The sequence below is a fragment of the Verrucomicrobiia bacterium genome (genome assembly GCA_035629175.1).
Lineage (GTDB): Bacteria > Verrucomicrobiota > Verrucomicrobiia > Limisphaerales > DASXHY01 > DASXHY01.
Genome location: DASPIL010000018.1, coordinates 1 through 57671, shown reverse-complemented (window position 1 = coordinate 57671; position 57671 = coordinate 1). Strand labels below are relative to the sequence as shown.

The 57671-nt window shown below is 60.2% G+C and carries 47 protein-coding genes (1 of these 47 running past the window's edge); 38 read left to right on the top strand and 9 right to left on the bottom strand.

The annotated features are described in order from the left end of the window. The 4 genes from VEH04_02570 to VEH04_02555 all read left to right on the top strand — a co-directional run. Positions 1-1094 carry the 3' portion of an HD domain-containing phosphohydrolase gene (locus tag VEH04_02570; GenBank protein HYG21639.1) on the top strand. Its footprint begins 193 nt before the window's first position, so only the last 1094 of its 1287 coding nucleotides appear in the window; the start codon falls outside the window, past its left edge; its stop codon occupies positions 1092-1094. A gap of 2 nt (positions 1095-1096) precedes the next feature. Beyond that, a complete protein-coding gene (locus VEH04_02565) occupies positions 1097-3385 on the top strand; it encodes a PAS domain S-box protein (GenBank protein HYG21638.1) in 2289 nt (762 codons plus the stop codon). Positions 3386-3450: 65 nt separating this feature from the next. After that, positions 3451-4260, top strand: coding sequence for an SDR family oxidoreductase (locus VEH04_02560; protein HYG21637.1), 810 nt, complete (start codon positions 3451-3453; stop codon positions 4258-4260). A 66-nt stretch (positions 4261-4326) separates the two neighbouring features. After that, positions 4327-5460 (top strand): type III PLP-dependent enzyme, encoded by a 1134-nt coding sequence (locus VEH04_02555; GenBank protein HYG21636.1) that lies wholly within the window; start codon positions 4327-4329, stop codon positions 5458-5460. Here VEH04_02555 and VEH04_02550 read toward each other — a convergent pair whose 3' ends face one another. From VEH04_02550 to VEH04_02540, 3 genes are read right to left on the bottom strand one after another with little or no spacing between them, the layout of a single operon-like run. Beyond that, positions 5461-5805, bottom strand: coding sequence for a hypothetical protein (locus VEH04_02550; protein ID HYG21635.1), 345 nt, complete (start codon positions 5803-5805; stop codon positions 5461-5463). After that, positions 5802-6839, bottom strand: a complete 1038-nt coding sequence (locus tag VEH04_02545) for a response regulator (protein ID HYG21634.1) — start codon at positions 6837-6839, stop codon at positions 5802-5804. The genes VEH04_02550 and VEH04_02545 overlap by 4 nt, the downstream gene beginning before the upstream one ends. Continuing rightward, complete coding sequence (locus VEH04_02540; GenBank protein ID HYG21633.1) at positions 6836-8203, bottom strand: HEAT repeat domain-containing protein; 1368 nt, start codon at positions 8201-8203, stop codon at positions 6836-6838. Before VEH04_02540 ends, VEH04_02545 begins: the two co-directional genes overlap by 4 nt. 393 nt (positions 8204-8596) lie before the next feature. Between VEH04_02540 and VEH04_02535 the strand changes: the two genes are divergently transcribed. The 13 genes from VEH04_02535 (at position 8597) to VEH04_02475 (ending at position 30448) form a co-directional block, all read left to right on the top strand. Continuing rightward, positions 8597-9667 carry a M42 family metallopeptidase gene (locus VEH04_02535; protein HYG21632.1) on the top strand — a complete coding sequence of 357 codons (1071 nt, stop codon included), beginning with the start codon at positions 8597-8599 and terminating at the stop codon, positions 9665-9667. 151 nt (positions 9668-9818) lie between these two features. Beyond that, the gene (locus tag VEH04_02530) at positions 9819-12377 is read left to right on the top strand and encodes a hypothetical protein (protein ID HYG21631.1); all 2559 of its coding nucleotides are present in this window, start codon (positions 9819-9821) and stop codon (positions 12375-12377) included. 3 nt (positions 12378-12380) lie between these two features. After that, positions 12381-13307: a DUF4159 domain-containing protein gene (locus VEH04_02525; protein ID HYG21630.1), complete on the top strand. Its 927-nt coding sequence runs from the start codon at positions 12381-12383 to the stop codon at positions 13305-13307. A gap of 4 nt (positions 13308-13311) precedes the next feature. Further along, the gene (locus VEH04_02520) at positions 13312-14322 is read left to right on the top strand and encodes a MoxR family ATPase (protein ID HYG21629.1); all 1011 of its coding nucleotides are present in this window, start codon (positions 13312-13314) and stop codon (positions 14320-14322) included. Between the two features lie 96 nt (positions 14323-14418). After that, positions 14419-15381 carry a DUF58 domain-containing protein gene (locus VEH04_02515; protein HYG21628.1) on the top strand — a complete coding sequence of 321 codons (963 nt, stop codon included), beginning with the start codon at positions 14419-14421 and terminating at the stop codon, positions 15379-15381. Next, a complete protein-coding gene (locus tag VEH04_02510; GenBank protein HYG21627.1) occupies positions 15378-17516 on the top strand; it encodes a BatA domain-containing protein in 2139 nt (712 codons plus the stop codon). The genes VEH04_02515 and VEH04_02510 overlap by 4 nt, the downstream gene beginning before the upstream one ends. After that, entirely contained in the window at positions 17513-19141 is a 1629-nt protein-coding gene (locus VEH04_02505; protein ID HYG21626.1) for a hypothetical protein, read from the top strand. Before VEH04_02510 ends, VEH04_02505 begins: the two co-directional genes overlap by 4 nt. Beyond that, positions 19138-21570 carry a hypothetical protein gene (locus tag VEH04_02500; GenBank protein HYG21625.1) on the top strand — a complete coding sequence of 811 codons (2433 nt, stop codon included), beginning with the start codon at positions 19138-19140 and terminating at the stop codon, positions 21568-21570. The genes VEH04_02505 and VEH04_02500 overlap by 4 nt, the downstream gene beginning before the upstream one ends. Next, positions 21567-24002 (top strand): glutamine amidotransferase, encoded by a 2436-nt coding sequence (locus tag VEH04_02495; protein HYG21624.1) that lies wholly within the window; start codon positions 21567-21569, stop codon positions 24000-24002. Before VEH04_02500 ends, VEH04_02495 begins: the two co-directional genes overlap by 4 nt. Further along, positions 23999-24976, top strand: a complete 978-nt coding sequence (locus VEH04_02490) for a hypothetical protein (protein ID HYG21623.1) — start codon at positions 23999-24001, stop codon at positions 24974-24976. The genes VEH04_02495 and VEH04_02490 overlap by 4 nt, the downstream gene beginning before the upstream one ends. A gap of 166 nt (positions 24977-25142) precedes the next feature. Further along, entirely contained in the window at positions 25143-25700 is a 558-nt protein-coding gene (locus VEH04_02485; GenBank protein ID HYG21622.1) for a sigma-70 family RNA polymerase sigma factor, read from the top strand. A gap of 48 nt (positions 25701-25748) precedes the next feature. Beyond that, positions 25749-27998, top strand: coding sequence for a protein kinase (locus tag VEH04_02480; protein ID HYG21621.1), 2250 nt, complete (start codon positions 25749-25751; stop codon positions 27996-27998). Further along, positions 27995-30448, top strand: a complete 2454-nt coding sequence (locus tag VEH04_02475) for a tetratricopeptide repeat protein (protein HYG21620.1) — start codon at positions 27995-27997, stop codon at positions 30446-30448. Before VEH04_02480 ends, VEH04_02475 begins: the two co-directional genes overlap by 4 nt. Here VEH04_02475 and VEH04_02470 read toward each other — a convergent pair. Continuing rightward, entirely contained in the window at positions 30437-31147 is a 711-nt protein-coding gene (locus VEH04_02470) for a dihydrofolate reductase family protein (protein HYG21619.1), read from the bottom strand. The genes VEH04_02475 and VEH04_02470 overlap by 12 nt on opposite strands. Before the next feature lie 40 nt (positions 31148-31187). Next, positions 31188-32261 (bottom strand): tRNA preQ1(34) S-adenosylmethionine ribosyltransferase-isomerase QueA, encoded by a 1074-nt coding sequence (gene queA, locus VEH04_02465; GenBank protein HYG21618.1) that lies wholly within the window; start codon positions 32259-32261, stop codon positions 31188-31190. 268 nt (positions 32262-32529) lie between these two features. On the opposite strand from queA, the gene VEH04_02460 reads away from it, so the two are divergent. The 16 genes from VEH04_02460 to VEH04_02385 all read left to right on the top strand — a co-directional run bounded on the left by VEH04_02460 (position 32530) and on the right by VEH04_02385 (position 49719). After that, positions 32530-32994, top strand: a complete 465-nt coding sequence (locus tag VEH04_02460) for a hypothetical protein (GenBank protein HYG21617.1) — start codon at positions 32530-32532, stop codon at positions 32992-32994. A 3-nt stretch (positions 32995-32997) separates the two neighbouring features. Next, positions 32998-33567: a hypothetical protein gene (locus VEH04_02455; GenBank protein ID HYG21616.1), complete on the top strand. Its 570-nt coding sequence runs from the start codon at positions 32998-33000 to the stop codon at positions 33565-33567. A gap of 18 nt (positions 33568-33585) precedes the next feature. Next, positions 33586-34524 carry a 16S rRNA (cytosine(1402)-N(4))-methyltransferase RsmH gene (gene rsmH / locus VEH04_02450; protein ID HYG21615.1) on the top strand — a complete coding sequence of 313 codons (939 nt, stop codon included), beginning with the start codon at positions 33586-33588 and terminating at the stop codon, positions 34522-34524. A gap of 81 nt (positions 34525-34605) precedes the next feature. After that, on the top strand, positions 34606-34971 hold the full coding sequence (locus VEH04_02445) for a hypothetical protein (protein HYG21614.1): 366 nt from the start codon (positions 34606-34608) through the stop codon (positions 34969-34971). 191 nt (positions 34972-35162) lie between these two features. Continuing rightward, positions 35163-37052: a penicillin-binding protein 2 gene (locus VEH04_02440; GenBank protein ID HYG21613.1), complete on the top strand. Its 1890-nt coding sequence runs from the start codon at positions 35163-35165 to the stop codon at positions 37050-37052. Positions 37053-37080: 28 nt separating this feature from the next. After that, the gene (gene murF, locus VEH04_02435; GenBank protein ID HYG21612.1) at positions 37081-38472 is read left to right on the top strand and encodes a UDP-N-acetylmuramoyl-tripeptide--D-alanyl-D-alanine ligase; all 1392 of its coding nucleotides are present in this window, start codon (positions 37081-37083) and stop codon (positions 38470-38472) included. Further along, positions 38472-39656 carry a phospho-N-acetylmuramoyl-pentapeptide-transferase gene (mraY, locus tag VEH04_02430; protein ID HYG21611.1) on the top strand — a complete coding sequence of 395 codons (1185 nt, stop codon included), beginning with the start codon at positions 38472-38474 and terminating at the stop codon, positions 39654-39656. The genes murF and mraY overlap by 1 nt, the downstream gene beginning before the upstream one ends. Positions 39657-39681: 25 nt before the next feature. Further along, positions 39682-41061: a UDP-N-acetylmuramoyl-L-alanine--D-glutamate ligase gene (gene murD / locus VEH04_02425; GenBank protein ID HYG21610.1), complete on the top strand. Its 1380-nt coding sequence runs from the start codon at positions 39682-39684 to the stop codon at positions 41059-41061. A 163-nt stretch (positions 41062-41224) separates the two neighbouring features. Beyond that, entirely contained in the window at positions 41225-42019 is a 795-nt protein-coding gene (locus VEH04_02420) for a LysM peptidoglycan-binding domain-containing protein (protein HYG21609.1), read from the top strand. A gap of 15 nt (positions 42020-42034) precedes the next feature. Continuing rightward, on the top strand, positions 42035-43183 hold the full coding sequence (gene ftsW, locus VEH04_02415) for a putative lipid II flippase FtsW (GenBank protein ID HYG21608.1): 1149 nt from the start codon (positions 42035-42037) through the stop codon (positions 43181-43183). Beyond that, complete coding sequence (gene murG / locus VEH04_02410; GenBank protein HYG21607.1) at positions 43180-44367, top strand: undecaprenyldiphospho-muramoylpentapeptide beta-N-acetylglucosaminyltransferase; 1188 nt, start codon at positions 43180-43182, stop codon at positions 44365-44367. The genes ftsW and murG overlap by 4 nt, the downstream gene beginning before the upstream one ends. Before the next feature lie 17 nt (positions 44368-44384). After that, positions 44385-45314: a UDP-N-acetylmuramate dehydrogenase gene (murB, locus tag VEH04_02405; GenBank protein ID HYG21606.1), complete on the top strand. Its 930-nt coding sequence runs from the start codon at positions 44385-44387 to the stop codon at positions 45312-45314. Beyond that, positions 45311-46231 (top strand): D-alanine--D-alanine ligase, encoded by a 921-nt coding sequence (locus tag VEH04_02400; GenBank protein ID HYG21605.1) that lies wholly within the window; start codon positions 45311-45313, stop codon positions 46229-46231. Before murB ends, VEH04_02400 begins: the two co-directional genes overlap by 4 nt. 6 nt (positions 46232-46237) lie before the next feature. Next, the gene (locus VEH04_02395) at positions 46238-47197 is read left to right on the top strand and encodes an FtsQ-type POTRA domain-containing protein (GenBank protein HYG21604.1); all 960 of its coding nucleotides are present in this window, start codon (positions 46238-46240) and stop codon (positions 47195-47197) included. Then, positions 47190-48413: a cell division protein FtsA gene (ftsA, locus tag VEH04_02390; GenBank protein ID HYG21603.1), complete on the top strand. Its 1224-nt coding sequence runs from the start codon at positions 47190-47192 to the stop codon at positions 48411-48413. Before VEH04_02395 ends, ftsA begins: the two co-directional genes overlap by 8 nt. Before the next feature lie 4 nt (positions 48414-48417). Then, positions 48418-49719 carry a cell division protein FtsZ gene (locus VEH04_02385; protein ID HYG21602.1) on the top strand — a complete coding sequence of 434 codons (1302 nt, stop codon included), beginning with the start codon at positions 48418-48420 and terminating at the stop codon, positions 49717-49719. A gap of 130 nt (positions 49720-49849) precedes the next feature. On the opposite strand, the gene VEH04_02380 is transcribed toward VEH04_02385, so the two are convergent. The 3 genes from VEH04_02380 to VEH04_02370 form a co-directional block, all read right to left on the bottom strand. Continuing rightward, complete coding sequence (locus VEH04_02380) at positions 49850-50374, bottom strand: ferritin-like domain-containing protein (GenBank protein HYG21601.1); 525 nt, start codon at positions 50372-50374, stop codon at positions 49850-49852. A gap of 122 nt (positions 50375-50496) precedes the next feature. Continuing rightward, a complete protein-coding gene (locus VEH04_02375; protein ID HYG21600.1) occupies positions 50497-50682 on the bottom strand; it encodes a DUF3008 family protein in 186 nt (61 codons plus the stop codon). A 74-nt stretch (positions 50683-50756) separates the two neighbouring features. Next, positions 50757-51602, bottom strand: a complete 846-nt coding sequence (locus tag VEH04_02370; GenBank protein HYG21599.1) for a methylated-DNA--[protein]-cysteine S-methyltransferase — start codon at positions 51600-51602, stop codon at positions 50757-50759. A 281-nt stretch (positions 51603-51883) separates the two neighbouring features. On the opposite strand from VEH04_02370, the gene VEH04_02365 reads away from it, so the two are divergent. The 5 genes from VEH04_02365 to pabC all read left to right on the top strand — a co-directional run bounded on the left by VEH04_02365 (position 51884) and on the right by pabC (position 57149). After that, positions 51884-52225 carry an RNA-binding protein gene (locus VEH04_02365; protein HYG21598.1) on the top strand — a complete coding sequence of 114 codons (342 nt, stop codon included), beginning with the start codon at positions 51884-51886 and terminating at the stop codon, positions 52223-52225. A 572-nt stretch (positions 52226-52797) separates the two neighbouring features. Next, entirely contained in the window at positions 52798-53481 is a 684-nt protein-coding gene (locus VEH04_02360) for a TIGR00730 family Rossman fold protein (GenBank protein ID HYG21597.1), read from the top strand. 9 nt (positions 53482-53490) lie between these two features. Next, the gene (locus VEH04_02355) at positions 53491-54753 is read left to right on the top strand and encodes a pitrilysin family protein (GenBank protein HYG21596.1); all 1263 of its coding nucleotides are present in this window, start codon (positions 53491-53493) and stop codon (positions 54751-54753) included. 10 nt (positions 54754-54763) lie between these two features. After that, positions 54764-56230, top strand: a complete 1467-nt coding sequence (gene pabB, locus VEH04_02350) for an aminodeoxychorismate synthase component I (protein ID HYG21595.1) — start codon at positions 54764-54766, stop codon at positions 56228-56230. A gap of 64 nt (positions 56231-56294) precedes the next feature. Further along, complete coding sequence (gene pabC / locus VEH04_02345) at positions 56295-57149, top strand: aminodeoxychorismate lyase (GenBank protein HYG21594.1); 855 nt, start codon at positions 56295-56297, stop codon at positions 57147-57149. Between the two features lie 12 nt (positions 57150-57161). Here the strand turns inward: pabC and VEH04_02340 are convergent. Continuing rightward, a partial coding sequence (locus tag VEH04_02340; GenBank protein ID HYG21593.1) for a cellulase family glycosylhydrolase occupies positions 57162-57671 on the bottom strand: 510 nt, incomplete at its 5' end.

Genomic DNA, 57671 nt, shown 5'->3' with positions numbered 1-57671 from the left:
ACCAGCGGATGCCTCGAATGATGGGATTGGATTTGCTGGCGCAGGCGCGGGAGATCCAGCCTGTCGCGTCGCGGATCCTGATCACGGCGGTGCTTAGCCTGGACACAGTCATCGAGGCGATTAACAAAGGGGAAATTTATCGGTTCATCGTCAAGCCGTGGCTTCGCGAGGAACTGCTGGTGACCATCAAGAACGCGGTTCAGCGATACGACCTGACACGGCAGAACGCACGCCTGAATGCCGCGACCCAGGCGATGAACGAACAATTGATTGAATTGAATCGTTCGCTCGAGCAGCAGGTAAAGCTCGTGGCGCAGCAGAACCAGCAGCTCACGAGCATGAACCAGGCGCTGGAGGCCACGCTGCTGCGCTCGATGGAACTGAGCCTGCACACGATGCAGACGTTTTATCCCACGCTGGGAAATCAGGCGCGCCGAGTGGCGCAGTTGTGCCGCTCGATGGCGACGGCTGCAAATCTGTCGAGTGACGAGCGGCGGGTGCTGGATGCTGCCGCGCTTCTTCACGATATTGGAATGGTCGGGTTATCGCGCCAGTTGATCCGGCGGTGGCAGGATAATCCGAGCTCGCTGGATCCTGGCGAACGCGCGCTCATCCAGCAGCATCCGATCCTGGGACAGGAACTCACTGCGCTGGGCCACGGCACGGAGGAGATTGGCAAAGTGATTCGCGCCCATCACGAGCGTTTTGACGGCACCGGGTTTCCCGACGAGTTGGCGGGCGAAAATATTCCGTGGCTTGCGCGGCTGTTGAATGTGGCCGTTGCTTTTGAATCGAGCGACCTGAACCGCGGCGATGCCCTGGAGGAAATCAAGGTGCAATCGGGCTCCGCGTTTGATCCCGAAGCAGTACGGGCGTTGCTCAAAGCCATTCCACTTGCGCCGCTGCCCCGAAAGGAACGCGAAATCCTGCTCTCGGAACTGCGGCCTGGCATGGTCCTGGCACGGGGAATCTACACGGCAAACGGGCTTCTCCTCGTTCCCGAAGGACAGCAACTGAACGCGACTTACATCGAGAAACTGCTGAATCACAACCGGGTGCAGCCAATCACCCAATCGCTCGTGGTCTATTGCTGAACATGGATTCGCCGGCTTCAATCCCGGGTTCTGCGGAAGGAAAATCCGCGCCCCATTCCTCAGCACACCTGTGGAAGAATCTGTTCGATGCCTCGCAGGACGCCCAGATGGTCTGCCGTCACGACGGACAGGTCGAGTTTCTGAATCCCCGCGCGGTTCGCCTGCTGAAGGCGGCCGACGCCGCCGCGTTGAACCTCTTCAACATTGTTTCGGCGGCGGCGGAAAAACACATTCGACAGCTCACCGCGCGTTCGTTTCCGCAACCCGAGATGCTTTACTCGGTGTTGATTGCGACGGGCGGCGCGAGTTGCAGCCCGATCGACCTGGAACTTACACCCCTTGAGGATGGGCGGCTTCTCGTAGTGTTCCGCGATGCGAGCCGCCGCATGCGGCTGGAATCTCACGTACGGCGCCTTGTTACCGCAATCGATTCAACGCCCGAGGTTTTTTTCATCACGGACGCAGACTGCCGGATCGCATTCGTCAACCCGGCTTTCCAGATTCACACCGGCTATTCCATTGAAGATGTGCTGGGCCGGAGCGACGCCTTTCTGCGAGCTCCCGAAGAGCAATCGAAAATTGCAAGTTACCAGGAGACGGTTCGAGAAGGACACGAGTGGATGGGCGTTCTCTCGAACGTGCGTCACGATGGTACGCGCTACCCGGTTGAAGCGACGATTTCGCCCATATCTGACATGGCGGGAGGGTTCATGGGATATGTGGCGTGTGAGCGTGACATCACCGACCGCCTGCGGCTCGAGCAGGAACTGCGGCTGGAATCCGATTTCATCCACAGCATTTTGACGTCGCTCGATTCGACGATCTACACCGTGGACCGCGAGTTCCGCCTGACCCACGCCAATGATGGGTGGCGGCGGATGCCGGAGGAGCATGGCGGGATCCGGGTGGAGGGTGCTCCGGAGATGGGGCGCCTGCTGCTCGACTACGTGCCTGCGCCAGAACGGCGGGCCGAGCTGGAGGGCCTGTTCAGGCAGGTGCTTGCGACGGGAGAGGCGCAGGAGGATCAGTATGCCTCGCCCGATGAAAGGCACTGGATCCTCAAGATTTCGCCGCTCGTCCACAACCGGGAAGTCCGCGGGCTTATCTGCAGCATTTCCGACCAGACGCATTATCACCAGCTGCAGAGCCAGCTGTTTCAATCGCAGAAGATGGAGATCATCGGCACCCTTGCGGCAGGTGTGGCGCACGATTTCAACAACCTGCTGCAGGCGATTCGCGGCAACGTTGGGCTGCTGCTGCTGCAGCTCCATGAAACGCCGGCACTTCACCACTGTGCGGAGCAAATCAGTATTGCCGCCTCCCGCGCTTCCGAAATCACGCAGCAGTTGCTGACGTTCAGCCGCAACACCGAGGAGAAGAATTCGGTGATCGACCTGAACCAGGTGATTCACGAAGCGAGCCAGCTTGCGCGCCGGACCCTGCGGGGAAATGTCACGCTTGAACTGGTGCCCTCGCCCGAGGCGGTTCCAATCAAGATTGATCCCACCCGCGCGAACCAGGCCTTGCTGAACCTCTGCGTGAACGCGCAGGATGCAATGCCGGACGGCGGGCGGCTGTCGATCACAAACACGGTGGTGCAACTCTCCGCGGCCCAGCGCCAGCAGCACAAACTGCCGGAGGATGCTGAGTTTGCGTGCTGCAATGTCAGCGATACGGGTTCAGGAATTCCGCGCGAACTTCTCGATCGCGTCTTTGAGCCGTTCTTCACGACCAAAGAAAAAGGGCGGGGGACGGGCCTCGGTTTATCCATCGTTCAGCGTGTCCTCACGGAAGCGGGAGGGTTTGTCGAAGTGGACAGCGTTCCCGGTCATGGCACGACATTTCACCTCTATTTTCCCGTGGTGCGTGAGGCAGTTGCAGACACGCCGGCTCCAAATCACCAGCAACTGGCGCAGGGTACCGGGCGCGTGCTGGTGGTCGATGACCTGGACCTGCTGCGCGATTTCACACGCAGCTTCCTGCAGGCTGCAGGGTTCGAAGTCCTTGTCGCCAGCAGCGGCGCTGAAGCCCTGAGTGTGCTTGAATCGACCCCCGAGCCCGTCGACCTGTTGTTCACGGATTATAGCATGCCGGGAATGAACGGCATTGAGCTGATCGAGCAGGTTGTCCAGCGCTGGCCGCACATGAAGATCGTGCTGGCTTCAGGCTACCTGGATGACGTGGCGCGCACGCGTCTGGACGAATTGAAGGCGAGCGTGCTGTCGAAGCCGTACGACATGAGGGATGGAGCCGAGTTGATCATCCGGCTGTTGCAGGAATCGCGTTCCTGAAACCTGCCGCCGAAGGCGACAAATTAGCTTCAACCGCGGCGGCCTTTCTCCCACAATCGCCGCCCATGACGAACTTATTTGATCTTTCCGGCGAAGTTGCGGTTGTCATCGGAGCCACGGGTGCCCTTGGGGGCGCAATTGCTGAAGGCCTTGCCCAGGCCGGGGCCGCGGTGGCGGTGATGGGTCGCAACGCTGAACGAGGCGAATCACGCGTCAAAGCCATCGAAGCCAAGAAGGGCAAGGCGGCGTTCTTCTGCGCCGATGCCATCCAGCGCGACAGTCTGAAAGCCGCACACGATGCGATCGTGAAGACTTTTGGCGCGCCGACAATCCTTGTCAATGCGGCTGGCGGCAATGATCCCAAGGTAACCGTCACTGCGGATAATCCATTCGAAAACATTCCGTTGGAAGCCTGGCACTCGAACTTTGACCTCAATCTCGTGGGCGGCGTGTTTCTCCCATGCCAGGAGTTTGGCCCGGCCATGGTCGCGCGCGGGAAGGGAAGCATCATCAATATTGCGAGCGTGTCAGCCCATCTGCCACTCTCGCGGGTGGTGACCTATTCTGCAGCGAAGGCCGCGGTCCTGAATCTGTCGCTGTTCCTCGCCCGTGAATGGGCGCAGAAGGGAGTCCGCGTGAACACCATCACGCCGGGGTTTTTTCCCGCAGAACAAAACCGCAAGCTGCTGTTCAACGACGACGGTTCCCCCACCGCGCGCACGAAGTGCATTCTTGGCCACACGCCCATGAATCGTTTCGGCGATCCTTCCGAACTGATTGGGGCTGCAGTTTTCCTGGCCAGCTCAAAGGCGAGCGGGTTCGTCACGGGAACAGATCTTCGGGTGGACGGCGGCTACCTGAGCCAGACGATTTGACGTGCGGCTTCGCGCGCAAGTTGACTTGTGCTCCCACCTGAAACAGCGTAAGCGGTCGCGACCATCATGACACAAAAAGAGCTTCAATCATTGGCCACCCAGCATGGGACGCCCATCGTGATCATTGATCATGATGTGATCCGCAAGAACTACGCGGAGTTCCGCAGGCACCTGCCGAAGGTGCAGGTTTATTACGCGGTCAAGGCGAACCCGGCGCCCGAGATCGTGCGCACGCTTTACAAGGCCGGCGCCAGCTTTGACGTCGCGTCGCTGCCCGAGTTCCTCACGGTTTACGACAACGTCAGGAAACTGCCTGCCAAACAGCAGCAGGATTTTATCTGGGACAAGATCATCTACGCGAATCCAACCAAGCCGAAGGAGACGTTGCTGGCGCTGGATAAATACAAGCCGCTGGTGACCTACGACAACGCCGGCGAGCTGGAAAAAATCCAGCGGTATGCGCCAAAGGCCGGAGTGGTGTTGCGACTGCGTGTCGACAATACGGGATCGCAATGCGAGCTGTCGTCGAAGTTTGGCTGCGCACCTGGCGAAGCCGCGGATCTCGTCGCCGCCGCCTTCGATCGGGGGCTCGTTGTCGAAGGCTTGAGCTTTCACGTGGGCAGCCAATGCACCAACTTCCAAAACTTCGTCCAGGCGCTTAATACCGCCGCGGCCGTCATGAAGGAATCAGCAGGGCGGGGTCACGTGTTGAAGATCCTGGATATCGGCGGCGGCTTTCCCGCCCATTACAACAAGCATGTCCGTCCGTTCCGCGAACTGGCACGTGTCATCAACACCGAAATCGAGCGCCTCTTCGCCCCCGACATCCAGATCGTTGCCGAGCCAGGACGTTTCCTCGTTGCGTCAGCAGCGACGAGTGTGGCGCGCGTAATTGGCAAGGCGATCCGCGATGGCAAGATGTGTTATTACATCAATGACAGCGTTTATCACACATACAGCGGCATCATCTTCGACCATTGCCATTATCCGATTCGGTCTTTCCGCCGCGGCAAAGCGGAAATCAGCGCGGTGTTTGGGCAGACGTGTGATGGGCTGGACACGATTTCGCAGTCGGAACCGCTGCCGCCGCTCGAAATCGATGACCTCGTTTATTCAGAAAAGATCGGTGCGTACAGCAATGCCTCGGCAACATATTTCAACGGATTTCCGCCGGCGAAGGTGCTGCACGTGAACCAATGATCAGAGGGTTGTCTCGGCGAAAGTCTGCATCAGCGCCTTGATTTTGTCTGCAGCGGCCAGGTCGCGATTCACGAGCAACACCGCCATGGCGCCTCCCGGCCGAAGCGCGCAAACGATGTCGCCGCTCTCAAACACCCATCGCAGCAGTTCAGCTGTGCCCTGCGCGGTCTGCATCGTTCCCACCGTCGCGGCAATTCGTTTCATCGCTTCCTCGACGCGAGCCTTCGAAATATCTTCGCGGCACACGCGCACCCGAAGCGACTGATCGGACAGCCGCACGCCGCACGCCAGAATTCCCCGGGTGCGGGCTGCCTGCTGCAGCCATTGATCGACAGGATTCGTCACTTCGATCCTCCCGAGACTGAGCGAACAAGCAGTTTGCGATCGGATTGAAACAGCAGGACCATGCGTTCCTGCGCGAATTGAATTTCCAGCCGATCCCCGCGAATCCAGTCGAGCGCCTCGCCGATTCTATGCGCCGCGTTTTGCATTTCGTCCATGAACTGAATGCGCTTTTCGATCCGCTGGGCCTGCCATTCGTAGAGCAGTTCGCCGCTGGTTGAGCAAAGGATGATTTCCTGGATGGTTCGTTCCGCAGCGGCAACGGGTTCCGGCTCGGGAGGTGCAATGACGTTTCCGTGCGCGTCGAGCGGTCCAGCGGAAGCTTCGTCATTGACTCGCGCCGCCTCCATCATCAGCGATTCCCAATGGCCGTCGATCGTCTGGCGCGGCGGTTTGGTGTAAGGCTTCAGTTGGAATTCGCCGCCTTTGTATCCCAGCAACTGGAACAAAGCCGCTTCGCCCGCCTTCTCCTCAACCTCGGCATGGAGAATGGAGCCGTCGTGAATGTAAATCCGGCCCACGGCGCCCGCGGCGGAGATCTCAAGGATCGACGATTTGCGGCCGAGGCACTCGAGTTGCAGCACCTCTGTCAGACCCACCTGGCGGAGCATTCCCCGAAAACCTTCGGCTGGCGCGGATGCCACGGCTTCCAGAGCGGCGTAGATGCGGTCGAATCCGGTTGCCACCTCGGATTTGTCGAAGAACAGTGCGGCGCCATTCTGCAGGCAGAACGCGCGATTCTCCGGGAGCGCCGCGGACGTCAGCACAATCACTTGCAGTTCGGGGTGCGTGCGTTTCAACAACGGCAGCAGTTGAAGCCCGTCCATGATCGGCATCTTCAGGTCGAGGATGACGAGGTCGATGGAATGGGTTTTAATCGCCGTAAGTGCGGGGGCGTAATGATCGGCAGTATGAACAATCCACGCGCCCGGGCGATACGACACCAGAAAATCCTTGAACATCTGCGCGAAGTCCTGGTCGTCATCGACAATGAGAATCTGCCGGGCGCGCGGTTTGAGGGTGGCGGTCTCGCTCACGTTCCCATCGCCTCCAGAGACTTGCTGGCGGCCTGTTTCACCGCGTCGTCCGGATCCGAAAGCGCCGTCATCAATGCCGATGCCGCGCGCTTGTCGCCCAGCCGTCCGAGCGCTTCCGTCGCTGCGAGGCGCACGTCGCCGTCGGAATCGCGCATCAACTCAATGAACACGGAGAACACGCGCCGCTGTTTATACCCCGCCGTGGTCAATACATTCGCGCTTTCAATGCCGCCGGTTTGCGTTGCGGATTCGCCCAATTGCTTCAGCACCGTTGTCGCAGCGTATCGAACGGACGACGAATCAGAATTGACGGCCACACGCAGCTCCGGGATGACGCGGCGCGCTTCGTCTGATTGCGCCCAACGGGGATCGATCATGGGGAGCGTGTAGGTCGCGGCGCGGCGGACTCCCGATTCAGGATCGACCAATGCCAGGATGAGGGGACCCAGCGCCCGCGGATCGCGGAGACGCCCGATCGAAGCGACTGCGGACTCCCGCACATCCGGATCGGAATCGCGGAGCGCAACGATCAGCCCGTCCACTGCTTTGGCGTCCTGAAGTTTCCCAAGCGCATTCGCGGCAGCGCGCCGCACATCCCACATGGAATCCTTCAGAAGCTCCGTCAGTGCTTCCGCGGCACCGCGCGTTTCCAGGCGGGCGACGGCTTCGGCACCCGCGACGCGCACCCGATGGTCGGGGTTTTGCAGGGTGCCCAGCACGGCTTCGGATGCCTTGGGTCCGCCTGTGTTCGTCAGGGCTTCAATTGTCGCAACGCATACGGCGTGATCAGGAGTTCGCAGGACTGGAATCAGCAGGTTCAGGACGCGTTCATCCGCAATGCTGCCGAGAGCGTGAATGGCGGCGATTTGCAGGCTGTATTGCGCGGTTTGCAACACGATCTGCAGCGGTTCAATGGCTTCGGGTCCATACGCCGCGGCTTCGTGCATCTGCCCTCTGGCAACGAACAGCCAGACTTGTTCGGCCGTGTTCGCCGGTTTCCAACCGCGGCGATCCAGGTAACGCGCGGCCCGGCCCCGCACGGCCGCGTCGATATCGCGCAGCGCACCGACATAAGCGAGCGTCACCCGTTCGTCCGTGTTTTCCTTCAGGCCGTCTGCAGCGACCTGGCGCATTTCCGGACCCGCCGTTTGCAATGCGTTCAGCAGGAAGTTTGTGGCCTTCTCGTCGCGAAACTTCCCAAGGGCAAGCGCTGCCGCCGACGCAACCTCCGGGTTTTCGTCGCGAAACGCCTGGATCAGTGCGTCCACGGCCCGCGCGCCGCCGGATTCCGCGAGGCGGTGCACGGCCTGCAGGCGAGTCTCGGGGTTACTGGACTTGAGATGGAGCAGTTCAAGCCACCACATGCGAGGGGAACGCTAACGAAATTCGATGGATGCGCAAAGACAGAAAGCACCCGCCAGCGGATGCGGGGAATTCCGGCACTGTTCTTGTCGTTCTCCCCTCGCCTGCGACGCAGGAGCGGGAGCGGGGCCGGGGGAGAGGGTGCTCTGCGGGCGCTGTCATTTCCAAGCTCAAGCGCTCCTCCTCTCCCCGGCCCTCTCCTCCACTCCGAGTGGAAGAGAGGGAGACCAATCCGATGCTTCTTCTGAATAACACAGCACAATCTTTCCCTTTCATCTGCGATGCACGAGCCGCGCGAGAGCCCGGGTAGGGGAGTAGCAACAGCGGCAAGGCCAGCAGGCGGCGGGCGGCGAAATGCGCTTTGCCGCGTCCAGGGTTTCCCACTAGCTTCCCGCATGCGCGAAGCATCCCTGAATTTTTTACGCACACTCGTCAACACTCCGAGTCCCGTCGGGCACGAAGTCCGCGGCCAGCGAGTATGGCTCGATTACGTCCGCGCCTTCACAGATGAAACGTTCTCCGACGCCTACGGCAATTGCGTCGGGGTCGCGAACAAGGGCGGTTCCCCGCGGATCATGATCGCGGCGCATGCCGATGAGATCGCGATGGCGGTAAACTTCATCAATGAGGACGGATTCATCTACGTTCGCAAAATGGGCGGCATCGATCCCGCCATCTCGAAGGCGCAACGGGTTTTCATTCACACCCGCAATGGTTCCGTGAAAGGCGTCGTCGGAAACGTCGCGCCGCACCTGTGCAAGCAGGACGGCGAACCGAAACTGCCCAAGATCCACGAGATCTTCATCGACATCGGCGCGAGTTCGCGCAAGGAGGCCGAGTCGCTCGTGCGCGTTGGTGATCCCATCACGCTCACTGACGAGTTCGACCTGTTGCGGAATGACCTGGCCGTTGCCCGCGCCTTTGATAATCGCATTGGCACGTTTGCCGTCGCCGAGACCGCGCGACTGTTGAAGGAATCGGGCGTGGGTTTTGCCGCGGAGGTATGTGTCGTTTCCAACGTGCAGGAGGAAGTCGGACTGCTCGGTGCCCGCCAGATCGCCTATTCCCTCAAGCCCGACATTGCCCTTGTCGTGGACGTCACCCACGCAACGGATTATCCAACGGTCAACAAGTGCCAGCACGGGGATATCCGGATCGGAAAAGGCCCAGCCCTCACCCATGGCGGCTGCAATCATCCTGATGTGGTGGCGCGAATCGAGGAGGTGGCTGCAGCGAAGAACATCGCATTGCAGCATGAGGCAATGTCCGCCACGAGCGGCACTGACACGGACGTGATCTTCTGGACGCGCGGCGGCATCGCCAGCGCATTGATCAGCCTTCCCAACCGTTACATGCATTCACCCGTGGAACTCGTGAGCCTCAAGGATCTGGAGCAGATTCCGGAACTCATGGCGGCATTTGTCCACTCCGTCAAGGCGGGCGAAAAATTCGCGGTTCGGATCTGACGCAGCCGAAATTCGTCCGCATTTTTATCGACCGCGATGCAGTCATTTGATCGCGTATTGGCGCTGGTCTGCGCAGCTTTTGCGCACCGTTGCGCGTCTTTGTCAAACTCCAATTGCGTCGTCGCATGAATGGGCGTATGAATTCTCTGGCATGCCCAGTTCGAAGACCTTTCAGGCGGTGATGTGTCTTCTGCCGAAGTCGCTTCGGTTGATTGCGGGTGTCTGTTTTCTCGCGGTTTTTTCCCTGGCCGCGCAAACGCTCAATGAAGCGCAGCAATTGTTTTTAAGAGGCGACTACGCAGCGGTCATCAAGGCCGCGCAGGGGCGTTCGAATAGTCTCTCCACCGACTGGCACGTGTTGTTCGTGAAGTCGTTGATGATGACGGGACAGTACGCTGAGGCGCGGCAGCGGGCGAAGGTTGCCTTTGAATATTCACCCATGGACTTGCGCGTGCTGTTGCTGGCGCGCGAATCGGCCCTCTTTGCCAACGATGCGATCGAAGCCAGCCGGCGCGTGACGGAGATGCGGATGATTATAGAGCGCCGCGGTCTCGCTGCGCAGGATGGGGACGGGCTCGTCGCGGCCGGGGAGGCGCTGCTGCTCCTGGGAGTTGAACCTCGGCTCGTCCTTGAAAATTGTTTTCGCCGCGCTGAACGCATGAGTGCTCCGCCGCGCGAGGCGTTCCTCGCCACGGGGAGGCTCAGCATGGAGAAGCGTGACTTCGCACTTGCGGCCGAGACTTTCCGCGCGGGATTGAAAAAATTTCCCGGCGACCCCGACCTGCTCGGCGGACTGGCGCACGCGTTTCAAACCGGGGATCGCAAGGAAATGATTTCCGCGATCGAAGGCGCACTCAAAATCAATCCGAACCACATCCCCAGCCTGCTGCTGCTGACGGATCACCTCGTCGACAGCGAACAATATGACGAGGCTGAGAAGCAGGCGGCGCTCGTGTTGAAGGTGAACCCGCACCAGCATCAGGCGCTGGCATTTCGCGCAGTCATGGCTCATCTGCGCAACGACGCATCGGCCGAGGCGCAGTTTCGCGCCGCCGCGTTGAAGCACTGGCCGGCCAATCCCGAGGTGGATCACCTGATCGGCCGCAAGCTTTCACAAAAATATCGGTTCGCTGAAGGTGCGGCCGCACAGCGTCGCGCATTGAGCCTGCAGGAAGATTACATTCCGGCGCAGCGCCAGCTCGCTGAGGATCTGCTGCGGCTTGGATTGACGGAGGAAGGCTGGCGCCTTGCAGAAGCGGTTCATCAGCGTGACGAGTACGACGTCACGGCCTACAACCTGACGGTCCTGCGGGACAAAATGGTAAAGTTCCGCACGCTCACCAACGAACACTTCATCGTGCGCATGTCGGAACGCGAGGCCGCGGTTTATGGCGATCGTGTGCTCTCGTTGCTGGAACGCGCGAAGACCTCATTATGCGACAAGTACGGCGTGAGTCTGGAGCAGCCGACCATCGTGGAAATCTTTCCGGAACAAAAGGATTTCCAGGTTCGAACCTTCGGCATGCCGGGCAATCCCGGTTATCTCGGCGTTTGTTTCGGTTCCGTGATCACTGCGAACAGTCCCGCGTCGCAGGCGCCAAATCCTGCGAACTGGGAGAGCGTGCTGTGGCATGAGTTCTGTCATGTGGTGACGCTGAATGCGACGAAGAATCGGATGCCACGCTGGCTGAGCGAGGGCATTTCGGTTTACGAGGAGCGGCTGGCGAACCCGGCCTGGGGCGAGAACATGAATCTCGCCTATCGCGAGATGATCCTCGGTGAGGACTTCGTTCCCCTCAGCAAGCTGAGCGGCGCGTTCCTGACCCCGAAGAGCGGGCAGCATCTCATGTTCGCGTATTATGAATCATCTCTGGCCGTGGAATACCTTGTTCAAAAATTTGGGCTCGAAGCGATCAAGCTGATCCTCGCCGATCTGCGCCAGGGTAAAGAGATCAATCCCGCGATTGAAGCGCGGACCACTGTGATGAGCGGCTTGGAAAAAGACTTCGCCGCTTACTGTCGTGCGAAGGCTGACGCGGTGGCTTCTGGCATCGATCTCGCCAAGCCGCCCGAAGGCTCCGCGATGGAATCGAGCATGATGATCTGGGAAGCGAGCCATCCGAATAATTATTACAGGCAAATGCGGAAAGCGCGGGGCTTGATGGAGTCGAAGCAATGGGCTGACGCAAAGCCGATCCTGGAGGCGGTTTCGCAGGCGTATGCGGGGGAAAGCCGACATGAGAATCCCCTGTGGCTTCTTGCCGTGACTGAGCGCCACCTGGGCAATACCAATGCCGAGTTGGCCGTGCTGGAGCGCCTTGCCGAACGCGATGCAGATTTCGTTGATCTGTATCAACGCCTCATTGAGCTTGCGGAGCAGCGGGGGGATTGGGCTGCAATGGCGAAATATTCCGACAGGCTTCTCGCTGTGAACCCGCTGATATCGCTGCCGCATCGTTCTCTTGCAAGGGCATCGATGGAGCTGGGCGAAAAGGACCACGCGATTCGAGCTTATCGGGCCTTGTTGCTGCTTGGGCCCGCCGATCCGGCTGAGACACACTTCCAACTGGCCCAGCTGCTCCACGCGCGGGAAAATTCAAAGGCCGAAGCGCGGCGCCACGTGTTGCAGGCGCTAGAGGAAGCGCCCCGTTATCGCGCAGCACAGGAGCTGCTCCTGCGGCTGCAGACCCCTGTTTCACAAAACCCCTGATTCATGAAGCGCCCTTTGTTTGTCGTGATCATTCTGCTCCTCGTGGCGGGGGCAGTCTGGGGCCAGCGGCGCGGCGGATGGCGCATGCGCGGCGGTGGGGACGAGCGGAGCGTCGCCTGGACTGAAGGCGGGATCACCGTGGATACAACCCGCGTCCGAACTGCGCGCGAGGTCGCATCGCACAGCACCGATACACCCAACTGGACAAACCCGCCCGCCTTCACGCCCGACGCCTTCACGTTCGTTCGGATCATCTACAAGCGAAGTTTCGAAGGGGATCTTTCGGGATCGGCTGGAAGCTGGACAACGGATTTTCCTGACAGCGACTTGAACCTTTCCTTTCGGCTCCAACAGATGACATCGATCAAGGTGGATCCGAACGGCCGCATTCTTCGGCTGACCGATCCCGAGCTTTTCAACTATCCGTGGATCTACATGGTGGAACCGGGCCGCCTCGAGTTGGAGGAAGACGAAGTGCTGATGCTGCGGAAGTATCTTTTGAACGGCGGGTTCATGGTCGCGGATGATTTCTGGGGTGAATTGCAATGGTGGAATTTCGAGCAGCAGGTGAAGCAGGTCTTTCCCGATCGCGGGTTCGTGGATGTCCCGATGGATCATCCCATCTTCAACTGCGTGTTTCCGATCAAGGGGCCGAAGAACGCACTGCAGATCCCGAATGCGCGGACGGCAATCCGCACTCAGTACGGCGGTCCAACCTATGAAGGGCACGATGGCGAAGCCTGCGCCGAGGTTCACATCCGCGCAATCTACGACGACAAGGGAAGGATCATGATGCTTGCCCTTCACAACACCGACAACGGCGACGGCTGGGAGCGCGAAGGCGAGAATGATTTTTTCTTTCACCGCTTTTCCGAGAACATCGCCTTCCCCCTTGGCATCAACATCATCTTTTACGCGATGACGCACTAATCGAATGGAAACCACCACCACCTACCAGGCGGACTCACAGGCGCTCGAGAAGCTGATCAGCGGCCGTGCCCACATTGAAACCGAACTCTCGAAGGTCATCATCGGCCAGAAGGCGGTGGTTGAACACATTCTGCTGGCGTTGTTTTCGGGCGGCCATTGCCTGATCACGGGAGCGCCGGGATTGGCGAAGACGCTGCTCGTGAAATCGATTGCACGCGTGTTTCACCTGAACTTCCAGCGCATCCAGTTCACGCCCGACCTCATGCCCGCCGACATCACGGGCACGGAGATTCTTTCTGAAACGGACGCGGGGCGGCGGCTCACGTTTGTGAAGGGGCCGATTTTCGCGAACATGATCCTTGCCGACGAAATCAATCGCACGCCGCCCAAGACGCAGTCGGCATTGCTCGAGGCGATGCAGGAGCACCAGGTCACGGCCGCGGGCGTGCGGCATCCGCTGCCTGAGCCGTTCTTTGTGCTGGCGACGCAGAACCCGATCGAGATGGAGGGAACCTATCCGTTGCCCGAGGCGCAGCTGGACCGGTTCATGTTCAACGTGGTGATTCAATACCTTCCCGAGGACGACGAAGTGGAGGTGGTTCAGCAGACAACAGCGCGCAAGCCTTTGAATATCGAGCCGCTGTTCACGGGCGAGGATGTGCTGCGATTTCATGAACTTGTGCGGCAGGTTCCAATCGCACAAAGCCTGGTGCGTTACGCGGTGCGCATTGCGGCGGCATCGCGGCCGAACCAGCCTGAGACGCCCGCGTTCGTAAACGAATGGGTCAGCTGGGGCGCGGGCACGAGGGCTTCGCAGTTTCTTGTTGTGGGCGCGAAGGCGCGCGCGTTGTTGCAGGGACGCACGCATGTTTCAGCCGAGGACATTCGCACTCTCGCCGCGCCAGTGCTGCGACATCGCATCCTGGTGAATTATCGCGCCGAGGCCGAAGGCGCAACCGTCGAGGCGATCATCGCGCGTTTGCTGCAAAACGTGAAGGAGCCGATGGGCACGTGAACACGATGCGCCACCCTACCGCAGCTCGCCCGTCGGATGTGTCACGCCAGCGTGATTCGCGCACGGGAAAGCTGCGCAACCTTGCGAAGTAGTTGCATGCCCGACGGTTCCACCATTCCTGCCGCCCGCAGCCTGAGTCACGGTTTCGCCGACCCGAAAACCTTGATGGCGATTCGCAACCTGGAGCTGCGCGCCCGCGCGGTCGTTGAAGGTTTCTGGAACGGATTGCATCGCAGCCCGTACCACGGGTTCTCCGTGGAGTTCACCGAATACCGGCAATACACACCCGGCGATGACACCCGCTACCTTGACTGGAGGTTGTTCGCGCGGTCGGATCGCTATTACCTGAAGAAATTCGAAGACGAAACCAACCTGCGATGTCATCTGCTGGTGGACCAGAGCCGCTCGATGGATTATGGCTCGACAGGATTCTCGAAGGCGGATTATGCGCGAACGCTTGGGGCGACGCTTGCGTGGTTTTTGCATGGGCAGGGCGACGCGGTGGGATTGTTCACCTTTGCCGAGCAGGTGCGGGAATACCTTCCTGCCCGCAATCGGCACGGACACCTGCGCCAGTTGATGCTGGCGCTGGATCGGGGCAACCCAGGCAGGGACACGAACCTTCCAGAGCTGCTGCGCCGCGTTGCGGAAATTGTGCGGAAGCGGGGAATGATCGTCCTGATCTCCGATCTCCTGACACCGCTTGACGCCATGGAACAAGGCCTTGCGCGCCTCACTGCTGCAGGACATGAGCTCATCCTTTTTCAGATCCTTGATCCCAACGAACTGGCTTTTGAGTTCAACTCGGGAACGGTTCTTGAAGACATGGAAAGCGGGCGCGAATTGGAACTGAATCCCGAGGCCATGCGCGCGGACTATCGGCATCAACTCGACGCGCATTGCGAAGCGGCGGAGAAGATTTGCCGCAAACTCGGCGTCGCTCATCATCGTTTGCTGACCAGCCAGTCCCTCGACGTGGCATTGACTGAGCTGTTGCGCAGCCGCAGCCAGCGGGGGAAGTGGCAGCGCCGCAACTCGCAACCAGGGCGCGTTGTATGAGTTTCCTCGCACCATGGTTCCTGCTCGGTGGTCTTGCAATCGCCGGTCCGATTCTCTTCCACCTGATTCGCCGCGTCACACGCGATCGCGTGCTCTTCAGCTCGACGCGGTTTCTGCGCCCTGTGGCGCCCAAGGTCACGCGCCGTCGCAGGATTCAGCACTGGATTCTGCTGTTGCTGCGCTGCGCGTGCATTCTCTTGATTGCGCTGGCGTTCGCGCGCCCGTTCCTTCGCGGCAATGCCGTTCTGCCGCCAATCGGCAACGAGGCGCGGCAAATTCTCCTGCTCGTGGACACCAGCGCGAGCATGCAGCGCGATGGCGTTTGGGATCGAGTCCGCGCAGTTGCGACGGCACAGCTTTCACGCGTTTCCGCGTCGGATGAGCTGGCGATCGTCACGTTTGATCGGGAGCCGCGAACGGTGTTGAGCTTCGAGGAATGGAAAACATTGCCGGTGGAACAGCGGGAAGGCATTGCGCGCGAGCGCCTCTCTTCGCTGGAACCCGGATGGAAAGGAACGCGTCTCGGCCCTGCGCTGACGTTCTCTGCGGAACAATTCCGCGCGCTTGCCCTCGCCGGCAATGCGGCTTCGCAACGTGAAATCGTGCTGATCTCTGATTTGCAGGAAGGCGGGCGGCTCGATGGATTGCAAGGTTACGACTGGCCGGCTGGAATGAACGTGGTGGTTGAAACGGCAGCCCCGCGGCGGGTGGGCAATGCAGGAATCGCTCCGATGCTGGACAATCGACAGAGCCCCGATGCGATGACAACCGCGGCCCGCCTCGTCAATAGCCGGGATTCTTCAGGAGAACGGTTTCGCGTTCATTGGAAGGCATCGGGCGGCAACACTTCCGAATGGATCGAAGCCTATGTTCCCCCCGGCCAGATCAGGACTCTCACCCGGCCGTCCTCAAACGCCGTCCGCCAATTGGAAGTCGAACTGGCGGGCGACCCGGAAATTTTTGACAATCGAGCGTGGTTCGTCCTTCCCGAAGCGCAGCACGTGCGGATTGCCTGGCTTGGAGTGGAGGGCGCCACGGATCCAGACAAGCTGCGATTCTACTTTGAACGCGCCTTTCCGGCCACTGCACGAGAGCGCGTGGAAGTTGCGGCCGTTGGCAACAACGAACCCGTGACACGCGAGCAACTCGATGAGTCGCCGCTCGTGGTCGTTCCGCGCAGCCTTAATGCGGCGGAAACAGGAGTGGTCAGGGAATGGCTGGCGAATGGCGGTTCTGGATTGCTCGTTCTGACGGATGATCAAATGGGCGAAACGGTATCAGCATTGAGTGGAGTGGCGGCGCGTGTCAGTGAGGCGTCGGGCAACTACTCCTTGCTGAGCGGCATCAACTTCAGCCATCCGCTCTTCGTGCCGTTTGCCGACCCTCGGTTTAGTGATTTTACGCGAATCCACTTTTGGAAGCATCGCCGACTCGACCTGCCCGCCGGCTCAACCGCGCGCGTGCTGGCGAAGTTCGATGACGAGTCGCCCGCGCTGATCGAGTTCACAGTCGGCAAAGGCGCACTGCTCGTTTGGACATCAGGCTGGAATCCCGCCGACAGCCAGCTGGCCGTGGCAAGCAAGTTTGCGCCGCTCATGCAAACCACACTCGCCTGGGCCCGCGCGGTGGCGCCTTCGCGCCATCAATTCATCACGGGTGATGCAATCCCTTCGCCTGCGCCCGCGGGAAACCCGGTTCAATGGCGGCTGCCAAATGGCAAAACGGAAACGGGCACGCCAGAGAGCTCGCTAATTGCGGAAGTGCCAGGCTTTTACAGTGCAACGGCAGGAGGAAAGGATCGTGTGTTCGCTGTGAATCTTCCCGCCGATGAAAGTCGCACGGCGCCCATGCCTCTCGACGTTCTGGCGCGTTTGGGTGTGCCGATGGGAAGCGGCGTTGAGATGACGCTGGCGCAGCGGCGCGCGCGGGTTCTTTCGACGCAGCGCGCAGAGCTGGAGAATGAACAAAAACTGTGGCGCTGGTGCCTCGTCGGAGCGCTCGGCATGATCCTGACAGAATCGCTGCTGAGTGGGTGGCTCGCGCGGCGGGAGTCCCGAGCTCACAACCCGGCGAATCTGACTCCCACCGGCAAGCCCGCAGAGTCCACACCCGCGCGGCAGGAGGAGTTCGCATGATCGAACCGCGCCTGCATCGCCTGTTGTCCGGCCTCGAACGAGTGCATCGCAGGACACGCCTGCGATGGCTCCTCATGGCCTGGTGGGGCTGCATCGCCGTCGTGATTCCGGTTCTTCGTCTGACATTGCCAGCTGTCGAACCCATGCGGGTGACAGCGTTCGTTTTGATCGCAGGGCTGCTGGGGACCTGGGTGATTCGCCTGTGGGAACGGCGCCGCAAAGATGATTTCGAGCTTCTCGTGCTGCGGCTGGAACGGGAGCATCCCGAATTGCGGCCGCTGTTGTCCACGGCTTTGGAGCAGAAGCCCGATCCGCAGTCGGGCGAGTGGAACTTCCTGCAAACCCGCGTTGTTCGCGAAGTCCTGCGTCATCCGAAACAACGGCAGGTTCAGCGTCGCCTGGAGAGCCAGTCCCGCTGGGCAAACTTTGGAAACCTTGCAGCGCTCGGTGTCGTCATTGCGATTGCCTGGTTCACACCCGCCGCCGCCGAGAAGACTGCAACCCACAGGCTGCGCTTCATCGAATCAGTTGCCGTCGAGCCAGGAGATGTCGAGGTGGAGAAAGGCAGCAGCATTGTTGTGACCATTGAATTCGAACGGAACCCGCCAGCTGGCGCGACGCTTGTGATCAAGGGCGAGGCGGCCGAAAAGAAAATTCCCCTCGAGCGCCACCTGGCGGATCCAGTTTTTGGAACGAGCCTGCGCGAAATCAATGAAAGCGCCACCTACCAGATCGAGTATGGCGAGAAATCTACGCGCGAGTATTCGATCAAGGTGTTTGAGTTCCCGGCGCTGGTGCGCGCTGACGCGGAGCTGTCGTTCCCGCAATACACAGGCCAGACCAACAAGAGCATTCCCGACACGCTCCGCATTTCGGCCGTCGAAGGTTCACGGCTCGATTACGCGCTGCAGTTGAACAAGCCTGTTTCGGAGGCGCGCCTGGTTTCAAAGGATTCGACCATCCCCTTGAATATCGGAAGCAACGGGATCGTGACGCTCGACGCATTTGTCCTGACAAACAGCGCGAAGTTTTCGCTGCACCTTCGGGATGCCGAGGGCCGCACGAACCGCCGTTCCGCTGAATTCGTGTTCCAGGCATTGCCGAATCGCTCGCCTGAACTGAAGCTGACCTTCCCGCGCGGCGACCAGCGCATTTCGCGTCTGCAGGAGCTGCGGCTGGAAGGTGAGGTCGCTGATGACTTTGGGCTGTTGAAATATGGGATCGGCTATGGCGTCGCGGGCGACGAGCCACGCCTCTTTGAGTTGGGGGCTGGCGCCGCCGCGAACGAGAAGCGGCCGCTGCAGCAGCTCATTGACGTTGAGAAACTGGGTGTCGAGGTGGACCAGGTGCTCTCGTATTTCGTCTGGGCTGACGATTACGGTCCAGGCGGAGAGCCGAGGCGCACCTACAGTGATATGTTCTTTGCTGAAGTTCGCCCCTTCGAGGAGATCTTTCGTCCGGACCAATCCGGCGGCGGCGAGGAGCAGGGGCAACAGGGTCAGGAGGGCGGCGGAGGCGGAGGCCAGGCGACGCGCCTGACTGAACTGCAGAAGCAGATAGTGATAGCAACGTGGAAAATGCAACGCGAGAAAGGAGGCGCCAGTGGCGCCTTGGCGCAGCCATGAAAACTTTTCCCCCAACCTGTCTGTTATCGCGCGGAATGATTTTCGCGCGGTTGCTCCCGCGGGATTCGCGATTCGACGCGCGCCCCTGGCGCCGCATCCATTCCTGGCTGCTGGCCGGATGCTGCGCGGCCTGGTGTTGCGCGGCTGAAGCCCAGCGTGCGCCCAATCTTGCAATTCGGACCGCCCCTTCGACCGCCAGTTTCAGTTCCAACCTGGTCGTCATTCGTGAAGCTCAGGGACAGGCGCTGGAGCAGGCGCGCGAGCTGTTGCAGCAGGTCGAAAGCGATCGCGAGCGCGCGACGCTGCAAACCGCCATCAAGGAAATGGAACGATCCGCATCGGCGCTGGATGAAGCTGAAAAATCGCCGGAGAAACTTCCCGCGGCGCTTGCCGCGCAGCAGAACGCGTATCAGGCGCTGCTCAAGGGGATGCCGCGGGAATTTCGGATGACCCGCGGACAGCGCAGTCAGGGCCAGGGCGGACAATCCGGACAACCGCAGCGGCAGCAGATGGAGCAGCTGGAGATGAACCGCGAGGAGAATCGTTACGAAACGGAACGCCAGGCGCAGGCCGAGCCCAACGCCCAACAGCGCGAACAGACCCAGACCGCCGATCGCCTTCGCGAACTGGCACAGCGGCAGCAGGACGTCAACGAGCGCCTGCGTGAACTGCAGACTGCGTTGCAAGCGGCGCGGACCGAGGCCGAGCGCGAGGAGTTGCGGCGCGAATTGAAACGGCTGCGCGATGAGCAGCGGCAGATGCTTGCCGATGTGGATGAACTGCGGCAGCAGATGGAACAGAGCTCGAACGCGACGGCTGATGCGCGCGAGCAACTCGAGCAGACGCGCAACGACATGCAGCGCGCGGCAGAAGGCATGGAGAGCCAATCACCGTCCGAGGCGCTGGCTGCAGGTACGCGGGCCCAGCAGAACATGCAGGACCTTCGCGACGATTTGCGGCGCGAGGCTTCAAGCGAGTTTTCGGAGCAGATGCGCGAATTGCGCAGCCAGGCCCGCGAGCTTGCTCAACGCGAGGAGGAGATTGCGCGAAGCCTGGATCAGTTGGAGAACGGCGCACAGCGTTCGCTCGACACTTCGCGCGAGCGCCGCCAGATCGTTGACCAGATGCAGCGCCAGCAGAATGCCTTGACCAACCTGCTTGGCAGCATGCGCGCCATTACCGAGCAATCAGAGAGCACCGAGCCCCTTTTGTCGCGCCAGCTTTACGAAACGTTGCGCCGCGCCGACCAGGCCCGCACCGAGGAACTCATGGAGATGTCGTCGCAGCTGGCCGACCGCGGCTTCCTGCCCCAGGCGAGCGAAGCGGAACGTTCGGTTCGGCGGAACATCGACGACCTGCGACGGAGCGTGGATCGCGCGGCTGAAAGCGTGCTCGGCAATGAAGCCGAATCGCTTCGTTACGCGCAGCGGGAGCTCGAGGAACTCAGCGAGCAGGTGGAACGCGAGTTGGCCGCGGGAGGCGCCGGGACGAATAATGCATCGGGCCGAAACGGGGGAAGATCCCTCCAAGGAACGAACACTCTTGCCTCAGCATCGGGATCGGGTGGCGAAAGACGCTCAGGCACCCAGGGCGAACGCGGCGAACAGCAGCAGCAATCGCAGCAGTCGGCTTCGGCGGAACAAGCCGGCCAACCTGGCCAAGGCGGCGGACGGGGTCGCGACGGGCAGCAGGCGCAGGGCGGCCAGGGCCAGCGTCAGGCGGGCGGGCAGCAACAGCAGGAAGGCCAAGGCGCCCAACCCGGACAGGGAAATCAACGCGGACAGGGTCAGGGCCAGGGCCAGGCAGATGTGGCACGGGCATGGAGCGAGCCGCAAGATGGAAGCGCCAATCAACCGGGTGAAGGCCAGCAGCCAGGTGAAGGCCAGCAAGCCGGAAACCGCGGCCAGGGAGGCCAGCGGGGCGGCGAGCAGCCCAGCGCGAGCGAGCGCGGCCAGAGTGGGAATGTCGCGCAGGGCGGGGGGGGAAGGGCAAACAACAACGGAGGTTCCAGCGGCGGCGATGATGGCGGATTTCGATTGCGCGAAATGGTTGAGCAACTGGGACGTGGCGGTGATGGCGCATGGAATGGCGGCCCGATCACGGGAGGAGAATACGTGAACTGGGCTGATCGCTTGCGGGATGTGGAACGGGTTCTCGACCAGGACGACCTTCGAAACGAACTGGCAAACGTTCGCGAACGCGTCGGGGCATTGCGCGGGGAGTATCGCGAATCGGGCCGCAAGCCATCCGACGAAGTTTTGAAACAGCAGGTCGTGGCGCCGCTCACCCAGGTGCGCGTGTGGTTGCGGCAGGAACTCGCGCGTCGCGAAAACCCGCAGGGTCTCGCGCCCCTCGATCGCGATCCCGTTCCTGAAAATTTTGCCGAGGTGGTGCGCAAGTACTACGAACAGTTGGGAACCACGCGGTGACGCACCTTGCCTCCATTGTTTTTGCCGGCCGCGACTGGATCGCGCCGGCGGTCGTGCTGTTCGCGGTGATTGTGTTCGCAGTATTATGGTCGTTTGGCGGGAACATTCCGCGGCGGCGAATCCGCAGCGCAGGTTCGGCCCTGAAGATACTAGCCGTCGCGCTGCTCCTGCTCGCCTTGCTGGAGCCGTTGTGGGTGAGCCGCAAGGCACGCCCGGGCGCGAATGTTTTCGGCGTCATTGCCGACAACAGCCAGAGCATGAAGATCAAGGACGCGACCGCGGCAGCTTCGCGCGGCGAGCAGATGCGCGCCCACTTGACTGGGGAGCGGCAGGCATGGCAAACGGCGTTGGAGGAACATTTCCAGGTGCGACGCTACACGTTCGATGCGCGGCTGGAACACACGCGGGATTTCCAATCGCTCACGTTTGAAGGACGCGCTTCAGCCTTAACGCATGCGCTCGCAACCGCGGCCGACCAGTGGCGTGGACAGCCTGTGGCGGGCGTGCTGTTGTTTACCGATGGAAACGCGACGGATTGGTCGGGCGAACTTTCCGCGCTGGAGGATGGGCCGCCCATTTATCCCGTCGTGTCCAGCGTCGATGCACGCGTCAAGGACGTGGCGCTCGAGAAGGCGGCGGTCAGCCAGACGGCGTTCGAGGATGCCCCGGTCACGTTCCAGGCGCACGTGAAGGCGCATGGCTACAATGGCGACGAGATCGTTGCGCGCCTGACCGAGGTCGCCGTCCAGACCCTCGGCACTTCCAATCGCAGCACGCCCGGCGTCCCCTTCACGAGCGTATCGAACGTTGTTGCAGAAGCCACGCAGCGCGCCCGAAGCGATGCGGCTGATGCGGCATTCCGATTTCAAGTGCAGCCCGACAAACCCGGAATGCACCTTTATGAGATGGAGGTGCGAAGCCGTGATGATTGGCGACAGGCGGGGGGCAGCGAGGAGGCCACGCTGGTGAACAATCGGCGGCTCCTCCTCGTTGATCGTGGACAGGAGCCGTTCCGCGTCCTGTACGTGGCGGGCCGCCCCAATTGGGAATACAAGTTTCTCAACCGCGCGATCCAGGAGGATCACCAGGTTCACATGGTGTCGCTGATCCGCGTGGCCCGACGCGAACCCAAGTTCGAGTTTAAGGGGCGCGCAGGTGAATCGAGCAATCCGCTGTTTCGGGGGTTCGACGAAAAATCTGAGGAAACCGCGCGTTACGACCAGCCTGTGCTGGTTCGGCTGAACACGAGGGATGAACTGGAATTGCGCGGGGGATTTCCGAAAACCGCGGAGGAGTTGTTTCAGTATCACGCGGTCGTGCTGGACGATGTCGAAGCGGAGTTTTTCACCCGTGACCAGATGAGCCTCCTGCAGCGGTTCGTTTCTGAACGCGGCGGGGGATTCCTCATGCTGGGCGGCGCGGAGTCGTTTCGCGAAGGCAATTACGCTGGAACTGCAATCGCGACGCTGCTGCCGGTTTATGTCGATCGCTCGGTCGAAATGGAACTGCCATCGCAGCTGAGGCTCACGTTGACCCGTGAAGGCTGGCTGCAACCGTGGGCGCGGCTGCGTCCGACGGAATCCGAGGAGCGGACGAGGCTGGAGGCGTTGCCCGCGTTTGAAGTCTTCAATCCTGTGCGCGACATCAAGCCCGGCGCCAGCGTGCTGGCGACCGTTTCTGATCCCGACGAGCGAAAGTATCCCGCGCTTGTGGTCCAGCGCTTTGGGTTGGGCCGGTCGGCGGCTCTGACGATTGGCGACTTCTGGCGGTGGGGATTGCGCGACGAGGAAATGCAGAAGGATCTCGGCAAATCGTGGCGCCAATTGGTGCGCTGGCTTGTTGCGGATGTGCCGTCCGCAATCAGTGTTTCTGCGGAACCCGCGAACTCCGGGAGCGCTTCCGAAATCCTTTTGCGCGTGCGCGCTCGTGACGCCGAATTCAAGCCGCTTGACGCTGTGAGCGTGACCGTTGCGGTCCGGCAGGTGAAACGGAGTGGCTCGACGGGGGCGGCGAATGGGATTGGCGATTACGTGCAACTGCCGGCGGAGTTGGCGCCGGGAGATCCGGGAACGTATGAAGCGACATTCATCGCGCGCGAGGCGGGAGCGTATCTGGTGGAAGCGTCAGTCAAGGGTAGCGATGGAACGGCCATTGTCAGCGCGGCGACTGGCTGGGTTTCTGAACCCGACGCCGAGGAGTTTCGTTCCCTGGAGTTGAATCGCGCGGTTTTGGAGACGCTGGCCAAACGGACGGGCGGCGAAGTCATTGAACTCGCCGGCCTGGAGAAATTCACGCGTCAGCTTCCGTCGCGCAGGGCTCCAGTCATGGAATCAACGAGTTCACCGATGTGGCATCGGCCGGAAATATTGTTGTTCGCGCTCGCGTGCCTCATGGGTGAATGGGGATTGCGACGCTGGAAAGGATGGCCTTGAAGACGTTCGGTTTCCATGCCGTGCGCTGGTGCGTTGTCCTTGGCTGCTTGATGCTGTCGGCCTCATGCGGATTTGCGCAAACGAATGAGAACCGAACATTGATCCTTGTGGTGGGTGCGCCCGGGGAGGAGGAATGGGGCAGGCAATTCGGGGAATCGGCGGAACTGTGGAAGGCTGCCGCGGCGAAAGGAGGGTTCAAGATTTCGATCATCGGCGAGCAGACGAACAATGCCGTGGTGGATCGGTCCCTGTTTCTGACTGCGTTGACGAATGAGTCTATCGGCGATGGGGAACTCTGGGTGGTGTTGATTGGTCATGGTACGTTCGATGGCAAGGTGGCGAAGTTCAATTTGCGCGGCCCCGATCTTTCTGCGGACGAGCTCGCCAGCCATTTGAAGGCCACACAGCGTCCGCTTGCGGTTATCAATTGCGCGTCGGCGAGCGGACCTTTTCTGAATGCGTTGTCGGGCCCGGGAAGGGTGATCATCACGGCGACGCGCAGCGGCTACGAATTAAATGTGACGCGTTTCGGTGATTACTTCGCGAAGGCGGTTGCAGATCCTGAGGCCGATCTCGACAAGGATGGGCAGACATCTCTTCTCGAGGCGTATTTGATGGCGTCGCGCCAGGTCGACCAGTTTTATCGGGAGGCGGGGCGTCTGGCGACGGAGCATGCGTTGTTGGATGACAACGGTGACAGGCTGGGGACGCCAGCGGAATGGTTTGTCGGCGTGCGCGCGGTGAAGAAGCCCGAAACGGGAAAGGCGATCGATGGCCTCCGCGCGCATCAGCTGAACCTGGTGCGTGGCACGGAAGAAAGGCAATTGACATCCGGGCAGCGCGCACGGCGGGACTTTCTGGAAAGTGAATTGAATGCATTGCGTGAGCGGAAGAGCGCGATGGCCGAGGACGAATACTATCAGTTGCTCGAGAAGCTGCTGCTTGAGGTGGCGCGCCTGTACGAAGGGACCTGACACGGCAGGTGTTCGTGGCAAAGAGGTCCGACTCTTTAGACCTGTCTTTCCAATCGCCGCCCAGAGCGGCTGGTTGTGCGGAGATTAGAAGCCATCGGCGCGGGCTTTCTCGCTTTGCACTTTTTCCCCGGTTCCTGTTACGATCTCGCCGACAAGTTCCATTTGCATGAGCGACATCACCCAGGTTCTGCAGGCGATCGGCCGGGGAGAAGGGAAGGCGGCGAATGACTTGCTTCCGTTGGTCTACGAGGAGTTGCGCCGCCTTGCGGTCGCCCGCATGGCGCATGAAGCTGCGGGACAGACGCTCCAACCCACCGCGCTTGTTCACGAAGCCTGGCTGCGACTGGTCGCCGATGGCGGACATTCATGGCAAAACCGCGCACACTTTTTTTCCGCGGCCGCCGAAGCCATGCGCCGGATATTGATCGAGAACGCGCGGAGAAAGTCACGGCTGAAGCGCGGCGGCGGGCTGGCCCGGCTCGACATTGATTCCATCGACCTCGCTGAATCGACTCCGGACGACAAGGTTCTCCTTATTGACGAAGCCCTTGAAAAATTGCGGGCGGAAGATCCCGATCGCGCGAAGGTGGTCGTGATGAAATTTTTCGCAGGCCTCACCAACCAGGAAGTGGCGGAAAGCCTGGGAGTGACCGAACGCACTGTTGAACGCCAATGGGCGTATGCAAAGGCGTGGATTTACCATTCGATCCGGGCGCAGGAGTAAGGGCGGACTGGAGTGAACTTGGAAGAATCCGATGACAACCATTGACGCATGACGCGAACGCGAGAGCGGGAAGAAGCCTTGTTCGACGCAGCACGCAGGCTCGACAGCATCGGGTCGCAACGTGCCTTTCTCGACCAGGCGTGCCTCGGCGACGATGCGTTGCGGAAGCGGATCGATTCATTGCTGGAGGCCGCTGCGGCGGCGAATGCATTTTTCGACGATGCCGCGCCAGTTGCGGAAAGCGCAGCGGCCGTATCGAAAACGTCTGCCGACGGGCTGGGCGAGTCGCGGGTTAGTGAAGGCCCGGGCTCGCGCATAGGGCGTTACAAGCTGTTGCAGCGGATTGGCGAGGGCGGGTGCGGCGTGGTTTACATGGCGGAACAGGAGGTGCCGGTGCGCCGCCGCGTGGCGCTCAAGATCATCAAGCTCGGAATGGATACCAAGAGCGTGATCGCCCGGTTCGAAGCCGAACGCCAGGCGCTCGCCCTCATGGATCATCCGAACATCGCCCGGGTGCTTGACGCCGGGGCGACGGAGACAGGCCGTCCTTATTTCGTGATGGAATTGGTCCGCGGGCTCAAGATCACGGATTATTGCAATCAGGCGCATCAGGACACGAGCCAGCGTCTGCATCTCTTCATCCAGATTTGCCAGGCCATCCAGCATGCCCATCAAAAAGGGATCATTCATCGCGACATCAAGCCGTCCAACGTTCTTGTGACATTGCATGACGGCGTGCCTGTGCCGAAGGTGATCGACTTCGGTATTGCGAAGGCGACGGAGATGCGGCTGACAGACAAGACGCTGTTCACGGCGTACGAGCAGTTCATCGGCACGCCCGCTTACATGAGCCCGGAGCAGGCGGAGATGAGCGGGCTGGACATTGACACCCGCAGCGACATCTACAGCCTCGGTGTGTTGCTCTATGAATTGCTCACGGGCAAGACGCCTTTCGATCCCGCGAAGCTGATGCAGTCGGGGTTCGATGAAATGCGCCGAACGTTGCGCGAGCGGGAGCCGCAACGGCCGTCGACGATGGTGACGACCATGCAGGGGCAGGAGTTATTGACGACCGCGCGTGAACGCCAGGCGGAGCCGCCCAAGCTCATCTCCTTGCTCAAGGGCGATCTGGACTGGATCGTGATGAAGGCGCTCGAGAAAGATCGTTCGCGGCGGTACGAAACGGCGAATGGGCTGGCAATGGACATTCAACGTTACCTCCAGCACGAGCCCGTTGCGGCGCGTCCCCCAAGCCGCCTGTATCGGTTTCAGAAACTTGTGCGACGGAACAAGGTGGTGTGCGGCGCGGCAGCCGCCGTGGCTGCGGCTTTGATCGCCGGGTTCAGCACATCATTGATTCTCTTCCTGAAGGAACGCGAAGCGCGGCGGATTGCGGTGGAGGCGGAGCAGCGTGCCGAGCGGGCGCGGGTAACGGAAACACTAGCGCGGCGGCAGGCCGAAGCGCGGGAGAAAATCACGCAGGCGGCGGCGCTGATGGGCAAGGATCGCTTTGCAGAGGCCGACAGGGTCATCGCGGAGATTCCGCTGACTCCTGTGACGATGGAAGGCGCCTCGGTTTTTCGCGCGCTGGCAGAGTGGCATGCGATGAAGGGTGACTGGCGCAACGCGGCCCAGCGTTACACGGTTCTGCTGCAGGTGAACCAGCTCGATGGCTGGGATGTTTCCACCCTGGATTACCTGGGGTGCGGATCTGCGCTGGTCGAGTTGAAGGATACGGCGGCCTACAACCGGTTTCGCATGGGTGCGATTGAACGTTTTGGCGGGACGGCGAGCGCGGTGGCGGCGGAGCGGATTTTGAAGATCAGCCTGCTCTTCCCTCCCGACGACGTGGTGATGTCCGCTTTGGAACCGCTTGCCGATTTTGCGGATCGGACTTTCTCCAACTCGGAAATGCGGACGTATGAAGATTCGTTCCGCACGGCGTGGGCTTCGGTCTCGCTTGGGCTTTTTGAATATCGCCGCGGCAATTTCGCCCGTGCCGAGAAATGGTGCCTCAAGGCGCTGGCATGTTCCGACCACAACGAAGTGCGCAGCGCCACTGCGCGCGCGCTGCTGGTGCTGCTGCGGCATCGGGCCGGGCAGCACGAATCCGCGCAGGCCGAATTCTCCAATGCGGAACGGATCATTTCGACGCGGTTCGAGTCATCACTGGACGCTGGCAGCCGCGACGAAGGATTCTGGTTCGACTGGTTGTTTGCGCGCGATCTCCTGCGCGAGGCGCACTCCATGTTGCAGAAGCCATCCGCCGCGCTCGAGCCACGCGTGTCTGCTGAATGAAAAAACGCCAATCGAAATTCTCGGCCGCCGCAAACCCGATCGAAGCGCAAGCGCCGCGCTCGCGCCGCCGGCTTTGGCTGGCGCGAATTATCGTGATGTTCGCCGTGCCCTTGCTGCTCCTCCTGGTCGTGGAAATGGTTCTTCGGGCAATTGGTTTTGGCTATCCAACAAGCTTTCTGGTTCGAAAAAAAACCGGCGAAGGCGTGAAGCTCGTGCAGAACAGCCGGTTTGGCTGGCGATTTTTTGGCGAACGAATGGCCCGCACGCCGCAGCCTCTCTGGATCTCGGAACAAAAGGATTCCAAGACGATCCGCATCTTCGTGTTTGGGGAATCGGCGGCGTTCGGCGATCCACAGCCGCGATTCAGCGTGAGCCGTTGCATTGAAGCCCTGTTGAGCGGCCGTTATCCGCACACGCGATTCGAGGTCATCAACACCGCGATGACTGGCATCAACTCACACGTGATAGTCCCCATCGCGAGTGATTGCGCGGATGTGGACGCGGACATCTGGGTGGTTTACATGGGCAACAACGAAGTGGTGGGGCCGTTTGGAGCGGGAACTGTGTTCGGCCCGCAAGTGCCACCATTGCCGCTGATTCGAAGCAGCATCGCATTGAAGGCAACCCGCGTTGGCCAGGCGCTCGATACGTTGAGGCAGCGGCTTCAGGAATCGCCACCTGGAAAGGGAGAGTGGGGCGGGATGACCATGTTTCTCGATCAACAGGTTGGGGCTGATGACCAGCGCATGGAACGTGTGTATCGCAACTTCGAAAAGAACCTTTCCACAATCATCCGCTCGGGCGAGCGGGCCGGCGTGAAGACTGTAGTCAGCACCGTTGCAGTCAACCTGCGCGATTCGGCTCCGTTCGCATCGAAGCAGGGAAGTGCAGGCGAAGGTTCTTCGAAGGAATTGCGCGATCTCCTGGAGCAGGGCTCGGCGGCACACGCCGCGGGGCAACACCAGGCGGCGTTCGATCATTTCAAGACGGCGATCGAGAAGGATCCAACAATCGCTGAACTGCAATTCCGGGCCGGAACCTGCGCGCTGGAACTGAATCGACCCGACGCCGCAGCTTACTTTTCTGCTGCGCGCGATTTGGACACCTTGCGCTTTCGTTGTGATTCCAGGTTGAACGAGATCACGCGCAGGGTCGCGGCGGACAATCGTGTTGCGCTTGCGGACGCTGAACGCGCGTTTGCTTCAGCGAGTGGCGGTGGTGTTCCCGGACACGAGCTGTTTTACGAGCACGTGCATCTTACGTTTGAGGGCAATTACCTGCTCGCCGAAACCATCGTGAAGGAGATCGAGGCCTTGCTCCCCGCAAGCGTGCGCGAGGGTGCGGTTCCTGGAAAATGGCCGGGCCTGTCGGACTGTGCGAATCGTTTGGGATACAATGAATTCACTCGCCATTCCGCGTTGTCAGACATGCTGAACCGCCTCAGTGACGCGCCCTTCAACCAGCAGTCGACGTACGCGGTCGAATCGCAGCGGCTCGCCGCGCGGATGGAGCAGGCGAGCCTTTCAGCTGAACGGCTGGCCGCGGCATTGAAGCAGACCGAAACTGCGCTTGAAGGGGCGCCGAAAGACGCGTGGCTCTGGCTGCAGGCGGCGGCTCTGCGTTTGCAAAACAACGATGCCGCGCTCGCTGCAGATGCCTCCGAACGGGCGGCCCAATTGTGGCCCAGCAACCCGGAAGCGTGGTCGCAGCTGGGGTTCGCGCGCGCGCAGCAGCAGAAGTTCGAAGCGGCAGTTGACGCGTTTCGCCAGGCGTTCGCATGGGAACCGCAGGATGTCTGGGCCCTGCAAAACCTGGCGCAAGCGCTTGCCAAACTCGATCGCAGGGAGGAAGCGATTGAAGAGTATCAGCGGGCTGTGCGAATTAAGCCCGCATTCGGAACCGCGTGGCTGGGTTTGGGCCAGCTGTATGAGTCAGCGGGCCAAACCAATCGTGCGGAGGAATGTTTTCAAAAGGCGCTGCGGCATCGGATCCGCCGCGGTTCCGAGCTCGCCACCCTCGCTCGATTTTGCCAGGGGCGCGGATGGCTCGCTGCCGCGGCGACCAACTATGCGGACGCCGTGATGCTGAGTCCTGGCGATGCAGCCCTGCGGATTGAAGCGGGCCAGAACCTGGAGAAGCTGGGGAAGCGGACGGAAGCCGCGCAGTATTATGCAGATGCGGTTCGGCTGAAACCAGATCTTGTAACAGCGCGCTTTTTGCACGGGCTTGCCCTGGGGCGGGAAGGCAAAGCAGAGGCGGCGGTTGAGGAATTCCGGGCGGCCGTGCGCCTCATGCCCGAGTTGGTCGAGGCGCGAATCAATTTGGGAACTGCGCTGATGAACCAGGGGAAGCGTGAGGAAGCTGCAGCCGAGTTTGAGGAGGTTTTGCGACGCGCGCCGAACAACGCCGTGGCGCGGCAGCATCTGCGTGCCCTGCAATCACGCAACTGAGTTCGGGGGCCGCAATGCGACGCGGGCGCGATAAACGAGAAACATTTCCGCCCCGACGCGGCGACGGCTCTTCAACTCGAACTGCGCAGCACTGGCAAGGTTCGAAACTCCCGCACCATCAGCGATCGTCGGTGCCTCGCGGCCAGCAAAGATGAACGGGCAGACAGTCAGATGTATTTCATCCACCAGGCCCGCGCGAACAACCGCGTCGTTCAATTCACCCCCTCCTTCGCAGAGCAGACGCTTGACGCCCCATTGCTTGTGCAGCCACGCCAGTGCAGCAGGAAAGTCGATTTCCCGATCGCCGAACGATTCAACCTTATCCGCCAGGTCACGCAGCTTCTTCACCCTGGATTTCGGTGCGGCATCCGTGGTGAGAATCAGGATGGGCGAAAAGGGATGCTTGAAGATTGCAGCGCCGGGATTGATCGACCCTGAGCGGCTCACGATGATGCGAAGGTTGTATTCTGCGAGCCCGCGTTTGATTCGCATCGCGCGAAATCTCGCAGGTCCGGGGCCCATGTTCACGTCAGCTGAGTCGACAGTCCGCGCGCCAGCCATGACGGCATCGGCCGTTGCGCGCAATTCGAGAAGGTGATCCTGATCGTCCTTGCTGCCGAACGAGGAGATCGCGCGATTGGCGGTCGCGATCTTCCCATCCGCAGTCATCGCCATGTTGATGAACACGAACGGTTTCATCGATTGGTCTTCAAGATCGGGATGCGAGTTTTCTTGCACGTCATTGAATGAACATGGCATCGCCAAAACTGAAAAAACGATAGCGTTCCTTGATCGCTTCAGTGTACGCGCGCAAAACCAGATCGCGGCCGCGCGTTTCACCTGGCGCCGCGAATGCGCTGACCAACATCAACAACGTTGAGCGTGGCAGATGGAAATTCGTGAGCAACGCATTCGCGATTTGAAAGCGGTATGGCGGATGAATGAAGATGCGTGTGCGGCCCGATCCGCCTGCAAGTTTTCCGTCGTTTGCAGCAGCGACACTTTCGAGCACGCGCAGGGAGGTGGTGCCAACCGCAACGATTCGGCTGCCGCGTTCTCTGGCGGCGCTGACGGCGGCGGCGGTGGCGTCGCTGACAACGTAACGCTCCTCGTGCATTTGATGTTCTGAAACGAGATCAGATTTCACGGGCGCGAAAGTTCCGAGACCGACGTGCAGGGTCACAAAGGCAATTTCCACGCCGCGCCGCCGAATGTTCGAGAGCAATTCCTGGGTAAAATGAAGTCCTGCGGTCGGCGCGGCAACGGAGCCCCGGGCGTTCGCGAAGACCGTTTGGTAGCGTTCCCGATCATCCGCCTCGCTGCCATTCTTGCGATGAATGTAGGGCGGCAGGGGGGCTTCGCCGATTTTCTCCGCGATGTCAGCAATGTTTTCGGCGGCTGAGAAGACCATGCGCCGATGGCCCTCTGCGTTTATTTCCACAACTCGGGCGGAAAGGGAAGTGGGGCGGGGTGTGGTGTCGTGGAGGATGATTTCGGTCCCGAGGCTGCCCCGGCGCCCCGGGCGGAGCATCACCCACCAGTCGTTCCGGGCGTTCTCCTCGATCAAGAGGATTTCGAAAGCCCCGCCACTTTCCTTGTTGCGCCCACGCAGGCGGGCGGGGAAAACCTTTGAATTGTTGAGAACGATAACGTCACCGGGCTGCAGAAATCGCGGGAAATCGCGGATTGCGCCGTGATTGATCGCCTCCGGATTTCGCTGCAACTGCAGGAGACGGGCTTGATCGCGCTCGGGCGGGGGTTCCTGGGCGATCAATTCGGGCGGCAGATGGTAATCGAAATCCGCAGTGCGCATCCGTCGGGACGGTAAAGGCTGCTGGCGGAGAATGGCAAATGGCAAATGGCAAAGGGCAAAGGGCAAAGGGCAAAGGGCAGAGCGGCGGAGGGCAGAACGGTCTCTGGGTTTTGGGGTCTTACCCGCAGCTTTTTACCACCCGCTCCTCGGAACTGTTAATAACTTTGGGATAAGCGTTCCGGAATGTCGTTGACACGAAGTGGCTTGAAGTGGTTTAAAGTGGGGCGTGGTGGGGCGAAATTGCACTTCGCCAAACTGCTGTGAATAAGTGGCCGACGACGCAATCAATGCACCGACTTACTACAATTCGCTCTATCGACATGGAGTGGATGAGAAGCGGCGTGTTCAGGTCCCGGCGAAATGGCGGCCAGCCGACGCGAGTGTTGAGTTCACACTGATGCTCTGGCCGAAGGCGAAGGAAGGACCCTGTTTGCGAGTCCTGCCTCCCAAGGAAATGGCGGAACTCATGCGCGACATCGATGCGATGCCCAATGGCGATCCGAACAAGGTCGTTCTCAAACGGTTCATCGGCAGCGAGTCGGAACAAGTCACGCTGGACAAGGGCGGCCGCATTTGCCTGCCCGAAGGAATGGCGAAGGCGGCAGGGATTCAAGACGAGGCCGTCCTCGTTGGGTTGCTCGACCGCTTTGAGATTTGGAATCCAGAGCGATACGACCGTGTTCGTGCTTCTGACGCCATCATGGCGCAGGAAGCATTCAAGATGATGGAGTAAGCCATGAGCCTTGGACGATTGTTGACATCGGGAAAGAGCCTGATCGGGCTGCACGACGGTGAGAGCCGTTACGCAATGCGCGAGAAGAATCGGCTGCCAAAATTTGGTTCGGAAAAGAATCCGTTCACGTCCGCGCGTTCGCAAGCGGTCCAGGCGGAGTTCAATCGCCGCCTGCCGCACGAAACCGGGGCGTCGAGGCCCGTCAACGAAGTTTTGCCAAAAGCGATGGAGACCGCGATGCCGCCGAAGCCGGAGATTTGCGGGCCAGCGGCGGTGACGAAACCCGTGGCTGTTGTGACAGCAGCGAAACCACAAGGTGGCGCCCGCTGGAAAAGTTTTTTCAAACGCCTGAATCCGCTCAGCTGGCGTCAGCCGCGCAACCACACCGGGATTGCCCGCTTTGATAAAGGTCCCGTGCAGGGCGAGCTCTCGCTGGAACGCATACGCGTGGTTCGAAACGACCTGAGCGAGGCGGATGTTGAGGTGGTTCCAGTCAAGATTGCCGTGCAGGAAAAAACGGAAACTCCTGCGGCGGGACCATCGCCCGAAACGCCTGAGCTGATCAGGTCCTGAGCGAGGAGCCGATGCGAAGTGCCCGATTTCGTCCACAAGCCGGTGATGATGGCGGAAGTGCTGAACGCGCTGTCCCCGAAGCCGGGTGGGGTCTACGCCGACGGGACCCTCGGTGGGGCTGGACACGCGGAAGCCATATTGGACAGGAGTTCACCGACTGGATGGTTGTATGGATGCGATCGCGATGGCGCCGCGATTGAGAATGGCAGGCAGCGGTTGAGCCGGTTTGCGGGGCGGTTCGAGCTGCGCCGCTGCAATTTTTCGGAACTGACAGAGTGGTTGCCTGCAAATCGATGCGATGGCGTTTTGCTGGATCTCGGGGTGAGTTCGCCGCAGCTGGATGTCGCGGAGCGGGGATTCAGTTTTCAGCAGGACGGGCCGCTGGACATGCGCATGGACACGCGGCAGGCGTTGACGGCGGCGGAACTGGTCAACACGGCGAGGGGCCAGGAGCTCGCGCGGATTTTTTGGGAATACGGTGACGAGCGGCAATCGAGACGATTCGCGCATGCAATCGTCCATGACCGGGAGTCCCGCAGGTTCGAGACGACGCGGCAGCTCGCGGACCTGATCGAAAGGCTGGCACCGCGGCACGGGAAGAAGGCGCATCCGGCGACGCGCGTTTTTCAGGCCCTGCGAATTGCAGTGAATGATGAAATCGGCTCTTTGAATCGCGGTTTGGAAGCGTCGTTGCAGATCTTGAAGGCAGGCGGACGGCTGGCGGTGATCACGTTTCATTCGCTGGAAGATCGCGTGGTGAAGGAATTCGGGCGGACGCACGCGCGCGACTACACGTTTCCAGGCGAAGTGGATGTTCCCGAACTGCGGCAGCCGAAGGTGCCTGAGCTGAAATGGGTTTCGCGAAAAGCGATTTTGCCGGGTGACGAGGAACTGGCAGAGAACCCGCGCAGCCGCAGTGCGCAGCTGCGCGTGATGGAGAAGGCCGGGTTGGTTTGATGCAGTGATGGAACATCGGAGAAACGGAATGACGGATGGCTGGGTGTGGCGGGGCCACAAATACCAGCCTCCGCTGGCAACATGGCTCGAAACAGAAGAACGCAGACGGCAGCGATCCGGTTTGGACCGGCAATCAAGGCGTTCCTGCTTTGCCTGCTCATTGGCGGCTCGGGCGTGGGATACGTATGGCAGAAGGGGCAGATCGAAGAACTGGCGCTGCAAATTCGCCGGAGCGAGCAGGAGCTCGATGCTTTGAAGGCGCAAAACGTGAAGCTGCGAAACCAGCTTGCGATGATGCATCTGCCCCGGTTTTTGGAAGCAAAGATCAAAGAATTGAATTTGGGGCTGGTTCCAGCGGTTCCGTCGCAGAAATGGGTTTTGAAGGAACCCGCAGGGGAAGCGCAGCACGTGAAATCAGACACCGGCAAACAATATGCGGAACATTGAAAACCGACGCATGACGAAAACTTGAGAATGGATTTTGCCGCCGCTCGTGCGCTGTCGTGAGGAACCGATAGCCACGAGCGGTTGGCAGCTCAGATGATCCAACCCTCTCCAGGCTGATGAAACACTTTAAACCGCCGCTCGTGACGCCGTCGTTTGAGGAACCGACCGCCGCGGGCGGCTGGTCTTTTTAGATGGCGAAGCAATTACAATTCAAGCGGTTGCTCGGGCTCGGGCTCCTCCTGACGCTCTGCCTCGCGGCGCTCGCGTACCGCCTTGTCGACCTGCAGGTGCTCCGCCACGGCCGGCTCAAAGCGCTCGCCCAGCAGAACACCCATCGCGAATACCTGTTCGAGCCGCGACGGGGCGATATTCTGGACGCGAATGGAAACCTGCTGGCCACGAGCGTCAACGTGAAGGTGGTCTGTGCGGACCCGACGTTGATCGGGTCGCACGCACCGGAAGTGGCGCGAGCACTCGCGCCGCTGCTCGGGATTCCTGAGCAGGAGCTCGGCGAAAAATTGGTTCCGCGCACGCGGGTCAACAGCCAGGGCCTCACGATCACGAACTCCTACGTGCGTTTGAAAACCCGTGTTCCTGTCGAAACATGGGAAGCCGTTCGCGCGGCGATGACCAATCTGAATCTGGGCATCGATGAGCGATCGCTTTCGCGCAACGAGCAGGCGTTCTATCGCAGCCTTCGGCAGAAGTCGGTGTTCAGCGAGGACTATCCGATTCGCGTTTATCCCAACCAGACGCTTGCCGCCCATGTGCTCGGATTCGCCAGCACCGCCGAACGCCGCATTGACGAACACCTGATCAACGAAATCCAGGGGCGCGACGGAATCGAGCTGATGATGAACTCGAAGCTCAGTGGAGTTCCCGGCTGGCGCCTGACTGAAACTGACCGGCGCGGCCGTGAACTCGTTTCATTTCGCGAACAGGATGTTGAACCGCGCGAGGGAATCAACGTGGTTCTGACGATTGATTCGTTCATCCAAAACGTCGTGGAATCGGTTCTTGCCGAAACGATGGAAAAGCACACGCCGATCAGTGCGTCCGCCATCGTGACCCGGCCCCAGACTGGCGAGGTTCTGGCGATGGCGACTTATCCGACCTTCGATCCGAACAATCCCGGCGCGTATCCGCCCGATGCCCGGCGGAACCGGATCATCAGCGACGTCGTTGAGCCTGGATCAACGTTCAAGATACTGGTCATTTCAGGCGGCTTGAACGACGGAATCATCGGGCTTGAGGACGTGTTCGATTGTGAGCGCGGGCGGTTCCTTTATGGCGGGCGCGTGCTGCATGACCATGAAAAGTACGGCGCACTGAGCGTTCGCGAGATTGTGATGAAGTCGTCGAACATCGGTTCAGCGAAAGTGGGAATCCGAATGGGCGAACATCGTCTCTATGAATATCTCGGCCTCTTTGGCTTCGGCGAGCGCACAGGCATCACGCTGCCCGGCGAAGTGCGCGGCATTGTTCATCCCGTCAAGAAGTGGAGCAAGGTCACGATCGCCCAGATTCCGATGGGACACGGCATTGCCGTCACGAGGCTGCAGATGCTGATGGCAATGAACACGATTGCAAACGGGGGAACACTGATGCGCCCGATGCTCGTCGACCGGCTGGAGGATTATCAGGGAAACGTGGTGGCCCGCTACAGCCCGCAAGTCATCCGCCGTGTTGTCAGCGAACACGCCGCGGCCGAGATCACGGATGCGCTCAAGGACGTGGTATCGACGAACGGAACTGCGCCGAAAGCAGCGCTCACGCATTATACGGTGGCGGGCAAAACGGGAACAGCTCAGAAGGTCGAGGATGGCCGCTATGTGCGCGGAAAATACATCTCCTCGTTCATCGGCTTTTTTCCAGCCGGCAACCCGGAATTGTGCATCTCAGTGGTGCTCGACGAACCCAAGGAAGGCTATTACGGGGGACAGGTTGCGGCGCCCGCGTTTCGAAGGATCGCTGAGCGTGTGGCAAGTTATCTAAACATCAAACCCGACATCCAGGAGAAGAAAACGACGCCGGAGACCATCACACAAACCGAACAGCCGCGAGTCGCGGTGACCCAATGAAAATGCGGGATCAGATGGTTGACTGAGTATGGACGTTCGCAGTTTGAAATTTTTTGTCGATGCCTGTGGCGGCAGGGAGCGCCGGGGTTTGCCTGACATGCCGATCCGCCGTGTTTGCACGGACTCGCGATCGGCGCAGGCTGGCGATCTGTTCGTTCCGCTGGTTGGCGAGCGTCACGATGCGCATGATTTTATTTCTGACGTGGCATTGAAGGGAATTGCGGCGGTGGCTGTGAACCGCGGGCGCATCGTGCCTGAACTGCCCGATTGCGCGATCGTTGAAGTGGAAGACACACGCCTCGCCCTCGGCGCCATGGCGCGGCGATACCGCGCTGACTTCACCGTTCCCCTGGTTGCGATCGGCGGCTCGAACGGAAAGACCACGACCAAGGAGTTGATCGCGTCTGTGTTGCGGCAGACGCTTGCGACGCTGTGGAGCGAAGCCAGTTTTAACAACGACATTGGCGTTCCGTTAAGCCTGCTGCGGCTTGAGTCGCGGCACCAGGTCGCTGTGCTCGAAGTGGGCACGAACCATCCCGGCGAACTTCAGCCGCTTGTGCGGATGATCCAGCCGTCGTTCGGCGTCATCACGAACATCGGTCGCGAACATCTGGAATTTTTTGGAGATCTCGACGGCGTCGTGCGCGAGGAGGGAATCCTCGCCGAATGCCTGCATGCTGATGGGACGTTGTTTGTGAATGGCGACAACGAATGGACGCCGCAGTTGATCGCGCGGACGCAGGCGCGCGTGGTGCGGGTGGGATTCGGCGAAGGCAATGACTGGCGTGCTCTCAGCGTTCGGGTGGATCGCGACGGCGCAACCTTCCAGGTGCAATCCCGTCAATCCATTTTCTCCGGCGAATACCGCATCCAGCTTCTTGGGCGGCATCAGGTGATGAATGCTTTGCTCGCGATTGCCGTGGGCGCCGCTCTCGGGCTTGGGCCAAAGGAAATCCGAGGCGGCCTGGCCGAGTGCCAGGCGCCGAAAATGCGATTGCAGGTTTGGGACCTCAACGGTGTGCGCATCCTCGATGACGCCTATAACGCCAATGCCGATTCCGTTCTGGCCGCGCTGGAAACCTTGCGTGACGTGCCATGCAATGGACGCCGCCTTGCAGTGTTGGGCGACATGGCGGAGCTCGGTGAGCACGCCGCGAGCGCGCATGCGGAAGTGGGGCGTCGTGCGGCCGAGCTCGGGGTGGAACAACTGTTCACCGTCGGAAAGATGGCGACGCTGACGGCCCAGGCGGCACGCGAGGCGGGGCTCAATCGCGTGCTCGAATTCCAGGCCGTGGAACCGGCAGCCGACGCGATCAAGAGTTTTGTCCGCTCCGGGGATGTCGTGTTGTTGAAGGCCTCGAGGTCTTCGCGACTGGAGCGTATTTCAGAGTTGTTGCGGGGCGAGACGAGGAAGGGCTGATGCTTTATTTCCTAAGCCAAAAACTGATCGACTGGTCGGAAGGCACGCCGTGGAGTGAGCAGACCTCGGCTTTGCGGCTGTTTCGATACATCAGCGTTCGCAGCGCCGGCGCGGCCGTCACGGCCCTCGCTTTGAGCTGGTGGCTGGGGCCAAAAGTCATCCGCTGGCTGCAACGCCTGAAGTTCGGCCAGGACTATAAGGACATCGCTGATCAACACGGTGAATTCGACACGCGGATCATCAGCAAGAAAGGTACTCCGACGATGGGTGGAATTCTCATCGTGGCAGTGCTGAGCAGCACGACATTGCTTTGGACGGCGTGGAATCCGCTCGTGGAACTCACGCTGCTATCCGTGCTGGTTCTCGCGGGGCTCGGGTTCTATGACGATTACGCCAAGATCACGCAACAGACCGGTCACGGGACCCGGCCGCAGGTGAAACTATGGGTGCAGGTGGCGCTGGGATTGTTCGTCGCGGTGTATCTCTGGAAGCTGCCAGCGCAGAGCTGGCTGAAGTTTCCTGAAAGCCGCGATGTGATTGCGAGCAACCTGGTCAGCGTGCTCATGGTGCCATTTTATAAATACCCGCTTCAGATCGGCGCCATCGGCGGCCTGATTTTAACGACTATTGCCATCGTGGGGAGTTCGAACGCGGTGAACCTGACCGACGGTCTTGACGGCCTGGCAATTGGCTGCACGCTAATCGTCTCCTTTGTTTTCCTGATTGTGACGTATGCGGCGGGGAATTACAGGGCCGCAGAGTATCTGCAGATTCCTTATGTGGCGGGGGCGGGCGAGCTGACGGTTTTCTGTGCCGCGATGATAGGCGCGGGGCTGGGGTTTCTGTGGTTTAACTGTCATCCTGCGCGCGTCTTCATGGGCGACACGGGATCGCTCGCGCTCGGCGGCGCATTGGGCTTGATGGCAGTGCTCGTGCACCAGCCGTTCCTTCTGGTGATTGCCGGTGGTGTTTTTGTAATGGAAGCGGTGTCCGTCATCGTGCAGCGCCAGTGGTTCCGGTACACGCGCAAGCGCTTCGGCACGGGACGCCGCGTGTTCCTCATGGCGCCCATTCACCATCATTTCGAAAAAATGGGATGGTACGAATCACAAGTTGTGATGCGCTTTTACATCCTCTGCATTCTGTTTGCGGTGGTGGCCCTGAGCACCTTGAAGATCCGATGAACACCTTCAACTTCGACCTGACCTGATGCTCGACCTGGCTGATAAAAACGTTCTGGTGGTGGGGTTCGACCCCCGCGGGATGGCCGCGGCGGGCTTGTTGCGCCGTGCCGGAGCGCGCGTTGTGGCGGTCGCTGCCGACGAAGCTGACGTTCCGCCCGCGACGGTTGATGATTTGCGGAGCCAAGGCATCGAGGTTCAACGCGGAACCGCTGATGCCCTGCGCGGGCATTTTGACCTGGTTGTGCTCAGCCCGGAGGCTGCGCCGGCGTCTGCGGGAGTGGCCGGTATCGCGAACCGCGATATTTCGATGATTGGTGAATTGGAACTGGGATGGCGGCTTTCGAAGTGTCTTGCAGTGGCGGTGTCGGGAACCAATGGCAAGGGCACGACAGCGGGATTGATCGAGCAGATGCTCGTGCAGAATCATCGCACCACGGTGCGGGCGGGACATCGATCGAATCCAGTCGGATGCGTTGCCGACCAAACGGCGGCGCTGGATTTTCTGATCCTGCAGGTGAACGCCTTGCAGCTGCAGGCAACGCAATTTTTTCGGCCCGCGGTAGCGGTGTTGCTGAACGCGTATCCCGATCACGGCAGCCGTTTCCCAGGGAACGAGGATCTTCTGGCGGCGTATGGAAACCTTTTTCGGAACCAACAGGTGTTTGACTGGTCGATTGTGCAACTGGAGGCGCTGAAGCAGCTGCAGTCGGCGGGCATCACGCCGCCAGGAAAAATCATCACGTTCAGCGGGGCGGACCAGGATGCGGATTTGTTTCTCGACCGTGGACTGATTCTCAGCCGGTTCCCCAACTGGGAAGGACCCCTGCTCGACATGCAGCAATGCCAGCTTCGCGGATTGCACAATGCCGAGAATCTGATGGCGGCGCTGGCTGTCGGGCGCGCGCTGCGGCTGCCGCTCGAGACGATGGTCGAAACGCTGAAGCAGTGCGAACATGCCGATCATCGTTTTCAAATCGCAGGGGAGTGGCGGGACATTCAGTTCATCGATGATTCGAAGTCCACGAATCCCGATGCCTTGCATCGCGCGCTGGAATCGGCGCGGCCTGGTGAAGCGGGAAAACCGAACGTCTGGGTGATCGCGGGCGGACGCGACAGCGGGGGTGATTTTCATCGGCTCAGCCCGCTGGTTTCGCGGCGTGTGAAGGGTGCATTTTTGATTGGAGAAGCGCGTGAAAAGATTCGATCAGCGTGGGGCCTGTTTACTCCTTGCACCCTCATGGATTCACTGTTAGAAGCAGTGACAGAAGCGGCCAGAAATGCGGTGCCCGGCGATGTAGTTTTGCTTTCACCTGCTTGTTCGAGCTTTGATCAGTTTCAAGACTATCAGGAACGCGGTGAATGCTTTTGTGCTGCAGTGAAATCAATTAGTAGTGGTGCCGTATGATGCCACCCCTATATGAGCGATAGATTACGACAAAACTTCAGCGCCTGTGTTGACGGCGCTGGAAGCGAGAATTTTTCGTTGCGCGGTTTTTTGAGGGAAAGCCGTGCTGCGAATCACCACCTGTCCATTCCTCAAAAAACGGCGCGCCAGCGCGACATTGAAAATGAATAATTCCAGCCCTTTCAAACCGCAAAGCTCCGATTCCGAGCCGAAGAACGTGGGACGCCAGCGCGTTCGTTTCGCGGTGTTCTGCATTCTCTCGATGCACATCGCCGGACTCGTCGCGCTCCTGCTGACAAACGGATGCCGCCGCACGCCCGAGCCGGATCCGATCCCCGCGCCTGAAATGACGAACACGTTCGACGATCAGCCGGTCCTTGATCCACCGACGAATTATGCGCCCCCGGACTTGCCGACGAACGATCCAGCCGGAATGCCGCCACACGTGGAAACAAACACCACCTACGTTCCACCAACGAACCAGTACACGGAACCGGCGCCGGTCATCCAGGATCCTGTTCCGCAGTACTCCGCAACGCAGGAATATACCGTCGTGAAGGGGGATACGTTCTCATCAATCGCGCGGAAGTTTCCGGGTGTATCGATCCGCGCCTTGCAGGAAGCGAATCCCTCTGTGCAGCCTACCCGCCTTCGCATCGGAATGAAGCTGCAGATCCCAGCGGCTGCGGCGCCTTCGCCATCGGCATCGGCGCGGGCGTTTTCCAACGGCAATGGCGAGCGCTCGTATACCGTGAAGAGCGGCGACACGCTGACGAGCATCGCAAGCCGGAACGGCACCACGGTGCGCGCATTGCGTAACGCGAACAATCTCAATACGGACAGAATTCGGGTTGGACAAAAACTGACCCTCCCTGCGAAGGCTCCAGCCCCCGCGCCGTTGCCGGCGGGTGAAACTGCGCCTGGAGCGCCGAGTCTCACGCCTCCCGGGCAGTTTTGATGTTCCCGGCGCCGGATGCCTCAATCCGGCGCCAACCAACAGATGAAGGTCGCCGTTACAACGCTGGTCTTCTGTGTCGCTGCCCTGCTGGCGCTCGGCATGGTGATGCTTTACAGCTCGAGCATGACACAGGTGGGCGCGCGATTTCTCCTGATGCAGCTGGTGTGGTGCGCTGCCGGGCTTGTTGCCTGCGTTGTCGCAGCGTCCCTCGATTACCGCATTCTCAAGCGTTATTGGTGGGCGCTGCTGGGCGTGGCGATCGTGTTGCTGGTCGCCGTGCTCCTGCCGCAGTTCGGCCGCCGCATCAACGGCGCGCAGCGTTGGATCAGTCTCGGCCCGATGAACCTCCAGCCATCAGAACTTGGCAAGCTTGCGTTGATTGTGGCACTCGCGTGGTATGGAGATCACTTTCAGCGGCAGATGGGCACGTTCAAACGCGGGATTTTTTTTCCGGCGTTGATCATTGTTCCGATGCTCGCCTTGATCTTTGTTGAACCCGATCGTGGAACCACGGTGCTGCTTGCGGCCGTTAGTGGCGCGATGCTGATGGTGGCTGGCGTGCGCTGGCGTTTTTTCATTCCTCCCATGCTGCTCGCTGGAACCGGCCTTGCCTTTTCGCTGTGGCACGATCCGATGCGCATGAAACGGATATTCAGCTGGATTTACCTGGAGGAAAACAAATCCGGTGTCGGCTATCAGGCTTACCAGGCAATGCTGGCGCTCGGTTCGGGCGGCTGGCTGGGACTGGGATTGGGCAATGGCCGGCAGAAACTCGGGTTCGTTCCGGAGCATCATACGGATTTCATTCTTTCGATCATCGGCGAGGAACTGGGCCTCATCGCGACACTGCTTGTGGTTGCTGGATTTATCATCTTCGTGATTTGCGGATTTTACATCGCGTATCGGGCGCGTGACACGTTCGGCCTGTTGCTGGCCGTCGGCATCACGCTGCTCATAGGATTGCAGGCGGCAATCAATATAGGCGTGGTCACAAGTGCCCTTCCGAACAAGGGTCTCCCGCTGCCGTTCATCAGTTACGGCGGGTCGAATCTCCTGACAATGCTCACCTGCGTTGGGGTCCTTCTCAGTGTGGCGCGGCGGGCGCGTGTCACGGAATCCCTGGCGGACGAAACAGTCACGATGCGGGAACTGCAAACCGCATGAATGCTGCGGCAAAACGTCACGTTGTCATCGCCTGCGGCGGCACGGGTGGACACCTGTTTCCCGGGCTTGCGGTCGCAGAGCAGCTTTCCGCTCGCGATTGTTCGGTGACGTTGCTGATTTCCCCGAAGGAAGTGGATCAACGCGCCGTGCAACAGGCACACGGCATGGAAGTGGTGACGCTCCCAGCAGTCGGGTTGACGCAAGGAAGGCGCCTCGCGTTTCTGCGCGGCTTCGTCCAATCCTATCGGGCGTCCCGAAAACTGTTTCGTGCCAGGCGGGTGGATGCAGCGCTTGCGATGGGCGGGTTCACCAGTGCGCCGCCAATCCTCGCCGCAAAACGTGCGGGCGCGCGAACATTCCTTCACGAGTCGAATACGATTCCCGGCCGCGCGAACCGCTGGCTTTCACGTGCCGTGCACCAGGCGTTTGTCGGTTTTCCGCAAACCGCGGAGCGCCTTCGTACCCGGCTGATCACGACAACCGGAACTCCTGTTCGGCCCGCTTTCGAAAATCTCAACCCGACAACCTGTCGCACGGCGCTGAATCTCGATCCCGACCATCCCGTGTTGGTCGTGACGGGCGGAAGCCAGGGGGCGAGCGGGGTGAACGAATTGGTGTTGAATGCGTTGCCGCTCCTGGAACGTGCCCTGCCAAAACTCCAATTGTTCTGGCTGGCGGGAACTCACGATTTCGACCGCGTCGAAAAAGCATGCGCGCGTGGCGGGATGAAATCGATCGTTCACGCCTTTTTTGCCGACATGCATCTGGCCCTTGGCGCCGCCAGCGCAGTCGTCAGCCGCGCGGGTGCATCATCGCTCGCGGAACTCGCGGCGGTGCGGCTCCCGGCAATCCTGGTTCCCTACCCCGCGGCGACAGACAATCATCAGCTCCATAACGCGCTGGCATTTGTGGAAACCGGCGCGGCCCGTTTGATGGAACAGAAAACGGCAACGCCGGAACAGCTCGTCACCCTGGCCGAAGAACTGGTTTCGAACGAGCGGTCACGCTCAACCATCCAGGCCTCACTGGAAAAATGGCAGTCACCCGACGCTGCAGGACGGATCGCGGAGACGATGCTTTCTGAAGTGCAGCGGGAGCATGACAGAATCGCTGCAACGAACGCGGGCCACTGCTGTTCCTGTGGTCATGATCATCACGCACGAACGATGGAGAGCGCGGGATGACGGCGGCTGCCTGGACCATGACACCCTCGCGCTCGAGTTTCGCTGATCTGCTGACCGCCGGTTTGTCCAGTGACGCCATTGTCCGGCGCGACGAACCGCTGGCGCGGCGTACGACGCTGCGCGTCGGCGGGCCGGCTGATGTCTACGTGGAACCCGCCTCTGAAAACGATCTCGCCGCAACTGTTCAATTCTGCGCGGCGAACGGCATCCCGTTTTTTGTGTTGGGCCGTGGATCGAACCTGATTGTGCGCGATGGCGGCTTTCGCGGCGTGGTCATCAGCCTGGCGCATCCAGTCTTCAGCCAGATTGAAATTTCCGGGCGACGATTGTCGTGCGGGGCCGGGGCTCGTCTCAAGCAGGTGGCCGTTGACGCAAAGCGAAATGGCCTGGCGGGTTTCGAATTTCTTGAGGGGATTCCCGGCACCGTGGGCGGCGCTCTTCGAATGAATGCCGGGGCCATGGGAGGCGAAACTTTCCAGCTCGTCGAGCGCGTTCGCGTGATGGATCGCAATGGAACCACGGTCGAAATGCAACCTGCCGCGATGGGCGCGGCCTATCGCAATTGCGACGCCTTGAAGGCGCACATTGCGATCTCCGCGGTGTTGGTTGGCAATGTTGACTCTCCCGATGCGATTGCTGCCCGCATGAAAGTCTTCAGCCAGAAGCGTTGGGATTCCCAGCCAGCCGCGCCGAGCGCGGGTTGCATGTTCCGAAATCCAGTGGCGATTTCTGCGGGAAAACTCATCGACGAGCTCGGATTGAAGGGCACGCGCGTGGGCGGCGCCTCGGTGTCGCAGGAACATGGCAATTTTGTGGTGAACGACGGAACCGCAACAGCCAGCGACGTTTTGACTTTGATCCGCGCAGTGCAGCAACGCGCAGCGGCTGAGCGAGGCATCGAACTGCACACCGAAGTGGAAATCATCGGGGAACATTCATTGCCATGAAACGCCTCAACATTACGGTCCTCCTGGGCGGCCCGAGCGCCGAACGCGAGGTGTCGCTGCGCAGCGGGCTTGGCGTGGCGGGGGCATTGCGTACGCTGGGACACGAGGTCACTGAGGTGGATCCGCGCGATGGCACCTTCGTGCTTTCGCCGGGCACCGATGTCGTGTTCCTCGCTCTGCATGGAACGTATGGCGAGGATGGCACCGTGCAGCAGCAACTTGAGAACTTGCGCGTGCCTTACACGGGCTGCGGAGTTGAGGCGAGCCAGATGGCATTCGACAAGGTGCTGACCAAGGAATGCTGCGTTGCCGCGGATGTTTTGACAGCGAAGTCGTTCGTGGTCAGATCGCCCTCCGCGCCGTGGCCGGACGGCTGGGAGCCGCCGCTCGTTGTCAAACCCGTGCGCCAGGGATCGAGCGTTGGATTGCATTTTGTTGATTCAATGGACCAATGGACGGCCGCCGTTTCGTCTGCTTTGAAATTCGATTCCGAGGTGCTCGTGGAAGAGCGGATCATCGGCCGCGAGACAACCGTCGGCATCCTGGGCGGCGCCCCGTTGCCAGTGGTGGAAGTGCGGCCGAAGTGCGGCTCGTATGATTATCGCAGCAAGTACACGCCAGGTTCGACCGAATACTTTTGCCCCGCCGAATTCGATGCCTCAACAACCGCCCGCATCCAGACGGCAGCGCTGTCGGCCTTTCGAGCAATTGGCGGGCGCGACTACGCGCGGGTGGACGTGATGGTGACGACGGAAGGAGCCCCGGTCGTTCTCGAAGTCAATACGCTGCCAGGGATGACTGAAACCAGCTTGCTGCCGAAGGCTGCGAAAGTGGCGGGACTGAGCTATGCCGAGCTGTGTCAGAGAATGGTCGACATGGCATTGCAGCGTCAGAAAAGCTCAAAAACTACTCATTAAAAAAACGTGTTTTGGAAGAAACGAAAAGTCAGGAATCGGCGGCTGGGACGGACGCACGTGCTTGATGTCAAAGTGCGCTCAAGCGTCGCAGCCAAGGCGCGAGCCCGCATGGCGGCGACAGCGCTGGGGGTGACTTGCGGGACGATTCTCGGCCTGTACGCACTCTGGTCGGGTGGGGAATGGCTTTTGAATCGTCTGGTTTACGAGAACCGATCCTTTGCCATTCAAACCATTGATGTTGAAACCGACGGTGTTATTTCGGCCGATCAATTGCGCCGCTGGTCCAAGGTGAAGATTGGGGCGAATCTTCTCTCGCTGGACCTTGCGCAGGTGAGACGCGATCTCGAGATGGCGCCCGTCATCAAGCATGTTTCGCTCGAACGAATTCTTCCGGCCACGTTGCGCATACGGGTTTCGGAACGGGAACCCATCGCCCAGGTGAACATGCCGCGCCCGAATGGCGACGGCCTCGAGTTCGCGGTCTTTCATGTGGACGCTGAAGGTTATGTGCTGCTGCCGCTTGATCCGCGCCAGCGTGCGATTCCGCTGCAGGGTTACAGGAGCGAGTTGCCGTTGTTGTCGGGCATCAGCTTCAGCGAGTTGCAGCCCGGTCGTTCGATGGATTCACCACAGCTCGCGGCCGCGCTTGGGCTCATCCAGGAATTCGCCAGTTGTCCCCTTGCAGGATTGGTTGAGTTGAAGAGGATTGATGTTTCAATGCCGCAGGTGCTGGTCGCCACCACCGACGAAGGCAGTGAAATCACCTTTTCGCTGAACGATTTCGACCGGCAGTTGCGACGGTGGCATGTGGTGCATCAGGAATGCGCCCGATTCCAGCAGCGCATCGCGTCGCTTGACCTTGCCGTGAACGAGAACACGCCGTTGCGTCTGCAGGAAGCCAGCGTGCTGCCGCCCGAGGCTCCCAAATCCGCCAAACCCTCCCGCCAAAGAAGAAAACATGTTTGATTCATCCAGCATCATTGTCGGCCTGGAAATCGGCACGTCCAAGGTGTGCGCCGTAGTCGGCGAAATGAATTCCGAAGGCACCCTCAACGTCGTGGGGCTTGGACAATCCCGTTCGCGGGGCGTTCGCAAGGGGGAGATTTGCGATGCGCCAAAGGTGGAGGAGGACATTCGCAACGCGATCGTGGAGGCGGAACAAATGGCCGACGTTGAAATTCGCAGTGTTTACCTGGGCGTCACGGGCGGCCATGTCCGCGGGTTCAATAATCGCGGCGTTCATCCAATCGTTTCAGCTGACCGCGAAATCTCGGAAGAAGACGTCCAGGACGTCGTGAAGAACGCCAAGACGATCAATTTGCCCGCTCAGAATCATGTCATTCACGCCATCCGGCAGCACTTTTTGGTGGATGGCCAGGATGGGATTGTGAATCCGGTTGGCATGCTGGGATCTCGCGTTGAAGTGGATGTTCACGTCGTGCACGGCAACTTGAACCGCCTGCAGAATGCGATTCGCGCCGTTAAAGGGCTGCAGTTGGAAGTTGATGAAATCGTTTTTACGGGCCTTGGCTCATCGCTGGCATTGCTTACGAACGAACAGAAGGAGCTTGGCGCGCTGGTCATCGACATTGGCGGCGGGACCACTGAATACGTGGTGTATGCCGACGGAGTAATCAAGCACGTGGGTGTGCTTGCAGTTGGGGGGGATCACGTTTCGAACGATCTGGCTTACGGCTTGAAGGTTCCGCTCGGTCGCGCTGAACAATTGAAGATCGAACAGGGCGCTGCGCTGGTCGACGATTCATGCAAGGGACAGACGATCACCATCAGCAACGAGATCGGTCTCGAAATGAAGAAGATCAACCTGGAAAACCTGCGTCGCATCATGGCGCTGCGCCTGGAGGAGTTGTTCCACCTGATCGCGCAAGACATGGAATCGGCGGGCCTTCTTGATTATCTTCGGGCCGGGGTTTTCCTGTGCGGCGGCGGCGCCCGCATTCCGCAAATTGCAAAGCTGGCGGAACTTGTGTTGAACATGCCCGTCACGATCGGCAAAGCCAATTCGATCAATGGGTTGAAGTCGGCCCTGGATCAGCCGGAATTTGCAGCCGCGATCGGGCTTGTGAAATTCGGCTCGTTTCAACAACGCAAACGCGGCGGCAAGCCAAGCCTTGCAGACGGGTTGAAGAGCACTATCGGACAAATCTTTCGACGCTCCTGATTCCATGGAAACTCCTGAACAATCCGGGCCAGCCGTGCCGCAAGGCGTTCGCATCAAAGTTTTCGGCGTCGGCAATGCCGGCCTCAACATCCTGGAACACGTCATGAAAAGCTGCGCCACCCGCGCAGAGTTCGCATCGGTGAACACCGACAACGTTTCGTTGCTGGGATCCTCGGCGCCCGAAAAGATCAGCCTCGAATCACGTTTGATGAGGGGGCTTGGAACGGGCGGCGACCCCGAGCGTGGACGCGCTGCGGCGGAACAGAATGTCGCGGTCTTAAAGGCGGCGTGCACCGGCGTGGATGTGGTGTTCATTGTCACAGGGTTGGGCGGGGGCGCCGGTTCGGGGATCAGTCCCGTGCTGGCGCGGACGGCGCGTGAGGCGGGAGCGCTCGTGCTGGCGTTCGCGACGCTTCCCTTCGATTGCGAAGGCAACAGGCGGCACCAGCAGGCGCGCGCCAGTCTGCACGAATTGAAGTCCGCGGCCGACGGCGTGCTCTGCCTGCCGAACCAGAAGTTGTTCAAGCTGATTGACGAGAACGCGACTGTCCTGGAGACCTTCAGGCTTTCCAATGAGCTCGTTTCTGAGGGCGCCTGCGGCATGGCCCGGCTCGTTCTTTCAAAAGGCCTGATCGAAATTCATTTCGCTGACCTTTGTGATTTTCTGAGGGAACGCCAGGGCGAGAGTTGCTACGCCACGGCTGAAGGTGCTGGCGCGACGCGTTCAAGGGAGGTCGTCGACAAACTGCTCGTTCACCCCATGCTCGACAGCGGCAAGGCCCTCGCTGAAGCATCGGCCGTGCTGGTGAGCGTCGTTGCCGGGACGGATCTTACCATGGCGGAAATCAATCGTGTGATGGAGCACATTAACGGCAAGTGCACGCACGCCGAGGTGATCATGGGCGCTGCTGTTGACCCGGGGTTTGCAGATCGAATGTCGGTGACACTCGTCGCCGTGCGGCGTGCCGCGCCCGCTGAGCTTCGGCCGCAGGCGGAGGCGGAAGCGCCCGCCACTGCGCGCGCAACGGAGATGCCGTTCGACACCCAGCTGCATCGGGCTTCCACGGCGCGGCCGCAATCGCGGTTCGTGCCGCCGCCACCGGCCATGTCCCCTGAGCGAATGGAACAACTCGCCAGCACGCAGGCTGGGTCCCGCGGGAGGAAGTCAGCTCCCCGGCTGCGGCAGACACAGTTGCCGCTCGAAATTGTTTCGAAAGGCCGATTCGATAAGAGCGAACCGACCATTCACAAGGGAGAAGACCTGGACGTGCCGACCTACATTCGGCGCGGAATAGCGCTGAATTAGCGGTTAAAATCACTGCCAGCAAGCCCGGGACAACGCAGGGGCATCTTGGAGGAGCGTCCCGGCGACATTCCCGGAAAAGAAAAAGGACAGGCAACGCGCCTGTCCGTGGATTCCAAAGAAGCTTTGCAGCCTATTTCTTTTTGCGCGAAGTCGTTGCTTCCTCTTCTTCTTCGCCTTCGTCCCCTTCCGCTTCCTCAACGTTGATGGCGCTTTCCGCGACATCCGTGAGCTTTTCATCCGTCTGCTCCTCTTCGCTGAGGGTTTCCTCAAGCACATCGGCGGCTTCATCTTCTCCGAGCAATCGAGCCCAGGAGACGAGCGAACCATAGGAAGCGATCTCGTAATGCTCGATCTTCTGGGCCGCGCAGATCAAGGCGGCATCGCCGGATTCCTCTTCAATGAGTTCCTTGCCTTCTGCGATCAGGCCTTCCATCGCCTTGCACTTCTTGCCCTTGGGCGTTTCATCGAACAACTCGAACACGCGTTCGAGACGTTCGATTTGCGCCTCGGTTTCCTCGAGATGCGTTTCGAACGCTTCCTTCAATTCTTCGTGCTCAGCGGCTTTTGCCATTTTCGGCAGCGCCTTGGTAATCTGTTTTTCGGCATCGTACAGGTCCTTCAATTCTTCAATGAACGTTTCGCGCAAATCACTCATATGTTCTCCTATGGTTAACGGTTTGTCCGCGCACCATACGGCGTCGCGCGCGGGAGTCACAATGGGTTGAATACCGGGGACGGCGCGCGGATTTTCGCGAAAATGAAGGCGTCAGGACGGCTTCAGCTTTTTTTCTTTCGCGGAAGCGACTTGCGTTTCGTTTTGGCCAGATCCCGCAACTGCTTCTGGCTCATCGAATCGTACATGCTGCGCGACGCGCCTTTCAGTGAGCTCTTGCTCTTTCCGCCGCGCTTGGCTGAAAGCGCTGCGCCTGCGGCTTTCTGCTGTTGTTTTGATTTTGCTGGCATGCGCCCACAATGAAAATCCCGGCTCCGTTTGCAATCAGGTGTTTGCCTCCCGTGCGCCTCGCACCCGCAGCCGATCATGCGCGAGCCAGCTCAGCCGCAACCAGCACACGTTTGCGATCCCGTCCCCATCTGTAATCGCCAATGACGCCCGTCTCGCGAATCACGCGATGGCATGGAATTAGAAAGGCAACGGCATTTGCACCGACGGCGCTTCCCACTGCGCGGGCGGCCTTTGGATGGCCAACCTGTTGGGCAAGGCGGCTGTAGGTGGTGAGCTGGCCGGCCGGGATTGCAAGCAACGCCTGCCAGACGCGCGTCTGAAACGGGGTTCCCCGAACGTAGACAGAAAGCGGCTGCGGCGTCGCATGGATGCCCGGTTTGGGAGCAAACACATGAGCGGCATATTCATTGGCACGCGTGTCGTTGCGGCGGATGACGGCATGAGGCCATTCCGCCTGCAACTGCGCCCACGCAAGTGTTTCTTCGCCGAGCTCCACAAACCGAAGATGACAGACACCACGGGGGCTCTCGGCAATGAGGCAGATGCCGAATGGGGTTGGCGCAAATCCCCCGTTCAGTGTCCAACCGGCGCCGCCTGATTTTAATTCACCCGGCGATGCTGCGGCAAGGCTGACGCAGAGGTCGTGCGCGCGGCCCGGGCCTGATAATCCCGCGTCCAGCGCAGCATGCAGCACGCTGCTGCCGTTCTGCAGCGCACGTTTCACGCGCTCTGCCGTCAGGCATTGGAGAAAGTCCTTGGGCGTTACTCCCGCCCAGTTTGAGAACAGGCGATGGAAATGAAAACTGCTCAGCCCACTGATGCGAGCGAGCGTGGCAAGATCGGGCTGGTCGGCCTGGTGTTCGTCCAGATAACGAATAGCGTTTGCGATGCGCTGGTAGTGGAACCCTGCTGGTTGCATGAGACGAGCATGACACACCCGGAATTTCCCTCCACCCGATTCTTGCGAAGCGGCGCTTGCCCCGGTAAAGCGCCTGGCCCCGGTAGGTAAATACCTACCCCTATTCCGAGCAAAATAGATATTGCTATCTGGAACGGCACAGCACAAGGTATCGCAAATCTGTCCAAGCAATTGCAATCAAAGGCATGGTAATCCTCAGGTGAACTAGGTTCAGTGGAGATTTTAGACCCGGCAGTCGGGAACAGTCTCAGAAAGCAGCGCAGGCGACGGATGAATAGAGTATGAATAACAAATTGTTTGTAGGAAATCTTTCCTTCAACACCACAGAAAATGACCTCCAGGACGCATTCGGCGCCCATGGAACGGTCCTCGAAGCCAACCTGATGATGGATAAGATGAGCGGGCGGTCCCGCGGCTTCGCATTCGTCACAATGAGCACTCCTGAGGAAGCTCAAAAAGCCATTGACGCGATGAACGGCAAGTCTGTTGACGGCCGCGCGTTGACAGTTAACATCGCTCGCCCGCGTGAAGAACGTCCCGGCAACGGCGGCGGCGGCGCGCGTCGGTTCGGTGGTGGCGGCGGTGGTGGTGGCGGCGGCGGTCCTCGTCGCGAACGTCACTAACCCCATCGGTTTTTTCTATCGCGGGGCCCGGGTTTTCCCGGGCCCTTTTTTTGTGCGCCCGCCAGGGCGCACTGACTAGTTGGTTAGAGTCCAATGCAGGCCCGGCCAGGGGAACTGCTAGCCGAACAGCAAGGGGTGTGTGAACGACGCTGAGGTTTTACCCCTCACCCCCTACCGATGCGCCCGCACTTCCCACCTTGCAGGATTCCCATTCGCATGCGACAGGCGACTATGAACACTCGCAGCGGTGAAACGTCAGCGCAGCGCGGCCGCGACAACCGGCGGCGCACAGAAGGACCGGGAATCCCGAAAAGGGCGGAATCAAATCGCCGCAGCCACGCAACGAGCGGGGGAAAACCTGATCAAACCGGCACCACGCAGGGCCAAAACGGAGAGCAGGGAAATACCACCCGAAAAGCAAATTCGCGTCCGATCGGAAAGCTAAGGCATTGATCGGCTTTGCCAGGAAGTTCCCCCGGGCCTGAGCCCTGAATCAGCCGATTTGAAAATGCGGCAACTCGGCCATTTTCGCCTTTGCTTGTCTGGCCTCATCCCGCTGGTATCTTCCGCGCATGAACGGAGAAACCAACATTGCTTTCATCAAGGAAGATCCGTGGCGCATCTTCCGCATCATGGCGGAATTCGTCGATTCTTTCGAAACCCTGTCGACAGTTGGACCCGGCGTCACCGTTTTTGGCTCCGCCCGGATGCTTCCAACCAACCCGTATTATCAGGCGTGCGTGGACCTGACCCAGGCGCTTGCTGCGCACAATCTCGCCATTGTCACGGGTGGCGGCCCTGGGATCATGGAGGCAGCCAACAAGGGCGCGGCTCTCGCCAAGGGAAAATCCGTGGGGCTCAACATCCTGCTTCCGCATGAGCAGCGCGGCAATCGTTACGCCAATATCCCGCTCAATTTCCATTACTTCTTCTCGCGCAAGGTTTGTTTCGTGAAATACAGCATTGCGTTCATCTACATGCCGGGAGGATTGGGAACGCTCGATGAGTTTTTCGAGGTCATGACCCTGATCCAGACAAAGAAGATTCCCGAATATCCGATCATCTTGTTCGGGCGCGAGTTCTGGAAAGGGGTGATTCAATGGATGAAAGACCAGCTCGAGACTAACAAGTACATCAGCCCTGAAGACCTGAACCTTTTCACACTGACCGATGACCCGCAGGAAGCCATCGACATCATCCTCGATTACAAGCGGCGGGTCGGGCCGCCGGAAGTCATGCCCAAGGCGCTGGCCTGATTGAATCGCATGTACCAGGTGACTCGCCTCCCGAACGGGCTGACTGTGGCCACCGCGGAATTGCCGCATATGGCAAGCGTGAGCCTCGGAATCTGGGTAGGCGTCGGTTCCCGCTTTGAGGCCAGGGAGCTGAATGGCGTCTGCCACTTCATCGAGCACATGCTGTTCAAGGGCACGCGCCGCCGCACACCCAAGGAAATCTCCGAATCGGTCGAGGGCGTCGGCGGATATCTCAACGCCTTCACCAGCGAAGAGTTCACGTGTTTTCACGCGCGGGCCTGTGCGGACCGGTTTGATGATCTCCTCGATGTCCTGACCGACATGTTCCTCTGCTCAACGTTTTCTCCCGACGACATCCGGAAGGAACGCGATGTGATCAAGGAAGAGGTGGCGATGTATCTCGACCAGCCGCAGCATCACGTCCAGGAACTGTTGAATGCAACGTTGTGGCCGGATCAGCCGCTGGGCCGGCCGATCACGGGCACGAATCGTTCCTTGGACGGTTTGCGCCGCGAGCAGTTGGTTGGCTTTCTCAAGGAAAACTACGTCACGGGCAGCACGGTGATTGCCGCTGCGGGAAAGTTGTCGCATCGGCAGGTGGTGAGGAAAGTGCAGCGGGCCTGCCGCCGCATGCGTCAGGCACCGCGTCCGGGATTTCTGCCTGTGCGGATCGAGCAGAGTGGCGTGCAGGTGCGTATTGCGACCCGCAGAACCGAGCAGACGCAAATTGCCATCGGCGTTCGCACCTGTTCGCGCCATGACCGCCGGCGTCACGCGGTTCGCCTGCTCAATGCAGTGCTGGGCGAAAACATGAGTTCGCGCCTGTTCCAGATCATTCGCGAAGACCGCGGCCTGGCCTACTCGATCTACAGCACGCCCAGTTTTTTTCATGAAACCGGCGACCTGGTGATTTCCGTTGGTTTGGACGCCAACAACGTCCAAAAGACATTGAAGCTCATTCAGCGTGAACTGAAACGGCTTCGCGATGAGCCCCCCGGCAAGGCGGAATTGCAGCGGGCGCGCGATTACGTGATCGGCCAAAACGATCTTGGCCTCGAAAGCACGGACAACCAGATGAACTGGATTGGCGAGAACGTCCTCTGCTACGGCCGCGTGATCCGGCCGGGCGAGGCGAAGCGATCGTTGCAGCGGGTGACGGCAAATGAAGTCAGGAGCGCGGCGCGCGATTTCTTTCGACCCGATCGCCTCAACCTGGCGCTTGTCAGTCCTGCAAAGAGCGCGGCCGGGTTGGATCGCATCCTCCGAATGTGACGGGCCCTTTATGCGCTCCCTGATTGAGACACTTGCGTTCGCCGGGTCGCCCGAACAACTCGCCGCGGCCGTGCATGACACACGGGGCGTCATGTTGTTGCGCAGCCTGGAACCCTCCGGTTCGGCGGCAACAACGGTTCCGGAATCCACACCATGCCGCTACTCGTTCCTGACGGCGCGCCCATTCCTGACGTTTCGCTCGTTTGGTTCACGCTGTGAGATCCGGGCCGGAAAAGGAGACGCATTTCAGGTGCAGTTTGGAAATCCATGGCACCTGCTGGACAGCCTGATGGCCCGCTGTGAACTGCTGGAAGAAGCGGATCTTCCGTTCCCATTGGGGGGCTGTTTTGGTTATTGGGGCTACGACCTCAAGAATTTCGTGGAACCACGCCTGCCGCGGCGCGCGGCCAGCGACATGGAATTGCCAGATGCCCACGTCGGTTTCTACGACAGCCTGGTGGTGTTCGATCACTCGCTCGGAACAACGTGGGTGATCTCCACGGGAATGGGTGACGATGGGGCTCGCGGCGAGGCGCGCGCGCGGGAGCAATTGGAATTCTGGAAGGAACGTGCGCGGAATTGCTCGCCGAACATCGCGCGCACGGCAGGCGATGATCGTGCAACCACATGGAACAGTCATTCCACACGGGATGAATTCCTGTCAGGTGTTGCCCGCGCGCAGGCGTACATCCGCGCGGGTGATATATATCAGGTGAACCTATCGCATCGCGTTTGCGTTCCGTGGCGCAACAACGGATGGGAACTGTTCCTTCGACTCGGCGCTGTTTCGCCCGCTCCATTCGCCGCATACCTTGATTGCGATGATTTCGTAATTGCTTCCTCATCGCCCGAACAGTTCCTGCGGGTGAGCGGCTCGCACATCCGGACGCGTCCGATCAAGGGAACACGCCCGCGCGCGGACGATCCCACCCGGGATGCGCAACTTGGATACGAACTGCAGACGAGTCCGAAGGAACGATCGGAATTGGTGATGATTACAGACCTGCTGCGCAACGATCTCGGCCGGGTTTGTGAATACGGGACTGTAATGGTTCCTGATTTGATGCGCCTGGAGCGCTACGCCCACGTGCAGCACCTGGTCTCGACGGTAGAAGGACGGCTTCGCAGCGATGTCACCCATTTTGCAGCGTTTGCCTCGTGCTTTCCGGGCGGCAGCATCACTGGCGCGCCGAAGATTCGCGCAATGGAAATCATTGACGAACTGGAACCGCTCGCGCGGGGTCCTTACACAGGCGCACTCGGATACCTCGGGTTCAATCGCGAAACCCAGCTGAGCATCGTGATCCGCACGGCGGTGTGCAAAGGGGGCAATGCGTATTTCAATGTCGGTGCCGGAATTGTCGCAGACTCCAGTCCCGAAGCCGAATATGAGGAGACGCTGGCGAAGGCCGCCGGTTTCTTTCAAGCCGTCGGGCAGGGTGCCTGTGCCGCCCATCCATTGCTGAACCCAGGTTGAGAGCCGGGTCAGCAGCCTGAAAATTTTACTCAGTGCGCAACCGGCTTTCGGTTAAAACATTCCCGTGCAGGTGTTCATCAACGGCCAATTCGTAACTGAAGAGCAGGCGACTGTCTCCGTGTTCGACCGCTCCTTCCTGTACGGCGACGGATTGTTCGAGACACTGTATTTTGCGAACCGGGTTGTGTTTCGGTTTGCTGCGCATTGGGAACGGCTCGTTGCAGGCGCGGCGTTCCTAAAGGTCGTGCTGCCATATTCGGGCGCCGAGATCAGGCGGCATATGGATGAACTGATTCAACGCAATCGCACGACCAATGGACTCCTGCGGCTCACGCTTTCACGCGGGGTGGGTGTGCGCGGCTATTCGCCCAGCGGCGCCAACAAGCCGACACTCGTCATGTCCGTGCACCCAGCACCTGACAGATCCGCCATTCAAACGCCGTGGAAGCTCGTCACCTCTTCGTTTCGCCTGCCAGCAAATGAGCCGCTCGCGCTGTTCAAGACCTGTAACAAGCTGCCGCAGGTCCTGGCTCGCGCGGAAGCGGATGCGTCTGGAGCGCAGGAAGCGCTTCTCCTGAACACCGACGGGAACGTGGTGGAAGCCAGCAGCAGCAACCTGTTTTGGATGGAGAATGCCAGTGTCTGCACTGCGCCCTTGTCCAGTGGCGTCCTTGCGGGTGTGACGCGCTCGGTGGTGCTGGAACTTTGCGCCCAGCGTGGATTGAAAGCCTGCGAGAAGGCGGTCACCACTTCAGAACTGCGCGGATCCGATGGTGTTTTTCTTTCCCTAAGTTCCTTTGGCATCGTGGCCGCCGGCTCCCTTGATGGCGTGCCGCTGAAGCAACATGCGATGATCAACGACCTGCGTGAAATCTACTGGCAACGGGTGAACCAGGAAACCCTTAGCGCCCGCTCCTGAACCCGCTCGCGTTCACGGGTTCGACGGCTGCCCGAACAACGCCTCCCGCATTCCAGGAAGGGGTTGCTGCTTCTCACGATCCCAATAACGAAAATTCGCGCTCCAATCCCAGATTGCCCAGCCGATTCCCAATTCCTCCGCGGTTTTTCGGAACTGTTCGTAGTATCGCGTGCGCGATTCAGCGTCCACCTTGTAATAGCAGCCGAACTCGCCGATGTGCACGGGGCGGCCGTAGTGATCTGACCAGGCGCGGGCTTGACGCAGTTTTTCGCGAAACGCGGTCGCGCTCACAGGATTGTTTCCGGCGGGCTGCGTGTTGTACTGCTTGACACGGTCATGAACCCAGGGAGCCGCCTGCACGTTGGTGGCAATGGTCAGCGGTGTTTCAGGAGGACCGGGAAAGCGAAAGCCCGTCACCTTGACGTCGGGTCCGCCCCAGGACGTTCCCTGATGCGTGAAATGAAACGGGTCGTAACAGTGAACCGAAACGATGACATTGTCGTCGGGCGGCAAAACCAGGTT

Excerpts from the sequence above, each read along its gene's own strand:
- VEH04_02565 (HYG21638.1), top strand. The coding sequence starts at position 1,097 with ATGGATTCGCCGGCTTCAATCCCGGGTTCTGCGGAAGGAAAATCCGCG.
- VEH04_02560 (HYG21637.1), top strand. The coding sequence starts at position 3,451 with ATGACGAACTTATTTGATCTTTCCGGCGAAGTTGCGGTTGTCATCGGA.
- VEH04_02555 (HYG21636.1), top strand. The coding sequence starts at position 4,327 with ATGACACAAAAAGAGCTTCAATCATTGGCCACCCAGCATGGGACGCCC.
- VEH04_02540 (HYG21633.1), bottom strand. The coding sequence starts at position 8,203 with ATGTGGTGGCTTGAACTGCTCCATCTCAAGTCCAGTAACCCCGAGACT.
- VEH04_02535 (HYG21632.1), top strand. The coding sequence starts at position 8,597 with ATGCGCGAAGCATCCCTGAATTTTTTACGCACACTCGTCAACACTCCG.
- VEH04_02530 (HYG21631.1), top strand. The coding sequence starts at position 9,819 with ATGCCCAGTTCGAAGACCTTTCAGGCGGTGATGTGTCTTCTGCCGAAG.
- VEH04_02525 (HYG21630.1), top strand. The coding sequence starts at position 12,381 with ATGAAGCGCCCTTTGTTTGTCGTGATCATTCTGCTCCTCGTGGCGGGG.
- VEH04_02520 (HYG21629.1), top strand. The coding sequence starts at position 13,312 with ATGGAAACCACCACCACCTACCAGGCGGACTCACAGGCGCTCGAGAAG.
- VEH04_02515 (HYG21628.1), top strand. The coding sequence starts at position 14,419 with ATGCCCGACGGTTCCACCATTCCTGCCGCCCGCAGCCTGAGTCACGGT.
- VEH04_02510 (HYG21627.1), top strand. The coding sequence starts at position 15,378 with ATGAGTTTCCTCGCACCATGGTTCCTGCTCGGTGGTCTTGCAATCGCC.
- VEH04_02505 (HYG21626.1), top strand. The coding sequence starts at position 17,513 with ATGATCGAACCGCGCCTGCATCGCCTGTTGTCCGGCCTCGAACGAGTG.
- VEH04_02500 (HYG21625.1), top strand. The coding sequence starts at position 19,138 with ATGAAAACTTTTCCCCCAACCTGTCTGTTATCGCGCGGAATGATTTTC.
- VEH04_02485 (HYG21622.1), top strand. The coding sequence starts at position 25,143 with ATGAGCGACATCACCCAGGTTCTGCAGGCGATCGGCCGGGGAGAAGGG.
- VEH04_02480 (HYG21621.1), top strand. The coding sequence starts at position 25,749 with ATGACGCGAACGCGAGAGCGGGAAGAAGCCTTGTTCGACGCAGCACGC.
- VEH04_02475 (HYG21620.1), top strand. The coding sequence starts at position 27,995 with ATGAAAAAACGCCAATCGAAATTCTCGGCCGCCGCAAACCCGATCGAA.
- VEH04_02470 (HYG21619.1), bottom strand. The coding sequence starts at position 31,147 with ATGAAACCGTTCGTGTTCATCAACATGGCGATGACTGCGGATGGGAAG.
- queA (HYG21618.1), bottom strand. The coding sequence starts at position 32,261 with ATGCGCACTGCGGATTTCGATTACCATCTGCCGCCCGAATTGATCGCC.
- VEH04_02455 (HYG21616.1), top strand. The coding sequence starts at position 32,998 with ATGAGCCTTGGACGATTGTTGACATCGGGAAAGAGCCTGATCGGGCTG.
- VEH04_02445 (HYG21614.1), top strand. The coding sequence starts at position 34,606 with ATGGCTCGAAACAGAAGAACGCAGACGGCAGCGATCCGGTTTGGACCG.
- VEH04_02440 (HYG21613.1), top strand. The coding sequence starts at position 35,163 with ATGGCGAAGCAATTACAATTCAAGCGGTTGCTCGGGCTCGGGCTCCTC.
- murF (HYG21612.1), top strand. The coding sequence starts at position 37,081 with ATGGACGTTCGCAGTTTGAAATTTTTTGTCGATGCCTGTGGCGGCAGG.
- mraY (HYG21611.1), top strand. The coding sequence starts at position 38,472 with ATGCTTTATTTCCTAAGCCAAAAACTGATCGACTGGTCGGAAGGCACG.
- murD (HYG21610.1), top strand. The coding sequence starts at position 39,682 with ATGCTCGACCTGGCTGATAAAAACGTTCTGGTGGTGGGGTTCGACCCC.
- VEH04_02420 (HYG21609.1), top strand. The coding sequence starts at position 41,225 with ATGAATAATTCCAGCCCTTTCAAACCGCAAAGCTCCGATTCCGAGCCG.
- ftsW (HYG21608.1), top strand. The coding sequence starts at position 42,035 with ATGCCTCAATCCGGCGCCAACCAACAGATGAAGGTCGCCGTTACAACG.
- murG (HYG21607.1), top strand. The coding sequence starts at position 43,180 with ATGAATGCTGCGGCAAAACGTCACGTTGTCATCGCCTGCGGCGGCACG.
- murB (HYG21606.1), top strand. The coding sequence starts at position 44,385 with ATGACACCCTCGCGCTCGAGTTTCGCTGATCTGCTGACCGCCGGTTTG.
- VEH04_02400 (HYG21605.1), top strand. The coding sequence starts at position 45,311 with ATGAAACGCCTCAACATTACGGTCCTCCTGGGCGGCCCGAGCGCCGAA.
- ftsA (HYG21603.1), top strand. The coding sequence starts at position 47,190 with ATGTTTGATTCATCCAGCATCATTGTCGGCCTGGAAATCGGCACGTCC.
- VEH04_02385 (HYG21602.1), top strand. The coding sequence starts at position 48,418 with ATGGAAACTCCTGAACAATCCGGGCCAGCCGTGCCGCAAGGCGTTCGC.
- VEH04_02380 (HYG21601.1), bottom strand. The coding sequence starts at position 50,374 with ATGAGTGATTTGCGCGAAACGTTCATTGAAGAATTGAAGGACCTGTAC.
- VEH04_02375 (HYG21600.1), bottom strand. The coding sequence starts at position 50,682 with ATGCCAGCAAAATCAAAACAACAGCAGAAAGCCGCAGGCGCAGCGCTT.
- VEH04_02370 (HYG21599.1), bottom strand. The coding sequence starts at position 51,602 with ATGCAACCAGCAGGGTTCCACTACCAGCGCATCGCAAACGCTATTCGT.
- VEH04_02365 (HYG21598.1), top strand. The coding sequence starts at position 51,884 with ATGAATAACAAATTGTTTGTAGGAAATCTTTCCTTCAACACCACAGAA.
- VEH04_02360 (HYG21597.1), top strand. The coding sequence starts at position 52,798 with ATGAACGGAGAAACCAACATTGCTTTCATCAAGGAAGATCCGTGGCGC.
- VEH04_02355 (HYG21596.1), top strand. The coding sequence starts at position 53,491 with ATGTACCAGGTGACTCGCCTCCCGAACGGGCTGACTGTGGCCACCGCG.
- pabB (HYG21595.1), top strand. The coding sequence starts at position 54,764 with ATGCGCTCCCTGATTGAGACACTTGCGTTCGCCGGGTCGCCCGAACAA.